Source organism: Rhizobium sp. SRDI943, from assembly GCF_057653695.1.
In genome coordinates, this window is record NZ_CM172787.1 from 1,674,952 (window position 1) to 1,724,719 (window position 49,768).

Here is a 49,768-nt window from a genome sequence, read left to right on the forward strand (position 1 = left end):
GTGGCGATCGGCGGAGCGAGCTATTTCGGTGGGACGCAGGTGGTCGATTGGCTCCACGGGCCGAAGGCAACCGCCTCGATCGCAAAATAGATCCCCGCTAATGCGGGGATTGTGATTGAGCGGTCGTGAGGAGCAACGGCCAGAGGGGGCACGTCCCGCTCGTTCATCATCCCCCATTGCTGTCCATGGAGAACCAGACGCGAGCCTTGACCGTCGACTATGACATGGTTGGCCGTTGGCGATCTTGGACTATTCCTTGCCGGATTGGCGTGGTGGGAACGAAAATAGCTTGCCACACCTGAGGGGTGTGACAAGCAATATTCATTATTCGGCCGCCTGCCGCTGTTCGGCAAAGGCAAGGTTCCAGATGTACGTCGCCGCATGTCCGGCATAGCTGGCTGCGGAGAAGATGGCCCGGTTGTCTCCCTTCAGCACTTTCAGCCAGCTATCGATATACGAGGCTGAGCGGAATGATGGGGTGAACCCCAACTGAGCGCACAGGTAGGCCGAGCCGAGTTCCGCCACCAGCTCCTCGCTCGCGTAGGCATTGTCACCGAACCGCTTGCCAAAGGTGCGGTTCAGCCGCTTTTCAGCGCCGCTCCAGTGGGTCAGTTCGTGCAGCACAACCCCCCAATAGGCGTCCTCGCTCTCGAAGGTGCCGATCGTCGGCACCACGATCTCGTCGCGGCCGGGGTAGTAGGCTGCCTTTGACGCACCGTGCGAGAACTTGGCACCCGTGCCCTTGACGAGGCTGATTGCCTGCTCGTGGGTTGCCTTCCGGTCATCGGGAACCTGAGCTGCCAGATACTTCGGATCGACGCCGTCGAGTTGAGAGACGTGGAAGACCGGATACGATTTCACAATCGTGCCCTGCCGCTCGTCGCCGCTATCCTCGTCCTTTCTGGTGACGTGCTTGGTGAAGATCACGTGGGTCGATTTCTCGCCCTTGCGCACCTTGGCACCGATGCCCGCCACCTGCTGGTACGTGCAAAATTGCAGATTGTCGTATCCGCGTTGCTGCGCCGACATCCAGAGCAGGAGAATGTTGCTGCCGCTGTAGAGGCGTCCGGTGACAAGGTTTGACGGGATCATCCCGACGCCCTTGATCCGGGCATCCTTCCATGGACGGGTCCACGGCGGCACTCCTTCCTCCAGTTGCTTGATTATAACGGCGGTTACGGAGGCATAAAGGTCATTAGCTTTCATGTTACCTCGCAAGAGGCCAAGCAGAGATTATCTAGCCAAATTATCCCTTTGGCCTGCGAAACGGTTGAAGATGGTTTAGGCTAGATGAAGGAAGGTTAGGGCATGTTTATATTACGGGCTACGATTATATGGCCGCTTATGGTTGTTTGGTGGTTTCTTACGATGCTTGTGAAGGCAATCGTATTCGATATGAAAGATGCTCTGAAATTCCCGATCTATGCTTGGAACAAGTGGCGCAATCCGCCGTCACCAACGCATGGCGCGGCAAGCTATGCCACCGACAAGACCCTCAAGAAGCTCGGCCACTTCAATAACGAGGGCTTCCTGATGGGGGTGACGAAGAGCGGCAAGCGGGTATTCACGAACCCGGAGCGCAGCTCGATCATCATGGCACCGCCTGGCACCGGTAAATCCCAGCACTTCATCGCAGCCTTGCGCGCGATCCTCGAACGTCCCGCCGACCGTCTGCCGTTCCTCATCATCGGGGATGCTGACGGGGAGCTTTACCGCGCAACCGCACCTCTTATGGGGGCGAGGGGCTACAACGTCATGCGCCTCGATGCGGTCGAGCCCGACGAGTGGACGAAATACGATATTCTCTCCGACATTGTCCCGCCGCTGCTGACGGACCCGACGAACGACAATAAATGGCGCTATGACCGGGCACTCGACGCGCTCGGCAAGCTTCTCGTACCGGATGAGCCGCATTCGAAGCAGCCGCACTTCGTCGAATTCGCGCGCCTGCTGCTTAAGTCGGTGATGACCGTGAACATCAAATACGAGGGCAACAACAAGCCGATCGGCGAACTGGTCAACGAGCTGATCTCGGAAACCAAACGCGATGACCTCTTCAAGCGCTCGAAGAAGTATGGCGACGACGTGGTGACGGCTGCGCTCGGCGTCATGGGTAAGATGGCGGACAAGCCGGAAGGCCTCTCCATGATGTCGACCTCGCTGCGAAAGTTGGAAGCGTGGAATGATGCGGCGGTGAAGGAACTGACGAGTTATGGACCGGACATGCACGGCAACTACACGCGCGGCTGGAACTTTCACCAGTTCTTCACGCAGGATCAGCCGGCCGTCCTCTTTGTCCGCACCGGTATCGACAAGGCCGGTGGTGACCTCTCACGCGTCATCTATGGGAACGCCATCAACACCGTCGCCCACATCCGCAACAAGACCGGAAAGCCGCTCAAACGGGAGCTGGAGTTGTTCTTGGATGAGGCGGGCCTGACCGGATACTGCGAACCCATCGAAATCGCCTACGGGCGCCAGCGCAAGGCCGGGGTGAGGGTGCGCATGTGCTTCCTCTCGATGCGTGAGTTCAAGGATACCTACGTCCATGCCGACGATATGTGGAACGGCTCGGATGCCGTCATCTTTGGCGGCGGGAAGGACAGCAAGCTCAACAAGGAAGTGAGCGAGCTGGCCGGTGAATACACCGTGGAAAATAAGGGGCGCAGCGAGAGCAGGCAAGGCGAAAGCCGGAGCCACAGCGAACAGCCGCGCCGTCTGATTAAGCCCGACGAGATTCGGGGCCTCGGTTACGAGCAGGCGTTGATGCTGCTCGACAGCCTCATCGTGAAAGGGCGCAAGCCATGGCGTAGGGGCAAGCGCGGTATCGATTACCTATAGGCTCATGCCGTTGCCTTCGTCGAGAAGCTGAAGCTCGGCTTCATAGCCACCTTCGAGCAGGAAGGTGCGGAACTCGTCCTCGGTAATGAGGCCTTCGCCATAAGCGGTGACGGCCTCGCCGACCGTGACCACCAAAGCCGCTTCCCTGATCCCGCTGACCATCATCGCCTCTGCGTCGGCGATTTCCTGCTCTTCGCCGAACATCCGGACCAGTTCGGCCTGATAGGCGAATGCCTTGCGCTCCTCCTGACTTGCCTGCGCTGAAAGCTGGTTGACTTTATGCTCGTAGGATTTCCGCGTGTACTCAACCCTGTTCGCTTCAAGCTGGGCGTTGTGGGCCTCGATCTGAGCCTGCTCAGCACTCTTCCGCGCCGACGTCCTGAACAGCGTATATCCGAACATCCCGATCGACCGGCCTTTTAACTGGCCGGTCTCGGTCTGGTGTTCGGACAGCCGTTCCTGCGCCCTGTAGGAATCCATGAGGATCGGCAAGCTTTCCTCCTGATATTTCCCGGCCTCGCTCGCGACCTTCTCCCGTTCGGAAACGAGATATTCATAGCGCTCCTGAGCATCCTTGATCGCCTCCTGCGATCGGTGCAGGTATTCGAGCGTCGTCTTGGTGTCGTGGATGAACTTGATCGTGCCAACGGGGTCTACGCCCACAAGGTCACTTTTCAGCATAGGCGTGTCGTCCTCGCGGACGTCCTCTGTTGCGGGGAGTAAATCGTCACTGACCTTGTTCCCGACCTCGGGAAGATGGTTGTCGTTGCTGTAGCCGCGATGCTCGCTGGGAGCGTCCAAACCGCGCTCTAGGTTGCTGCGGCGGTCAAAGCTGATGGAATAGCCATACTCGCGGAAAAACTCGTTGCCGGTGTCTTCCCACTGCTTCCGCATCCACTCGGTCACGTTCGGCTCAAGGCCGTGCTGCTTGCGCCATGAGCGGCTATGTCCGAATTTGCCGACGCTCTTCCCGGTGAGGCGGTCACGGTCAATTATGATGGCGTGAAAATGTGGATTTCCGGGCTTGTCGACGTGCTCCCAAGCCTGAGCGTAGGTGCGACCTCCGAAGGTGATCTTTGACAGGAAACGCTCCATCATCATCAGCCGGTGTGGCTCGGAGACCTCCACCGGGAAGCTGACGATCACGGAATCTCCAAGCCTCGCGTTCTTCCGCGTGCCGAGTTTTTCCAGCTCCAGAAACGCCTGCTTGGTCTCGTAGCTGGTATCGTAAAGGGGAATTCCGACTGTGGCGACGTGGCCACGCTTGTTCTGATTGGCCCCGTAATGAGCGGCGTTGGCGACACGTCCATAGCCCCATTCGTCCCGGTTAAAGGACGAGTGTTCGATCCGGAAATAGCCAAATTGCCCCATGCGCCAGCTTACCCTTAGAGCGCAATAACAAGGGGACAATTTCGGAAGGAATTGTCTAACTGCGCTATCCCTTATCCACGCTATCGCTAAATGCCTTTTTCCGCATTCAAGCTAGCAGGGAGTAACGGGGTATAACGGTCACACTAAAGAAGGGCGTGGTTGGGTTCTTGCAACAGGGGATTACCGCCTCCAGAGGGATTTCTTGGGCTTCCTACTCTCCACGTACCGACCGAATATATCGAACGCAGGGTCGATACCGCGTGCCTTGATCGCAATGCCAGAGATCGAATGTAGCGTCTGCGTCACGATGTTGAATCCGTCTTCAAGCGTCTCGCGGTATACCTGCGCATAAGGAAACCCGAAGATGCTTTCGGACAAGATTGCGGACTTTTCGGTCGCGAAAATGATCTTTTGGAAATGAGCAAGTTTTGCGGTGTAGGAAATGAAGAAGTTAAAGGCTGCCTTCCCCGCCTCCAGTTCCTCATAGGACAGTGATCCGAATATTTCGTCTAGTACGGGCGGAATGGGAAGAGGCTGCCCCGCCTCTGCTATGGGGATGACGATATAGGTGTGATCCGCCCCGCGCTTAAACCTTTCCCGGAGGGCCATTGAGTGACGATGGTTACGAGCCCATCGATCGAAGTCAGTGACCATGCAGGCGACAAAAGTGCTGCTCTCAATCTGTTCACGCAAATCCAGCTCGATCGCGCCAAGGAGTGTCTTTTGGTAACCGAATGGCGCGGCAGTACGTTTTAGTGGGGGAGCTTTGGGTTCGGCTTCAGGGGGCAAATAAGCTTCGACCGCGTTGCGAATGACGTCGCTGATGTTGCCGCCGTGATGGATGTTGGCGTGGGCTTGCACCCTGAGCATCATTTCGTGAGGAAGCCTGAAATTCTTGGCCGTGTCCTTCGGCTTTTCGTTGCCCGCCATGTAATACATCCATGTAACACAAGATTCTTTAGATGTACTACATGTTTGAATTTGTACAACAAAAGCTTTTGATGAGAGCGTCATCTCACACCGGAAGCAACGGGAACGGCCCGAAGCGGTGTGGGAGACTAAAATGTCCATCATCGATAGATTGGTTCGTACATTGCTTAACAGCCCCGACAGCGACACTCGGGTACTTCTGCTTGAATCGTGGAGTGATGATCCCAAGCAGAAGGTAGCGCTCCGCCCGAAGCTGCCGGCGTTAAAGGGACCTAAAACTTCGACCTCACCGATGAAGCCGCCGAACCGCCATCGCGAACTGCAACGTTCAGATGCGTCCCAAGATTTGATCCAAGCCTTCCAAGGCTTCAAGCCACCCTATCAGTACAACAACGGGATTCACGAAGCCTACTTTGTGAATCTGGTGAGGTGGCGAGAGCCGGGCAAATGGCGCGGTAAAATGGTCGGGATGTACCAGATCGAGCTGACGGGGGCGGGAAGCCACTGGTCTGAGAAATACTTCTGGGGTCTCAGCAAGGCTGGGTTCGAGGAGGTTGCTCAGCACAACGTGCGTGGCATCCGCAAGCGTCTGTTGAGGGCACGCTGATGAGTAAAGGATTCATTTCTCGGTCAGCGGCCGAAACAGCCCAGGTCGTCGAGCGTCACCCCAAGAGCAATATCGCCGGGCTGAATCGTGAGCACGTTGAATATTTCAAAACCTTCACGCCCGGAGACTACTTTAAGGCGCATGGTTATCGAGAATACAGTCTCATAGCCATCAAATTTGATGAAAGGACTTTAGAGACTGCCGCGTGGTTTGAGCTTGGGCTGCAAGTAGTAGGCGGTACGGAAGTCCACACTTTGGAATACCGCATACGGGACGGGAAGCCCATCCGCACCCTGAGTCTGCCTGCGATCACGATGCACTACTACCAGTACGCCAATAGGTGCGCTGAACGGAAATTGCTGGTGACGCCATGAAGATCATCGAAATGCTCCTTGGGTTCGCACTCCGCATGTGCGAACTCGGCGTCAAGGTCGCAATCGCCGTCCTGACGGCCCTTTTCCGCATCGCAGGCTCCGCCATTATGGCGGCGCTCGCCAGTCGCCGGCAGGCGGAACCGCCGCCCAGAGTTCGTTTTCAGCGTGGGAGGCGCAAGAAGAAATGGCCAAGGACGCTGCACTAAAAACGCAGGCCGGGCTGATTGGCGGGACGGTGGTCATCTATCTCGCCAATAACGTCTCGGTGCTGATCTGGAATTACCCCTTTCTCTACTGCTGGGGGCAATCACCAGCAAGTCGGCTGTATCTCGATTGGGGCCAGCCGACCCTCTATCTGGCAGTCGCCTACATCATCTGGCGGCTTCTGCGAAGGCAACTGACACATGCCTTCGTCGGCTTTCTGGTCGTAATATTGATCATGGAACTGCCGAGAATATTTGATATGATGTTCAGACTTGGCGGTAGTTGCCATGGATGAAGTGAATCGAATGCGCGAAGGTATTGCAAAAGAGTATGGGATTGCATTGTTCCGCTCGTACAGCGAGAAGGAAGCAGCCTTCTTTTTGCAACGTGACTTGAGTACCCTGAAACGGATGCGACGCGCCGAAAAGGTGCCTTATACGGCCCTAGGAGAACGGCAAATTAGATATCTCGGCATCCACATTGTTGACCTCATTCTTAAAGGTGACAAGTGGCGAGATATCAGCGACGTGAGTTCCGCGTAGGGGACTGGTACTTAACGCAGCGAGGCAATTCGCCTGCGTGGTACCGCACCCGCTATGACCCGGAAACCAAACGCACTGAGAGAGTGAGCTTGTCCTGCGTCGACTTCGACCAGGCGAAGGAAGTCCTGACGGCGTGGTTTTACGAGCATCTCAAACTAGCGTCTGACAATCTGGCGCCGGAGAAGGTTTCTCTGGCGTCAGTTCTGTTGGATTACTGGAACAATCACGCCCGCCAGCTTGCCTCGGCCAAGAGCCGCAAGATCCTGATCCGCTACTGGAACGAGTTCTGGAAGTCCGCGACCGTCGCGGACGTCCGGAACCTGAATAAGCAGGAAGAGTTCCAGCAGCACCTTTTTGCTAAGGGCCTCAACGTCGGCAGTGTGAATAGAACGCTAGAAGTGGGCGCAGCCGCCATCAACAGGGCATGGAAGCGCGGCATCATATCCAGCGTCCCTTTCATCCATAAGGTGAAGGACGACCGCGACACTTCCGATACCAAGAAGGGCGCCGATATCACCCTCGACGATCTTCGGGCCTTCTACCGTGGCAGCGAGGTCGATCATTGGCACGATCTACTCACCATCCTCATCGGGACGGCATGTCGGCCCGCCGCCGCCCGCGAGCTGATGAAAGAGCAGATCGATTTCGCCAATGGCCTCGTCTATTTGAATAAAAAGGGGCGAAGACAAACCGGCAAGAACCGCCCCACGGTCAAGCTGCCTCCGACGATGGCGGCGCGGTTCCGGGACCGTCCTGATGGCGTACTGGTGCTTTGGCGGGGGCAGGCGACGGAGAAGAATGAACGGCTTATGCGGATTGCGCGAAAGCGGGCAGGGCTGGGCGAGGATGTGAACCTGTATTCCATCCGCCACTTCTGCGCCCGCTGGATGCGGCAGAATGGCGTTGACCCATGGTCGGTAGCAGCGCAGCTTGGCCACAGCGCCGGTGGGAGATTGACGTTAACTGAGAGATACGCCACCGCTGACCCGTTGTACCTTCAAGCGCCTTGTAATGCCCTCGAAACTCTTCTGCAGGCCGTCGTCGCGCCAATCGCGGGCGAGAAGGCACCTCAAGCCCCTGCTGCGTAGGGGTCGAGTGGTTACGGACGAGGATCAGCGCCGTCGCCGAAAGCTCGAGCGCGCGTTTGACCACCTCGCGCGGATAGACCGGCGTATGGTCGACCGTACCGCGGCCCTGCACCTCATCGGCGATCAGCACATTGCGCTTGTCGAGGAAGAGGATGCGGAACTGCTCGCGGGTCTCATGCGCCATGGCGGCATGGCAATACTGGATGACCGAAGACCACGAGGACAGGACCTGTTTGCTCCTGAGTTCGCTCTTCAGCGTCCGGTGGGCGACAGTCGAGATCAGCTTCAGGTCGAGCGCCACGGCCTCGCCGACACCTTTGACTTCCGTCAGCAGCGTCGGTGGTGCGCCGAAGACGCCCGAAAGCGAACCGAAACGCTCGATCAGCGCCTTGGCGATCGGCTTTGTGTCGCGCCGCGGGATCAGGCGGAAAAGCAAGAGCTCGAGGATTTCGTAGTCGGCAAGCGCAGTGTCGCCGAGCTCGCGGAAGCGGTCACGCAACCGCTCGCGATGGCCGTGATAATGCTCTTGGCCGGCAAGCGAGGCGGGAAAGGCCGTCCTGGAATTCGGCGCGGACGGCTTTTGCGGCTGACCTGCAAAGAACGAACGTTCGTCGGCGGCAATCGGCTCTTGCGTCTTGAAAGGCAGCTCGTCGTCGGAGGATATCGAAACGGGCCCCTTCGCCATCGGATTGTCACCCGTTGTGGGAAGGCAGACCGGGGCGGTCGAGGCCACCCGGCGACAGCGTGAAGATCTCGCAGCCATCGGAGGTGACGCCGACTGTATGTTCGTACTGCGCCGACAGCGAGCGGTCGCGGGTCACCGCCGTCCAGCCGTCAGCCAGCACCTTCACATGCGGCCGGCCGAGGTTGATCATCGGCTCGATGGTGAAGATCATGCCTTCGCGCAGCTCCGGCCCTTCATTGGCACGGCCGTAATGCAGGATATTCGGCGAATCGTGGAACAGCCGGCCAACGCCATGGCCGCAGAAATCGCGCACCACCGAACAGCGCTCGGCTTCGGCATAGGTCTGGATCGCCTCGCCGATCGCGCCGGTACGAGCACCGGGCCTGACGGCGGCAATGCCGCGCATCAGCGATTCATAGGTGACCTCGAGCAGTCGCTCGGCAGCACGCTTGACGACGCCGACGGGATACATCCGGCTGGAATCGCCGTGCCAGCCGTCGAGCACAAAGGTGACGTCGATATTGACGATATCGCCGTCACGCAGCGGCTTGTCGTTCGGAATGCCATGGCAGACGACGTGGTTGATCGAGGTACAGGTCGATTTGGTATAACCGCGATAGTTCAGCGTCGCCGGATAGGCGCCGTGATCCATGCCGAAATCGAAGACGAACCGGTCGATCTCATCGGTCAACAGGCCGGGCTTGACGATGTCGGCAAGCGCATCGAGGCAGCGCGCGGTCAGCTGACATGCCCTGCGCATACCCTCGAATGCTTCAGCGTCATAAAGCCGGATGGCGCCCGTATTCTTCGGGGGCGCGGTAGAGGCTTCGATATAGTTCACCATTGCAGGGCCTTAGCGGAGATTGTTAGATTTGTTCATAATGCAGCTATGCCGGGTTCGTCCATCACGATCAACTGCCAGGACGAGATTTCTGGACAGATCCGATCAGTCCAGTCTGCAGCTTTCCACATCCGTTCGACGGACAATCAACGGTCCGGCTGGAATATCCACAATCTTCCCAATGGGATAGGATTGATTGCGTGAAGCCTCCCCGCTACTCACCGATTGGTGACAGCGGGGAAGGGTCGATCATGCTGAATGAAGCCGCAAATCTTGAAAATTCACCCGGGGCCGGCGGCGAGCCGGAACGGCGCGTGCGTGATCGCGGCGCCACCGAGCGCGCAATTCTTGCCGCCGCCAAGGGGCTGCTCGCCGAAGAAGGCTTCCAGAATTTCGGCATCAACGCGGTCGCCCGCCGCGCCGGTTGCGACAAGCAGCTGATCTATCGTTACTATGGCGGCCTCGACGGCTTGGTCGAGGCGATTGGCGCCGATCTCGGCACATGGGTGAAGGACCGCATTCCGGAAGACGCCGGCGGCATGTTCCTGCTCACCTATGGGGACCTGATGGAACGGCTGTCGCTCCTCCTCCTCGATGCCTTGAGAAACGATCCGCTGATGCGCCGCATCCTCGCCTGGGAGATATCGGAAAACACCGAGCAGGTGAGGCGGTTGTCCGAGGCGCGTTCGAAGGCGCTTGCTCTCTGGCTAGAGCGCATGCGCGGCTCGCTGGCGCCGCCGAAGGGCGTGGATGCAGCAGCCGTCAACGCCATCGTCATCGCCGCGATCCAGCATCTCGTGCTCGCCGCCGCAGCCGGTGGGCAGTGCGCCGGCCTGTCGCTGAAAACGCCCAAGGACTGGGAGAAGGCGGCACTAGCGCTGAAGCGCATCGTCCGCGGCGTCTACGGCTGATACCTGGCTCATCCACAGGGGGCGGGCGCCGCGTTAACCTTAACAAATGGTTTACGTTGCGTGGGGGTGGTTAAGCCGACAGTGTGGCGGTGAGCAGAGATGGTATGAGTAGAAGCCCCGAGTGACGCCCATGGGAACCAAAATCGCTAAAGTCGCGTTTCTGGTGACGGCAATGATGTTTTTCGCAGTTCTGGCGCTGGATATCGCAATTCCCGCGCTGGTGCTTTGCATCATGGCATTGTCGGTCTGGTTGGTCTCCCTCGATCTGCCCGTGGCGCGCAAGCATGGAGGAGAGGCCGCATGAAGTGGTTTCTGATCTTCTGGGCCGGCCCCATCGTCTTTCTGGGCGGATGGTACTGGCTCTCCTATTACGACATGAGTTTCGGCATCTTCATGCTGAGCCGGCAGGTCCATGACCTGACCTTCGAGCTTTACGGCAAGGCGCTTGGCATTCCGCCGGAGACCATCCCGCCGCTCGTTGCCCGCGCGATTGCGGTGGACAGCCTCGTCGTCTTCGCCATTATCGGTCTGCGGAAGCGCAAGTCGATCATCGCCTGGTGGAAGGCGCGTCAGGCGTTGAATTCGTCTCCATCTGACCTTGCCAGCAAGGAAAGCCTGTCGAGCGCGCCCTGAAGGATGAAGCTTGCCGCGGCCGAATCGATCCGTTCGGCCCGCTTGGCGCGCGAGACGTCCATTTCGAGCAGCGTCCGTTCAGCCGCAACCGTCGAAAGCCGCTCATCCCAATAGACGAAGGGCAGCGCCGTCTTCTGCTCCATGTTGCGCACGAAGGCGCGCGTTGCTTGCACGCGCGGACCCGCCGATCCGTCCATGTTCATCGGCAGGCCGATGACGAAGCCTGCAACCTTTTCAGATTGTGCGAAGTCCAAGAGCGCCTGAGCATCGATGGTGAACTTGACGCGGCGGATCACTGTGCGTGGCGTGGCGAAACGCCGCCCGAGATCGGACATCGAAAGCCCGATCGTCTTGGTGCCGAGATCGAGGCCGGCAATCGCCTGTCGCGGGACAAGCGTCTCGGCCATTTCCTCGATCGTCAACACCGTCATCGCCATTTCATCCCGTCAAAACAAATTGAAGTCGCCGCCGCTTTTCTTTGCGGCCGCATAAGATATGTCCTTAAAGCATGTCGCGCAAAAGTGTGCCGCGGTTTTGCGATAACGACATGCGTAAAAACAAAGATCTAAAATGCTGGAGCGAATCTGAAAGATTGCGACGCGTTTTAGGGCATGACGCCGAAAAGTGTGAGCGGTTTTCGGACGACATCATGCTCTCATTCTTTGATGTGGCATCGAAACCGGCTTTGCATCCCATAATAAAGGAGACATTTCATGAAGATCACCTGGCTCGGCCATTCCGCCTTCCGCATCGAGACAGCAAAGGCGAAGATCCTGCTCGACCCATTCCTCAGCTATAACGCCTCTTTCTCCGGCCAGGATATTAAGGATGTTTCCGCAGGCATTACCCACATCCTGTTGACGCATGGCCATGGCGATCATGTCGGCGATACCGTGGCACTCGCCAAGGAAACCGGCGCCGTCGTTCTTGCCAATGCTGATCTCGCCGCCTGGCTCGGCTCCAAGGGCGTCGACAAGATCGAGATGGGCAATACCGGCGGCACGATCGCGCTCGGCAGCTTCTCGGCGACCTTCACCAATGCGCTGCATTCCTCCGCCCAGATCACCGAGGACGGTGTCTCGCACGCGCTCGGCAACGCCAACGGCCTGATGCTGCATTTCGACGACGAAGCTTCGATCCTTGCCATGGGCGATACCGACATCTTCTCGGACATGGCGCTGATCAATGAATTGCACCAGCCTGATATCGGATTCGTGCCGATCGGCGACCGCTTCACCATGGGCGGCGCGGTAGCAGCCCTTGCCTGCCGGCGCTATTTCAACTTCAAGACCGCAATCCCCTGCCACTACGGCACCTTTCCGATCATCGACCAGACGGCCGAAAAATTCGTTGCCGGCATGGACGGATCGAAGACGGATGTGAAGGCGATCAGGCCTTCCGAGAGCCTGTCGATCTGACGAAACCCCGTTGCGTCAGGCGGACATGGCCTTTATAGCGGGTAGGAAAAATCCTATCCGGAGAATGTCATGTCCGTCGATCTTGCCACCGTGAAGCGTGTCGCCCGCCTTGCCCGTATTGCCGTCTCCGAGGACGAGGCAAATCGCATGGTCGGCGAGCTGAACGGCATCCTTGGCTTCGTCGAGCAACTCTCCGAAGTGAATGTCGACGGGGTCGAGGCGATGACGTCGGTTACCCCGATGGCGATGAAGAAGCGGACCGATGAGGTGACCGACGGCAGCAAGGCAGCCGATATCGTCGCCAATGCGCCCGTCACCGACCATAATTTTTTCCTGGTGCCGAAAGTCGTCGAATAAGGCTTCGAAGCCTCTTTCCGACCCTGTTGCCATTTCCAGATCTGAAGCGAAAACACGATGAGCGAACTCACCAGCCTGACCATTGCCGAAGCCCGCCAGAAGCTGCGCGCCAAGGAAATCACCGCGATCGAACTGACCGAAGCCTATATCTCGGCGATCGATGCGGCCAATGGCCGGCTTAACGCCTATATCAAGGTCACGCCGGATCTCGCCCGCGTCATGGCGAAGAACTCCGACGAGCGCATCGCTGCCGGCAAGGCCGGCGAACTCGAAGGCATTCCGCTCGGCATCAAGGATCTCTTCGCCACCGTCGGCGTTCACACCCAGGCCTGCAGCCACATTCTCGATGGTTTCGAGCCGCGTTATGAATCGACCGTGACGCAGAACCTCTGGGATGATGGCGCCGTCATGCTCGGCAAGCTGAACATGGACGAATTCGCCATGGGCTCGTCCAACGAGACCTCGCATTACGGCCCGGTGATCAATCCCTGGCGTGCCGCAGGCTCCAACCAGCAGCTCGTTCCGGGCGGCTCGTCGGGCGGTTCGGCCGCAGCCGTCGCAGCGCATCTTTGCGCCGGCGCCACGGCGACGGATACCGGCGGCTCGATCCGCCAGCCGGCCGCCTTCACCGGCACCGTCGGCATCAAGCCGACTTATGGCCGTTGCTCGCGCTGGGGCACCGTCGCCTTCGCTTCTTCGCTCGACCAGGCAGGTCCGATCGCCCGCGACGTCCGCGATGCCGCGATCCTTTTGAAGTCGATGGCAAGCGTCGACGCAAAGGACACGACATCGGTCGATTTTCCGGTGCCGGATTACGAAGCAGCTCTCGGCCAGTCGCTGAAGGGCATGAAGATCGGCATCCCGAACGAATACCGTGTCGACGGCATGCCGGATGAGATCGAGACCCTCTGGCGCCAGGGCATCACCTGGCTGAAGGATGCCGGCGCCGAAATCGTCGACATCTCGCTGCCGCACACCAAATACGCCCTTCCGGCCTATTACATCGTCGCCCCCGCCGAGGCATCCTCGAACCTCGCGCGCTACGACGGCGTGCGCTACGGCCTGCGCGTCGACGGCAAGGATATCGTCGACATGTACGAGAAGACGCGTGCCGCGGGCTTCGGCAAGGAGGTCAAGCGCCGCATCATGATCGGCACTTATGTGCTGTCGGCAGGCTATTACGATGCCTATTACATCCGCGCCCAGAAGGTCCGCACGCTGATCAAGCGCGATTTCGAACTCGCCTTCGACGCCGGCGTCGATGCCATCCTGACGCCGGCAACGCCGTCGTCCGCCTTTGGCGTTGCCGATGAGAACCTCGCCGCCGATCCGGTGAAGATGTATCTGAACGACATCTTCACGGTGACGGTCAACATGGCGGGCCTGCCCGGCATCGCCGTGCCGGCCGGCCTCGACCATAAGGGACTGCCGCTCGGCCTGCAGCTGATCGGCAAGCCCTTCGACGAGGAAACCCTCTTCAAGACCGCCCACGTCATCGAGCAGGCAGCCGGCCGGTTTACGCCGGCCAAGTGGTGGTAACGGATCTAACGATCCCAGGAATAGCGGCTGCCGACCACGAAACGTCGGCGCCGTCGGCTTTGCCGCATGGTTGACTGATTGATAGCCGGAACCAGGAGAAGGTTTTATGGCCAGCAATGATCTTGCGCAATTAATCGAGGCCGTTGATCGCCTTGCTGCCGGCGGTTTCACCATGGGCGCGGATTGGCAGGCGGTCCACGACATCTGCCAGCGCCACGAAGGCGAACAACCGTTCGACTGGGGCCACGCGCTTTGCCATCGCATCGAGGGCGATGACTGGAACGCCGATTATTGGTATCGCCGCGCCGGCAAGGTGCGCGGCACGGGCACGATGGCCGACGAGTGGTCGGCGATGCGGACGGAACTCTCTGCAAAGGCTTGACACCCCCGATCGCGCCCGTTCGAGACGCGATCGGGAGTGCCGCTATTACCTGTTGTTCAACTGCGACCTCACCAAGCTCAGCCCTCTTTCGGTGATCCGGTAGGGGTGGCCGCCTGAGGACTTGATTGCCCTCAGCCGCTTCAGCCTGCGGAAGAGATCGAGGTCGACGCCGGGATAGAGCCAGCCGTCGCGGGTGAAGCAACTGACCGCCTCGATCTTCCTGTCGTCGTCGCGGGTAATTTCGATGCGGCCGCCTTGGGCCATGAGATGCAGGATGCGCTGCTCCGTGCGAGAAATGTCCATGTGTTGAGATCCGGTATCGCGCCCGGCAGGGCGCACAAAAACGATCTGGCGCTCATTCGAACGTCAGGGCTTCGTTTTTTTCGGGCCCATGCGCGCAAGCGGACTTGCGGGCAGGGCCTTTACCGGGTCTCAGGCAGGCTCAACATAAAACACCTCGATAAGACCTATTATTCAGCCTGGAAAATTCGGTCAAGAGCGTACTTGCCTCTCAAAACCAGTCGAAAACCGCGGTTTCGGTCGATCATCCCATTGGAGCTACTGGTAAAATCCGCGACTCAGTGGTCTAGTTGACGGGTAACGCGGAGGTGTCGTTGATCCACATTCGCAATGCCCGCGACGGTGAAGCGGAGCTATTGAGCGAGATCGGGCTCAGGGCCTGGCAAAATGCGATGGCGTCGATCGGCGAATCGGACGCGATGATCGATGCAGCGCGCAACGCCTTCCGGAACTTCGTGGAAAACGACTGGTTGACCATCACCGTCGTCGAGCAGAACGGCCAGGTCGCAGGCTGGGCGGCGCGCGAGGGATTGGACGAAACCATCTCGGATTTCTGGATCGATCCCGCCTTCACCCGCCAGGGCCTCGGTTCGGCCCTTCTCGTCCGCATCGAAAAGGAGATCGCTGATCAGGGCCTCGAGAAGGCGGCGATGCAGACCCATTCCGGCAATAGCGAGGCGATCGGCTTCTTCCGGAAGCACGGCTACAGCATCCATTGGCTCTCTGTTGCCTACAACCCGAAGCTCGACCGAGACGTGCCCTCCGTTGGACTGACGAAACAGCTCGTTTCGGATGGCCAAGGCGGGTATGGGCTGGAATTCTGATGATTCAAAAATGTTGAGGCAGGAGAGGGCTCCATTGCGGCAAGAAGGCCAGCACAGCAATCAGTGCGCCGTGTAGGATCAGGATCGCCGCCAGGATTGACCGGAACGGCTCCTTTCTCGTCTTGTGCCGCAGCAACTGCTGTGCAGCCAGCGCGCCCAGGCTACCGCCGATCAGCGCAAGGATGAGAAGCGTGCGTTCGCTGATACGTCGCCTGCCGTGGCGCGCCGCCTGCTTGTCGAAGAAATAGATCGAGAACACCAAGAGGTTCAGCGCCAGAAACAGCAAGGCCCATTTGATAATATCGGTCATCGTCATCGGGGACCCTACCGCGGCTGCGTTAACGGATGGCAAAACCGCGATGCAGCCGATGGCGAAAGCCTTGCACCGGCACGCCATTTCCTTTACCTCACCAGTGGAAAAGAACAGCCTGCAAAGAGCATCAGATGACCCTTGTCGACGTCCGCACGCCTGATCCGAAACGCTTCATCCCCGGCGCCACCGGCGACTGGGAGGTCATCGTTGGCATGGAAGTCCATGCCCAGGTGCTGTCCAATTCGAAGCTCTTCTCCGGCGCCTCGACGGAATTCGGCAAGCCGCAGAATTCGAACGTCTCGCTGGTCGACGCCGCCATGCCCGGCATGCTGCCCGTCATCAACGAGGAGTGCGTCAGGCAGGCCGTGCGCACCGGCCTCGGCCTGAAAGCCCAAATCAACAAGCGCTCGCTCTTTGATCGCAAGAACTATTTCTATCCCGACCTGCCGCAGGGCTATCAGATCTCGCAGTTCAAGGATCCGATCGTCGGCGAGGGCAAGATCGTCATTTCACTCGGACCTGACCGCCAGGGCCAGTTCGAAGATATCGAGATCGGCATCGAACGCCTGCATCTGGAGCAGGATGCCGGCAAGTCGATGCACGACCAGCACGCGACCATGTCCTATGTCGATCTGAACCGTTCCGGCGTCGCGCTGATGGAGATCGTCTCGAAGCCCGACATGCGCTCGTCCGACGAGGCCAAGGCCTATATGACCAAGCTGCGTTCGATCGTGCGTTACCTCGGTACCTGCGACGGCAACATGGACGAAGGCTCGATGCGCGCCGACGTCAACGTCTCCGTCCGCCGGCCGGGCGAGGATTTCGGCACGCGTTGCGAGATCAAGAACGTCAACTCCATCCGCTTCATCGGTCAGGCGATCGAATATGAAGCCCGTCGCCAGATCGGCATTCTGGAAGAAGGCGGCAAGATCGATCAGGAGACCCGCCTCTTCGACCCGGGCAAGGGCGAGACGCGTTCGATGCGCTCCAAGGAGGATGCGCACGACTATCGTTATTTCCCCGATCCGGATCTGCTGCCGCTCGAATTCGACGATGCCTTCATCAAGGCGCTCGAAGTGCATCTGCCGGAGCTGCCCGACGACAAGAAAGAGCGCTTCGTGCGCGAACTCGGCCTGTCGATCTACGACGCCTCGGTGCTCGTTTCCGAAAAGGCGATCGCCGATTATTACGAAGCCGTCGCCGCAGGCCGTGATGGCAAGATGGCCGCCAACTGGGTGATCAACGATCTGCTCGGCGCGCTGAACCGCACCGGCAAGGACATCGAGCAGACCCCGGTTTCGCCGGCCCAGCTCGGCGCCATCATCGATCTCATCAAGGCCGAAACCATCTCCGGCAAGATCGCCAAGGATCTCTTCGAGATCGTTCTGACTGAAGGCGGCGATCCGGCCGAGATCGTCGAAGCGCGAGGCATGAAGCAGGTGACGGATACCGGCGCGATTGAAAAGGCCGTTGACGAGATCATCGCCGCCAATCCTGACCAGGTCGAAAAGGTCAAGACGAAGCCGACCATGGCGGCCTGGTTCGTCGGCCAGGTGATGAAGGCGACCGGCGGCAAGGCCAATCCGCAGGCTGTCCAAGCCCTCGTCAAGGCAAAGCTCGGCATCGAGGAATAAGCGAGTGTATTTTGTCCGCACCGCCGGCGAGCGCGACCTGGAAAAGGTCCGCGCCCTGCTGGTGGAGAGCTTTCACGCCACCTATGACGGCCTGCATGGCAGAGCAAAGGTGGCGGATCTGATCGCCCATCTCTTTTCGCCGGCGGCGCTGAAGACGCGGCTGGTACGAAAGGATGCCGAATTCCTCGTTGCCGACGACGGCCGCAATATCGGCGGCATGGGTTATGCGGCAATGTCGCAGCAATTGACGAAGACGGTGATGCTGCATCTCCTCTACGTCAGGCCGGCGCTGCAGCGCCAGGGTATCGGCCGCGATATCTTCGCCGAGCTCGAAACCTGCTTTCCCTATGCGGAGATAATGCGCCTCGAAGTCGAACCGCAGAATGCCGCGGCGATCGCCTTCTATCGCACGCACGGCTTCACCGAGATCGGCCGCAATGAGAATAGCGGAGCCGGACAGTCCGGCATTCCGGCATTGGTGTTGGAGAAGCGCTTGGCGGGTTAAACGCCCGAATCGCTGAGTGCCTTGTGGTGGGTGTGGTAGGTCTGGAGCAGTTGCATCAGTCGCTCCTTGCTGACGGTAAGACCACTCGTTTCGATGCGCAGTTGCCGAAGTTCATTCGTCGCACGTGCGGTATGGAATAGTGAGAACATCGGTTTGCGACCCTGAATGCCGTCTGGTCGGCACCAGACAGCGATTGTATCTCCGGTGCCTTCTGCGTCCGTTCCCGGCGATGCGGACAACAGGTTGCCCAGAACCAGAAAAATTGTTCGCAAAATCCTTTGCGCCAGCGTGGGTGCCGCAGCCTCGATGCGTGCGACTGCCGGCCACGGAATTAATTCTTGCATTAGCCGAAGATCTTTGAAGCCATTTGGGCCTATCGCAATGATCGTCTTATTGGATGAAAAGATCAGGACATAAAGATTGCAAAATAGGTAGTACGCAATTGGCGGCCCACAGAGCAGGGACAGGAAAAGCGAATTCAAAGTCCCATCGAAAATCCAGAAGCCGAAGACAATTATCACCAGTGTTGATAGTGCAATTCTAAGCCGAATATCCCTAGCGGAGTATCCGACCTCACGGATATCGTTCAAGAACATCCGTCTTTTTCCTTCCGCAACAATCATCGTCCGGTTTTTACATAGGTAGAAAAGTGTGATGCCACAAGATTTGAATATCCGTGAAGCTCGCAAGGACGACCTCCCTGCGCTGGTGGCTATGTTTTCGGCCGACGCACTCGGCGGTCACGGCGATACCACGGAACCTGAAGCCTTTTCCGATTATGTCAGGGCCTTCGCCGTCATCGAGGCTTCGCCCGATCAGACGCTTTACGTCGCAGAGCGCGGCGGCGAGGTCGTCGGCACGTTCCAGACGATGGTGACGACCTCGCTCACCGGCCGCGGCTCCTCGGCGATGATCATCGAGGCGGTGCAGACGCGCGCCGATATGCGCGGGCAGGGGGTCGGCGGACTGATGATCGAATTCGCCATTGCCGAGGCAAAAGGCCGCGGTATCGGGCGAGTAGCGTTGACCTCGAATGCAGTGCGCAAGGATGCTCACCGTTTCTATGAAAGGCTGGGCTTCAAGCCCTCGCATCTGGGCTTCAAGATGGCTTTGAAATGACCCTTGGCCATCGTGGAATCGCTGGACAATTCGGCTTGGCGACGGCATAAGCGAGGAAACGAATTCTGGTTTGGCTCGCATCTGGCGGGCACAAGGAAAAGACATGTGGAATCTTCTGGTTCAGACCTTTACCTGGTGGAACGGTCAGACGATGGGCACGCGTTTTGCGACCTGGCGTTTTGGCAAGCGCGTCGGCGAGGATGAATTCGGCAACGTCTACTACGAAGGCGGCATGTCCTCCTACGGTCTGCCGAAGCGTTGGGTGATCTACAAGGGTTATGCCGAAGCCTCCGCCATTCCGCCGGGCTGGCATGGCTGGATGCATCATCGCACCGATGTCCCCCCGTCCAAGGAAAGCTACGTCGCCAAGGATTGGCAGAAGCCGCACCGGCCCAACCATACCGGTTCGCCGCAGGCCTATCGCCCGCCGGGCTCTATCGCCGTTCCGGGCGAACGTCCGCGCGTCACCGGCGATTATGACGCTTGGACGCCGGGCAACTGAGACGGCCCGACCGGGCAATCCCAAGACCCGGCTTTTGGCCACAATTGACCTTTACCCGCAGGTTGGCCGCGCTTGACCGCGGCCGTGAACTGAAAATGTCTGGAGACGGGTACACATGAAGCTCTTCACGCGGAACAAGGTCCTGCGTGCCGCCGGATCGCTGCTGGCGCTCTCGGCCCTGCTTCCGCCGGCTGCGGCAAATGCCGCACGCATCGAAAATCCGGTTGCCGTCTTCTCCGGCCTCGACAAGATCACCGGCCGCATCACGACCTTCGACGTCTATGTCAATGAGACGGTACAGTTCGGTGCGCTGCAGGTGACACCGAAGGCCTGTTATTCGCGCGACCAGTCGGAAGCACAGAAGATCGACGGTTTCGTCGAGGTCGATGAGATCACCCTCGACCGCAAGATCCGCCGCATCTTCACCGGCTGGATGTTCGCCGCCAGCCCCGGCCTCAACGCCGTCGAGCACCCGATCTACGACGTCTGGCTGAAGGACTGCAAGGCAAACTCGGATGTTCCGGCTCCTGACGGTGCCAAGGCGACAGCTCGCTAGCGCCTCTCATCACGCTTTACAGTGCCGCACGCCTTTTCAGACACACAAACAACGACGCTGTAACACTTTGAGTGACGCAGCAACCTGGATGAGCCTATGCGGTGGGTGTCTTGTTCCTCTTGAAAAGGCCCTTGGCAAAGCGAAGCGCACCGGCGAACACAATGAAAACGAGGACGCCGCCCTTTTTGAGGAAGGCGAGGGCGAGTGCCAGCAATCCCACCTTGGCAGCAATCTTGGCGCCCGCGCCCGCAGCGATCATTCCCGCCATCCCATAGGCCGCGATCTTGTCGCCCTCGACGTAGTCGGTATAGGCCATTCCCTTGTCGAACTGCACGAGCTTGGTGACGGTCGGGATGACACCCTCGATCTCTTTCAGCTGGTCGAGGCCGGCGACGAAGTTGAATTGAAATACGCCCTCGCGGCCGAACACACGCACGGAATAGTTCAGCGTGTGCTGCTTATCGTCGCCGAACATTAGATCACGCGCCCAGTGCAGCGTATGCGCGAATTTGTCGTAGTGCGGCGTGGATGCCCAGCCGACAAGCGTGATCTTCGGAAAACCCTGCTTTTCGCGCTCGACGTTGTTTTCCCTGATGGAATCCTTGATGTTCTGCAGCAGTTCGTCGTAATTGGTCGTGGCGACATCGACGTCCGAGACATAGCCGTCGGCGCTGTGTTCCACGGTGGAACCCCAGGCCTCTATATCGGTCGGCGCGTATTTCGCCGGGAAGATCATCCCCATCGTTCCCTCCGCCGCCGCCGGAGGATTTCCCCAGATATCGACGAGTACCGTCATCGCGTCGGCAGGGCTGAGATAGTAGAAGTCGGCGGGCACGTTCAGCGTTGCCTTCGCTTCAGGCAGCTTGATCACACCCTGCTGAAAATCGAGCTTCTCCAGCACCGGCTTTTCCGCGTCGGAAAAATCGGTCCTGTTCGGGAACATATCCTGGTAGGGACGTGCACCGGCTTGACCTGCAAATAAGGTCAAAAGGACTGCGGCAGCAAAATATCGTTTCAAAATTCTATCCCCCGTTGCATTTTTGAACCTAGCCAAATCGGCTGGAAAATCAACGTACGGATGAAACGATCGGGCTTAAAATGTAAGGTGCGGCGACTCCATCGCCGCGGCAAGCATCCCGGCATAGTCGGTCTTCGGAACGTCGATCGCTCCGAATGTCTTCAGGTGTTCGGTGGTGAACTGCGTGTCGAGCAGGGTGAAGCCCTTTTGCCGCAGCCGGTCGACCAGATGCACGAGGCAGATCTTCGAGGCATCCGTCCGGCGCGAAAACATGCTTTCGCCGAAGAAGGCCGAGCCGAGCGAGACGCCGTAGAGGCCGCCGACTAGTTCATCGCCCTCCCAAGCTTCCACGGTATGGGCATGGCCCATGTCGAAGAGCGTCGAATAAAGCGATCTGATCGTCCTGTTGATCCAGGTGCTCGGACGCCCGGATGTCTCCTCCGCGCAGGCGGCGATGACCTGATCGAAAGCGTGATCGAAACGGATCTCGAAGGGATTCTTGCGCACCGTCTTGGCAAGGCTTTTCGACACATGGAAATGGTCGAACGGCAGCACGCCGCGCAGTTCCGGTTCGACCCAGAAAATTTCCGGGTCGTCGGCGGATTCGGCCATCGGGAAGAGGCCGATGGAATAGGCGCGCAGGAGAATGTCAGGGGTTATGCCTGGTGACTTCCTGCGCGATCCTGCCATTCCTGTCCTATGCCGCCGGTGTGTTGGCGAGGTAGTCTTCCAGCCAGTGGATGTCGTAGTCGCCGTTGGCGATATCCTGGTTGGAGACGAGATCCTGGAATAGCGGCAGCGTTGTATTGATGCCGTCGACGACGAATTCGTCGAGCGCCCGGCGCAGGCGCATCATGCATTCGACGCGGGTACGGCCGTGCACGATCAGCTTGCCGATGAGGCTGTCGTAATAAGGCGGGATCTTGTAGCCCTGATAGGCACCGGAATCGATGCGCACGCCGAGACCACCCGGCGCGTGGAAGTGCGTGATCGTACCGGGTGAGGGCACGAAGGTGCGCGGGTGCTCGGCATTGATACGGCACTCGATGGCGTGACCGGAAAAATGCACTTCGTCCTGCGTCACCGACAGACCGCCGCCGGAAGCGACGCGGATCTGCTCGTGCACGAGGTCGATGCCGGTGATCGCTTCGGTGATCGGATGTTCCACCTGCAGGCGGGTGTTCATTTCGATGAAGTAGAACTCGCCGTTCTCGTAGAGGAATTCGATCGTGCCGGCGCCGCGATATTTCAGCTTCTTCATGGCGTCGGCGCAGATCTGGCCGATCTTCATGCGCTGCTCGACGTTGAGGGCCGGCGAATTCGCCTCTTCCCAGACCTTCTGATGGCGCCGCTGCAGCGAGCAGTCGCGCTCGCCGAGATGGATGGCATTGCCTTCGCCGTCGCCGAACACCTGGATTTCGATGTGGCGCGGCTTGCCGAGATATTTTTCCATGTAGACGGCATCGTTGCCGAAGGCGGCTGCTGCTTCCGTGCGGGCCGTCGACCAGGCCTCGATCACGTCGGCCTCGCTCTTGGCGACCTTCATGCCGCGTCCGCCGCCGCCGGCCGTGGCCTTGATTAGCACCGGATAGCCGATTTCGGCGGCCGTCTTCAGCGCATCCTCTTCGGTCTTCACCTCGCCGTCCGAGCCTGGAACGACGGGAATGCCGAGTTCCAGCGCCGTCGTCTTGGCGGTGATCTTGTCGCCCATGATGCGGATATGGTCCGCCGTCGGCCCAATGAAAGTGATGCCGTGGGCTTCGAGGATATCGGCGAACTTGGCATTCTCCGACAGAAAGCCGTAGCCCGGATGCACGGCGTCGGCACCGGTGATCTCGCAGGCGGCGACGATCTGGTGGATGTTGAGATAGCTCTCGCGCGAGGAGGGTGGGCCGATGCAGACACTTTCGTCGGCAAGGCGCACATGCATGGCATCGGCGTCGGCAGTGGAATGAACCACGACGCAGGCGATGCCGAGCTCCTTGCAGGCCCGGAGCACGCGAAGGGCGATTTCTCCGCGATTGGCGATGAGGATTTTCGAAATCATGGGCATGGGCCTATTCGATGACGACGAGGGCTTGGCCGTATTCGACGGGATGTCCGTCATCGACGAGGATCTCGGTCACCTTGCCTGACTTCGGCGAAGGGATCTGGTTCATCGTCTTCATCGCTTCGATGATGATCAACGTCTGGCCTTCCTTGACGGTTGCGCCGACTTCGATGAAGGGACGCGCGCCCGGAGCCGACGCCATATAGACGGTGCCTACCATCGGTGCATTGACGACATTGGCCGGGTTGCGGCTGGGAGCTGCGGCTGGCGCGGCAGCGGCTGCCGCAGCGGGCGCGGCAAAGGCCGGTGCGGCGATCGGCGCCTGAACATATTGCGGCGTGCCGGCGCGCGAAACGCGGATGCGCAGGTCGTCCTGCTCGACCTCGATCTCCGTCAGATCCGTTTCGTTGAGAATATTGGCGAGATCGCGGATCAGTGCCTGGTCGATACCCGATTTCTTTTCAGCCATGGTGTTGCCCTGTCTTATTCTTATGCCGTGATGTTCTTCAGCGCGTGGAGCGCCAGGATGTAGCTGTGAGGCCCGAAGCCACAGATCACGCCTTTGCATGCCGGCGCGATCATCGACTTGTGGCGGAATTCTTCCCGTGCATGCACGTTGGATATGTGGAGCTCGACGACGGGAATGGAAATAGCGCGGATCGCATCATGCAGCGCGACCGATGTATGCGTATAGGCGCCTGCATTGATGGCAACGCCGACGGCCTTTTCGTCGGCCTCATGGAACCAATCGACGAGCGTGCCTTCGTGATTGCTCTGGCGGAAGTCGATATCGAGGCCGAGCTCGCGCCCTGCAGCCTTGCAGTCCGCCTCGATGTCCTTGAGCGTCTTGCCGCCATAAATGCCGGGCTCTCGTTTACCCAGCATGTTCAGGTTGGGGCCGTTCAGGACAAAAATCGTTTGCGTCATCGAATGTTCCGTAAAAGGTACGACGGCAACCTATAGACTCCGCGAAGGCTGAATGAAAGCCCTTACGGAATGGCCAGCGGCAATCGTGCCACATTTGTCCACATGGTTGAAACACTTAGATTTTGGCGATTTGATGAGCTGGCGGCTGGCGGCTGCTTTGCTCAGCAGGCAGTCTTGCCGCAGCTGCGCATGTTCTTGACCTTGGCTTCGAGATCGTCGAGCCCGACGGCGCCAGGCACCAGTTCGTTGCCGATCACATAGGAGGGCGTGCCGCTGATGCCGAGACTGGAGGCGAGCTGGTAGGTCGCCTGGACTATACCGTCATTCGGGCTCTTTGCCATCTCGGCGCGGATCTTGTCCGCGCTGACGCCGAGCGAAGCGGCGACCGCGATCGCTGTTTCGTCGGAGGCACGGCCTTCGGTGCCGAGAAGGGCAACGTGGAAATCGGCATATTTCTCCGGTGCGAGCTTGCGGAAGGCGTCGGCCACCTTGTGGGCGGCGACCGAATCCGGCCCGAGGATCGGGAATTCCTTGAGGATGAAACGGACGTTCTTGTCCTTCTTCAGCATGGCCTGCATGTCGGGAAGCGCATGGCGGCAGTAGCTGCAATTATAATCGAAGAATTCGACGACAGTGACATCGCCCTTGGGATTGCCGAGCGTGACGTCGTTCTTTGAATCGAAAATGTCGGTGGTGTTCTCTTCGATCGCCATATTGGCTTTCACCGACCGCTGGGCCTCCTGCTTCTTCTGCAGCGCATCCTGGACTTCCAGCATGATCTCGGGATTCTCGATCAGGTATTGCTTGATGAATTCGCCGAACTCCTTCTTCTGCTGGTCGTCGAGCGCTGCCGCGGGAAGCGGAAGGGCGATCGATGCGGCAAGCGCCAGTGCGGTGAAGGTCTTCGGGAAGAATGCCATGTTATCCTCGTCATCGGCGGGATGGTCGTCTCTTCGTCGAGAAGACCGTCGCCGGGTTAATGGACTTGAATGCGTCGCGTCAAGGTACGGTGCGTTCTGTTCTGCTCAAACAGGAATTTTTCATCCCCGTCCGGCCCTCGCGGGATTGTGATGAGCCGATTAATGCGGCAATTGTCGGGCCGTCACTGAAGAAGCTGAGCGAGAAACGATCTTGTTTTCCATATCGAAACGCAGCGAAGTTGAGCCTTTTCACGCCATGGACGTCCTGGCGGAGGCGACGAAGCGGCGCGCGAGCGGCCATCCCGTGATCTCGATGGCGGTCGGTCAGCCCTCGCATCCGGCACCTGAGGCGGCCCTCGAAGCGGCGCGCGCAGCCCTCGCCGAAGGCAGGATCGGCTATACCGATGCGTTGGGAACGGCGCGGCTGAAATCGGCGCTCGCCTGGCACTACAAGGATCGCCACGGCCTGGAGATCGATCCCAAGCGCATCGCCATCACCACCGGTTCCTCGGCCGGCTTTAATCTCGCCTTCCTGTCGCTTTTCGATGCCGGCGATGCGGTGGCGATCGCAAGACCGGGTTATCCCGCCTATCGCAATATCCTCGGCGCGCTGGGCTTGAAGGTTCTGGAAGTGCCTGTAACGGCCGAGACCCACTTCACCCTGACGCCGCAAAGCCTCGAAGCGGCGCAGAAGGAAAGCGGCATGACGCTGAAAGGCGTGCTGCTCGCAAGCCCGGCCAACCCGACCGGCACGTTGACCGGCCGCGAGGGTCTGAAGGCGCTTTCGGATTACTGCGCGGCCCATTCCATCGCCTTCATCTCCGATGAAATCTATCACGGGCTGACCTTCGCCGGCGAGGAGGCGAGCGCGCTGGAGCTGACCGACGAGGCGATCGTCATCAACTCCTTCTCCAAATATTATTGCATGACCGGCTGGCGAATCGGCTGGATGGTGCTTCCCGAGCGCTTGGTGCGGCCGATCGAGCGGGTGGCGCAGAGCCTCTATATCTCCCCGCCCGAGCTCTCCCAGATTGCCGCCACGGCCGCTCTGAGCGCCGGTGCCGAGCTCGATCGTTACAAGACCAGTTACGCCGCCAACCGCGATTTGCTGATGCGGCGCCTGCCGCAGATCGGGTTTTCGATCGCCTCGCCGATGGACGGCGCCTTCTACGCCTATCTCGACGTCACCCGCTTCACCAATGACAGCATGGGCTTCGCCAAACGCATGCTCGCGGAAATCGACGTCGCCGCCACGCCGGGTCTCGATTTCGATCCGCTGGAGGGAAATCGAACCTTGCGTCTGTCCTATGCGGGCTCGCAAGCGGAGATCGCCGAGGCGGTGGAGCGAATCGCGGCCTGGCTGAAATAGCGCTCGCGGCTGCTTACTCTCTTATCGCTCAGCTACGCGACGAAAACAGTGAGGCAAGCGTCGAAGACGGTTTGTTGTTCAGCCGCGGCACCACCACGAGCTGCTTGATGTCGCCGCGCTTGTAGGCGGCGAGGAAGCGGCGGTAATCCTTGAAGGAGACACAGCCGTTGGAATCGCCGTTCTTGCCGAGCATGTAGGTATGGGCGAGTAGGCCGACACGGTCATAGATGGCGTCGGAACCTTCGACCGGCGTTAGCCGCAATGCTTCGACGCCATGGAAAAGGCTCTCGCGCATGGTGAGGGCATAGGTGTGCGGCGGCGTCGGTCCACGCATCTTCTTGTTGGCGAAACGCGGGTTGTCGCGCATCTTGCCGAGCCCGGAATGGGCCTCGAGGCGCTCGCCGTTCGGCAGATAGACGGTGCTGTTTTCGATATCGTAGATCGCCACGCCTGCGCGCAGCTTCGGCGAGAAGACCGGCTTATCGTAGCGCGGCACTGCATCGTCCTCGTCATCTTCGATCGGCGAGTTCGGCTGGGCGTAGGCAAGTACAGGCTCGTCAGAGCGCTGCGAACCCTTGGAGGCCGGTGTCGGTTTGCCGATGAGGCCATCGGGACGTGCCATCGGCAGCGGCACCGAACCTTCATCCGGCGCCAGCACGAGATCGAAGGGGGGCGCGTCGTCCGCGGCGGCGACGACGTCAGGTGCGGGTGCCGAAGCGGGAATGGAGGCGGTTCTGAGAGGAGGTGTGGTTGGTTCGACCGGGGCCGGCGCGATTTGCCGGGATCCGGCATCGGCAAGCGCAAGCAGGGTCGGGAGTTCGGCTGCGGCGACCGCCTCCTTCGAGGGAACGATGATCCGGTCGCCGTCGTCTTCGTCCGTCTCTGCCGAGGCGAGCTCGACCGGCGCCGTCACGATGACATCGTCCTTGCGGAATTTGGCGCTGTCGGAGATCGCCGCCACGACCGGCTGTTCGGCAGCCATGGCGAGCCGATTGTTTTTGGCGAGAACCGCGAGCGCTGTCGCGGCGGCAGCGGTCTTTTCGGCATGGGATTGAATGAGGCTCGCCGTCAGCGGTACCTTCGGCTTCGCATCGAAGGCGGCCAGCCGGTCGGCCTTGCCGACATGGATCAGCCTCTCGTGACGCGGTGAAGGCGCCAGCTTCGGCGCAGTCGCCACCTGTGCCAGGCGATCCGGCGGAGAATAGGGAGCGGCTAACGAGTGCATCGTCGCGAAGGTCGCGATCAGCCATGTAGAGGTCAGAAATCCGGCGCCGACAACACCGTAAAGGAAACCGCGAGATCTGCGCCAACGGAAAGCAGATCCGCCAAGAAGGGTGACGTCATCGAACGTCCCGACCGCAAACGCCATACTACACTCGTCTTTCAAACTCGCTACGCAGGCCGGCGGCACTGACTGACTAAACTTCGCCGGGGGCCGGTACAGGCGCAAATGGGCCGAATTTAGACCACCCACGACGTCCGACTGTCTCGCAAGGATGACGAATTATGGTTTCTAATTTGTTTACGCGGCGTTGCAGTTTTTCACGACGTCTCAAAAAGATGCGTTGAGGCGTCTCAGGCGCGCTCCATCACATAACTTCCCGGCGCTTCCTCGATCGCGTTCAGCGCGTCGCCGCCGGGTTTGCGGGCCGGCACGCGTCTGCCGTCATGCGTCTCGATCCAGGCCTGCCAATGCGGCCACCATGATCCCGGGGTCTCCGTCGCCTGCTCGAGCCAGGTCTCGTAGTCCCCCTTGGCGGGGCCGCCGGTCCAGAATTGATACTTCTTCCTGTCGGGCGGGTTGACGACGCCGGCGATATGTCCCGAGCCGGTCACGACGAATTCCACCTTGCCGCCGAAGAATCGGCTGCCGAGGAAGACGGACTTGGCAGGTGCGATGTGATCCTCGCGGGTGGCGAGATTATAGATCGGGATTTTGACGTCCTTCAGTGACACGGACTTGCCGTCGAGGATCATCTCGTTCTGCGTCAGCGCATTGTTGAGATAGCAATTGCGCAGGTAGAAGGCATGGTTTGCCGCTGCCATGCGGGTCGAATCGGCGTTCCAGAACAACAGGTCGAAGGGCAGGGGATCCTGGCCCTTGAGGTAGTTGTTGACGAAATAAGGCCAGATCAGCTCGGAGGCGCGCAGCATGTTGAAGGCCATCGACATCTTCGTGCCGTCGAGATAGCCGGCCGCCCGCATATGCTCTTCGAGCGATTCAAGCTGCTCCTCGTCGACAAAGACCTTGAGGTCGCCGGCATGGGTGAAATCGACCTGGGTGGTGAAGAGTGTCGCAGTCTTGATGCGCTTGTTCTTCTCCTTGGCATGCAGCGCCAGTGTCGCGGCCAGCAGCGTACCGCCGACGCAGTAGCCGACGGCGTTGACATCCTTCTCGCCGGTCGCTTTCTCGATTGTATCAAGCGCGAAATCGATGCCTTCGCGGGCATAGGCCGTCCAGTCCTTTTCGGCGTGGCGCGCATCCGGGTTGACCCAGGAAATGACGAACACCGTCTGACCCTGGTCGACGCACCATTTGATGAAGGATTTTTGCGGGTTGAGGTCGAGAATATAGAACTTGTTGATCCAGGGCGGGCAGATCAGCAGCGGCCGCTTCAGCACCGTTTCAGTCGAAGCCTCGTACTGGATGATCTGGCAGATGTCGTTCTGGGCGATCACCTTGCCTGGTGTCAGCGCCATATCGCGGCCGACGGCGAATTTCGTCATGTCGGTCTGGCGAAGACGAAGATCGCCGTTTCCGGCAGCGATATCCTCGGCCAGCATCTTCATGCCGCGCACCAGATTGGCGCCGCTGGTCGCGATTGTCTCGCGGTAGAGTTGCGGATTGGTGGCGATGAAGTTGGTCGGCGAAAGCGCTGCCGTGATCTGCTTCACGTAGAAGCCGGCCTTGTGCTTGGTGTGTTCATCGAGGCCATCGGTTTCCGACACCATCTTTTCCACCCAGTCGGTGGTGAGGAAATAGACCTGGCGGAGAAAATCGAAGAACGGATTCTTCTGCCAGTCCTCGTCCGAGAAGCGCTTGTCCTTGCGGGTGTCCGGCTCGGCAGGCGTGGGATCGCCCTGCATTCGCTGCATCGAGCGCATCCAGAGGCCGAAGAACGAGGACATCAGCTGCGTCTGTGCCTCGAAGGTGCGGCGCGGATCGGAAATCCAGTATTCGGTGACCTTGGAAAGCGTCTTGACCATGTCGGTCATCGGATCGGCGGCGCTTTCGGTGATCTCGCCGCGTTCGCGCGGCGCAAGCCAGGCAGACGCTGCTTGTCCTAGATTTTCGAGCGCCCGAGCGAAATTCATCGCCATGGCCTCAGGATCCTTCAACAGATAGGGATCGAGATCGTTCGCGTCGAAGCCGGTCTTGCCGCCATTCTCCTGCTTGCTGTCGGTCACCATTTCCTCCGGCGGCAGCACCACTCTTTTTATCCATTCGTTGTACATCGTGATCGAACGAGAAAACAAGTTCCACCCGCATCGGCTCATGCTATTGCTTTGTGGCTGCGACAAATTTAACAGTCGAAGCAGTCAAAACTGGATTTTTGAGGCATGACGAAGAACGGCATTCGGCGCATCGCAACCTTCAACCGCACCGCACTGATCTGCGTCGCGGCGGCGATGGCTCTTGCCGGATGCAATCTGACGGCGGAACAAAAGGCCGCAGCCGCCGCCAAGCGAGCGGCGCCGACCGCCATCGTCATGCCGGCCACTAAGGGCGAGGCGGCCGAGGGCGGCCTTGCTAAATACCCGGACGGCTATCCGAATTTCGGCGCGCCGCTGACCGCCGCCAATGTCCAGATGAGCGACGAGCAGGCGGCCGAACTGCAGCATCAGCTGACGGCACTTGCCGCCCGGCGCAAGGCCGGCACGATCTCGGAAGCAGATTATCAGGCCAAGGTCGCTGAAATGCGGCGTCTCGCCGCCGAGCACGGCACTGATACGCTGTCTGAAATCTCCAAATAGACCTTGCCTTTCAGGCAATTTGGACGCAAAGCCTTCGGCAAGGATCGGAAGACATAATTTTCCCGATAAAGCGCGTTACGCAGCCTTTCCGTCAAAGATTCGCCGCGTCGCTTGGGTCTGATGAATACGGCGTTGCGATTCTGAAGTTCGTGTCGCAGCCGCCGGGAGACGGAACGAACTTCGACTGCGGCCCGAAATGCCGCCTTTCCATGGGGAATGAGATGGAAGAGTTTCACAAAGTCCGGCGTTTGCCGCCTTATGTTTTCGAACAGGTCAACCGTTTGAAGGCAAGCGCGCGAGCGGGCGGCGCCGATATCATCGATCTCGGCATGGGAAACCCCGACCTTCCCACTCCCCAGTCGATCGTCGACAAGCTGTGCGAGGTCGTGCAGGATCCGCGCACGCACCGTTATTCCTCTTCCAAGGGCATTCCGGGGCTGCGCCGCGCCCAGGCCGCCTATTATGCCCGCCGTTTCGGCGTCAAGCTCAACCCGGATACCCAGGTGGTTGCCACCTTGGGCTCCAAGGAAGGCTTCGCCAACATGGCGCAGGCAATCACGGCGCCTGGCGACGTGATCCTCTGCCCGAATCCCACCTATCCGATCCACGCCTTCGGCTTCCTGATGGCGGGTGGCGTGATCCGTTCCATGTCGGTGGAGCCGGATGCGAGCTTCTTCGAACCGCTGGAACGCGCCGTCAAGCATTCGATCCCGAAGCCCTTGGCGCTGATCCTCAACTATCCCTCGAACCCGACGGCTTTTGTCGCGACGCTCGATTTCTACAAGGACGTCATCGCCTTTGCGAAAAAGCATGACATCATCGTGCTTTCCGATCTTGCCTATTCGGAAATCTACTTCGACGGCGCCCCGCCGCCGTCGGTTCTCGAAGTGCCGGGCGCTATGGACGTGACCGTCGAGTTCACCTCGATGTCGAAAACCTTCTCCATGCCCGGCTGGCGCATGGGCTTTGCCGTCGGCAACGAGCGACTGATCGCAGCGCTCACCCGCGTCAAGTCCTATCTCGACTACGGCGCCTTCACGCCGATCCAGGTGGCGGCAACGCACGCGCTGAACGGCGATGGTTCCGACATTGCGGAAGTCCGCAACGTCTATAAACGTCGCCGCGACGTCATGGTCGAAAGCTTCGGCAAGGCCGGGTTCGACGTGCCGCCGCCGGCTGCGACGATGTTCGCCTGGGCGAAGATCCCGGAAAAGTTCCGTCATCTCGGTTCGCTGGAATTCTCCAAGCTGCTGGTCGAGAAGGCCGACGTCGCCGTTGCCCCGGGCATCGGCTTCGGCGAAATGGGCGACGACTACGTCCGTCTGGCACTTGTCGAGAATGAACACCGCATCCGCCAGGCTGCGCGCAACATCAAGAAGTTCATGTCGACGGCAGACGAGACGATGCACAACGTCATCTCGCTGAACGCACACCGCTAATCCAACCGTTGGGCAGCCGCGTCATGCGGCTGCCGCCACACAGACATTTCAGGATCGATCCATGGCAGATGCCCTCAAAATCGGCATTGCGGGCTTGGGCACCGTTGGCGCCTCGCTTGTCCGCATCATTCAGCAGAAAAGCAACGAGCTTGCCGTCACCTGCGGGCGTCCGATCACCATCACGGCGGTCTCCGCGCGTGACCAGGCGAGGGACCGCGGTATCGATCTTTCCGCTGTTACCTGGTTCGACCGGCCGGAAGAACTTGCCGAAAAGGGCGATATCGACGTCTTCGTCGAGCTGATGGGCGGCGCCGAAGGGGCGGCCAACATCTCCGTGCGCGCCGCACTTCAGCGTGGTCTCCATGTGGTGACAGCCAACAAGGCGCTGCTTGCCTATCACGGCGTCGAGCTTGCGACGATCGCCGAGGAGAAGGGGGCGCTGTTGAACTTCGAGGCGGCAGTCGCTGGCGGCATCCCGGTCATCAAGGCGCTGCGTGAATCGCTGACGGGCAATTCCGTCTCGCGCATCTATGGCATCATGAATGGCACCTGCAATTACATCTTGACCAAGATGGAGAAGGAGGGGCTTTCCTTCGCCGAATGCCTCAAGGAAGCGCAGCGGCTGGGTTATGCCGAGGCCGACCCGGCCTTCGATATCGAGGGCAACGACACGGCCCATAAGCTTTCCATCCTGACGACGCTCGCCTTCGGCAATCAGATCGCCGCCGACGACATCTATCTCGAAGGCATCACCAACATCTCGATCGAGGATATCCACGCCGCTGCCGAGCTCGGGTATCGCATCAAGCTCTTGGGCGTTGCCCAGCGCACCGATACCGGCATCGAGCAGCGCGTCCATCCCACAATGGTGCCGGTCGATTCGGTCATCGCCCAGGTCGACGGCGTTACCAATGCAGTGGCGATCGAATCCGACGTGCTCGGCGAATTGCTGATGGTCGGCCCTGGCGCCGGCGGCAACGCCACCGCCTCGTCGGTGCTTGGTGATATCGCCGATATCGCCAAGAGCCAGCCGGGCGCCCAGCGGGTGCCGGTGCTCGGCCATCCCGCAACGACGCTGGAACCCTACCGCAAGGCGCAGATGCAGAGCCACGAGGGCGGCTATTTCATCCGCCTGACCGTGCTCGACCGCACCGGCGTGTTTGCCAGCGTCGCAACCCGCATGGCCGAAAACAACATCTCGCTGGAATCGATCGTCCAGCGCTCCAAGCAGCACCTGGCGCCATCGCATCACCAGACGATCATTCTCGTCACCCATGCGACGATGGAAGAGTCGGTGCGCAAGGCAGTCGCCTCGATCAAGTCGGAAGGTTATCTCTTCGGCGAGCCGCAGGTGATTCGCATCGAGCGGCCGAAAGAGGAAGGCTGAGCCTTTTTCCCGTCCCGGAGGACCGTTAAGCCGCCCTGTTCCTGCAGGGCAGTTTTTTCTGTTATCTATTCAACCTTCCGTTACGGAAGTCTATATTAACAGATACCGAAATATTGATATAACTAAACCTAAGATGGTGAGTCGTCTGGGTGGAGAATTTCATGAGTAAGGACAGCCACGCCGGGAAGGGGTATGGCTACCCGAGCGATGTGCCGCCGAACCCTCCTGATATGCCTGAGGAAATCCTCAAGCCGGCTTACCGTGAAATTCCTGAAGAGGTCTCTGATGAGGCTGATGACGAGGAAAACACGGAAGGCCGTAACTGGGCCATTCTGCTGACGCTGTTTTCGTTCCTGCTGGTGCAGTTCGCCGGCATCGCCATGATCATCTGGGCGGTGTTTTGGTAAAAACCCGTGTCTGCAAATCCATCGCTATGTTATCTCCGCTGCTCCTGTAGAAAGAGCAGATGAAGTCAGCGGAGTATGGCATGGCAGATCTCGTCGATCCGGTACAGCGCGCGTTTCTCGGCGTGGAGAAATCCGCGCTCGACAATCGCTGGGTGGCGCGGCTCGACCAGGCAGGGCAGAATCGCGCGCTGGCCATGTCGCAGATCCATGGACTGCCGGATCTGATCGCCCGGGTGCTTGCCGGGCGCGGCGTGACGGTGGACGAGGCGATCGAATTCCTTGATCCGACGATCCGCAGCCTGATGCCCGATCCCCATAAGCTGACCGATTGCGAAAAGGCGGCAACCCGCCTTCTGCGCGCCATCGAGCGCGGCGAGAGCGTCGCCATCTTCGGTGACTACGACGTCGACGGCGCCGCCTCCTCGGCGCTGATGTTTCGCTTTCTCAGCCATTTCGGCGTCAGGGCGACCATCTATATCCCCGACCGCGTCTTCGAAGGTTACGGCCCCAATCCGGCGGCGATCAACCAGTTGATCGATAACGGTGCTGAGCTGATCGTCACCGTCGATTGCGGCTCCACCAGCCACGAGGCGCTTACCGCCGCTGCCGCGCGCAATATCGACGTCGTCGTCATCGATCACCACCAGGTGACACATGAGCTGCCACCCTGCCATGCGCTGGTCAACCCGAACCGCGAGGACGACCTGTCGGGGCAGGGGCATCTTTGCGCCGCCGGCGTCGTCTTCATGGTGCTGGTCGCGACGCTCCGGCTGCTGCGCGCGGCCGGCAACAAGCGCATCCTGGCGATCGACCTGCTGCAGTGGTTGGATATCGTGGCACTTGCGACGGTCTGCGATGTCGTGCCGCTGAAGGGCCTCAACCGCGCCTATGTGGTGAAGGGGCTGGTCGCTGCCCGCCACCAGAGCAATGCCGGACTGGCAGCACTCTTCCGCAAGGCGGGGCTCGCCGGCCCGGTGACACCCTATCATTTCGGCTTCCTGATCGGCCCGCGCATCAATGCCGGTGGGCGGATCGGCGACGCGGCACTCGGAAGCCGGCTGCTGACGCTCGACGACGCCGGCGAGGCAGAGGTGATCGCGCAGCGCCTCGACGAGCTCAACCGCGAACGTCAGGCGATGGAGGCGATCATGCTGCAGGAGGCGGAAGCCGAGGCGCTCGCCGAGTATGGTGACGGCGAGGGCGCCTCCGTCATCGTCACCGCCCATGAGAAATGGCATCCCGGCATCGTCGGGCTGATCGCGGCGCGGCTGAAAGAGAAATTCAAGCGCCCGGCCTTCGCGATCGCCTTCGATCCATCCGGCCGCGGCACCGGCTCGGGCCGCTCCATCAACGGCTTCGACATGGGCAGAATGGTGCGGGCCGCGGTCGACGAAGGGATACTCGTCAAGGGCGGCGGCCACGCCATGGCCGCGGGACTGACGGTCGAGCGCGCCAACCTCGGCAGGCTGAGAACCTTCTTCACGGAGAAGGCGGCAAAAACGGTGGCCGGCCTCGTGGCCAACGAGACCCTGAAGATCGACGGTGCGATCGGTGCAAGCGGAGCCACCCTCGAACTCATCGACCGCCTGGAGGCCGCCGGCCCCTATGGCTCCGGCCACGCACAGCCGCTCTTTGCCGTGCCGGCCCATCGTGTGCGCGACGCCCGCCTGGTCGGCGAGAAACATGTGAAGGTGACGCTGGAGGCCATGGACGGATCGCGGCTCGACGGCATCGCCTTCCGCGCCGCGGATACGGCGCTCGGCAATCTTCTCATCAATTCACGCGGCGCCAGCCTGCATGTCGCCGGTTCGCTCGGTGCCGACCACTACCAGGGTGCACGCCGCATCCAGCTGCGCGTCTGCGATGCAGCGCCGGCGAAATAGAGCGGTCGCGCAAGAGCGCTGACGATGTGAAGTGTCAAGGGAGAGAAAGTGGTACGCCCTAGGGGAGTCGAACCCCTCTTCCCAGAATGAAAATCTGGTGTCCTAACCGATAGACGAAGGGCGCTTCCTTCGTGGTGGCGCCCTTATAGTCAGCACCTTCGAAGGCCGCAAGCGCCAAGGTGCGAAAAAATCATCGTTTTCGCCGATTTATTTCGGCTGTGGAAAAACGAGGCGCAAGCTGTGGCGGAGCGGAGACAAATCAAACCGGCGGGCTAGGATGGGCAGCGTCGCGCGAACCGAAGGGTTCTCCTCGAGGGGACTGACAGGGTCGGCCGACGTCGATCGAATGACGACGGCCTATCAACAGGATGGTACGCCCTAGGGGAGTCGAACCCCTCTTTACAGAATGAGAATCTGTCGTCCTAACCGATAGACGAAGGGCGCGCAGCCAGCCTCGTTAAAATAGGAGCGCGCGCCGGCTTCTGCAAGCGGAAGTGATGGCTTCTATATGGAGAGAAAGTGGTACGCCCTAGGGGAGTCGAACCCCTCTTCCCAGAATGAAAATCTGGTGTCCTAACCGATAGACGAAGGGCGCTTCCTTCGTGGTGGCGCCCTTATAGTCAGGCGTTTTGAATCCCGCAAGCGGAATTGCGGTTTTCTTTCAAAAAAATCACAGGAAATCCGAGTGCGTTCGCAAAGCCGATTATTGAAGTCGAATCAATAGGCTGCCGGTTGTTTCTTTAACGCGACAAGGCGGCGCTGCCGTAACGTGATGCGAAAATCGCGCGACCGTCATATCGCTCTTGCCGTCGTGATCGGCGCACGTTTGCCGCCGCAGCCCCAGTTCCAGTCACGGGTTTTGCCGGTATCGAGGTGAACCGAATCCGTGTGGCAGTAGGTGCCGACGCCGCCGCGGTCCGGCAACGAGCGGATATAGGCGGCGATGTCCCATTTCGTCACGCCGTCGATCTGGATGTCGGCGGCCTCGCAGCTCTTGTGCATCGATTCGTCAGCGCCGCCGACGAGGCGGTTATGCTCTTCGTCACGGTAGCCGGAGGTAATGATGACCGGCCGGCCGAAATGACTTTCGACCATCTTGATCACTTTCAGCAGGTCGGGCTTGAAGCAGCCGACCTCGACCTTTTCATTCTGGAGATGCAGCCCGTTCGGCGCGATACGCGTCATGCCGGGCAGGGCCGCCTTGTGCAGCAGGCCTGAGAGGCTACCGAGCAGGTTCTGCTTCGGCGCGCTGTAGAGCGCGTTCATCGTCGATGCCGGAATGCTGGCCGTCGCCAACGACGCCGTCTGCACGGGCGCTAGCTGCGTGCTGCTATTCTGTGAGGATTGCTGCGGCAGCACCGGCTCCGCCGGCTGCTGGGGCACGGGCTGCTGGCTGTAGACACTGCTTCGGGCAGGTGCTGCACCTTCTACCGGCACATAGGCCTGCGGCTGAATGACGGTGGACGTGCTGTTGTTCTGCGGCGCCGGCTGGTGATCGGAAAAGATGCTCATCGCCTGCGCGTTGATCCTAGTCGACTGCAGGACGAGCCCGCCGATATTGGCAGGCGCCGCCGTTGCCGAGCCGGCGGGCGGGACGGCGGCATTCGGATCTTGTGCCACGACCTGAGGCGCGCCCTGGACGCCGGAGACGTTAACGAGCCGGGGATCGGTATAGACCGAACGTGGGGCAGGGCTTGCAGGCGCTGCCGTGGCCAGCTGCGGTGCTGCGACCGGCACAGCCGGAACCACCGCCGCCGAATCGAGCGCCTTCTTGTCCGACGCACAGCCAGACAGCCCCAGCACCGAGGTGGCGATCAGCAAAGCGCCCGTCACGGGCATCCGCATCTGCATCTTACGCAAGCGACAGTCTCCAGTTGATGCGGAAAATCGGCGAAAACGCTTCTCTTCCGCTTCGAGTCGTCAGGAGATTGCCTGCGGCGTCGGATCGCGGCAAGCGCCGAGGCGCCGGTCGGACCCGAAATCGAAAAAGCCGCAAGCCTCGCAAAAGCCTTGCGGCAAAAACCCTTACCAGGCGCCGGTATTGCCCATCGAGACCCAGGGCTCAGTGGCCGGAAGCGGGCTGCCCTTCTGCAGGATTTCGATCGAGATGCCGTCGGGCGAGCGCACGAAGGCCATGTTCCCGTCGCGCGGCGGCCGGTTGATGGTGATGCCGTTGTCCATCAGATTTTGGCAGGTGGCGTAAATATCGTCGACCTCATAGGCGAGGTGGCCGAAATTGCGACCTCCGCTATAATCTTCCGTGTCCCAATTGTAGGTAAGCTCGAGGCAGGGGGCTTTTTCGCTGCGCGCACGGTCGAGATCGTCGCGAGCAGCCAGGAAAACCAGGGTGAAGCGGCCCTTCTCGTTTTCGTGGCGGCGAATTTCCTCCAGTCCGAACAGCGTGGTGTAAAAGGCAAGCGAGGCGTCCAGGTCTTTGACACGAACCATTGTATGTAGATAACGCATTCTATTTACTCCTTTATTGGGGCTGGCTTTTTTCGGCGAACCGAGGTCAGCTTCGGGCAAGTCAACTTTATAAAATGTGCACCTGGGAATAACCGAAAACTAGGACTTGCGCTTATCCGTTACCAAGATGTTAATCTTGATTTCAAGAATCAGTTAACCGTAACAGTGTGACGCGTATTCGAGGGGCTGGCGACAATGGCTGACAGGATTTCATCGAACGAATACTCCGACCTCGACGAGCTATCAGGAGAGGCGGTCGATCTTGTTGAAATCACCGGCGTCGTCAAGTGGTTCGATGTCGCCAAGGGTTTCGGCTTCATCGTGCCCGATAACGGCTTGCAGGATGTTCTCCTGCACGTGACCTGCCTGCGCCGCGACGGTTACCAGACGATCCTCGAGGGAACGCGCATCGTCGCCCTTATCCAGCGCCGCGAGCGCGGCTATCAGGCCTTCAAGATCCTCTCGATGGACCAGTCAACCGCGGTTCATCCCTCGCAGCTGCCGCCGGTGCGCACCCATGTGCAGGTCACCGCGACGAGCGGCCTCGAGCGTGCACTCGTCAAGTGGTTCAACCGCACCAAGGGCTTCGGCTTCCTGACGCGCGGCGAGGGCACCGAAGATATCTTCGTGCACATGGAGACGCTGCGCCGCTTCGGCCTGACGGAGCTCCGCCCCGGCCAGGTGGTTCTTGTCCGCTTCGGCGACGGCGAAAAGGGCTTGATGGCCGCAGAGATCCATCCCGACGTTCCGAGCCCGGCAAGCCGGTCGCACTGAACATGCGCGGCCTAATCCTATTTGATGCCATCAGAAGCGCCTTATTGGCGCTTTTTTTCATGGTCGCGCTGCCGGCCTTGGCTGACGAGGAGATGCGGTTCGACAAGGAGCCGCTGCTGATCCAGACCGCTGCGGGCAAGGTGCTGCATTTCACCGTCGAAATCGCCTCGACCCCGGATCAGCGCGCCCACGGCCTGATGTTTCGCAAGGTGATGGCCGACGATGCCGGCATGATCTTCGATTTCGACGAGCCGCGGCGCGTCACCATGTGGATGGAAAACACCATCCTGCCGCTCGACATGCTTTTTGCCGACGACACCGGCACGATTCGCCACATCAAGGAAAAGGCAGTGCCCTATTCGCGCGACATCATCGATTCGATGGTTGCGGTGAAATACGTCGTTGAACTCAATGCCGGCATCGTCGCCAAACTGGGAATCAAACCTGGCGACAGGATCGTCAGCGCTACGACGACCAAGAAGGCGAAGTGACGGCGCATGCGAGCCGCGATGCGGCTGTCAAGGAATTCAACAATATCGGGATATTTGAATGGTCGGAGTGGAGAGATTCGAACTCCCGACCCTCTGGTCCCAAACCAGATGCGCTACCAGGCTGCGCTACACTCCGTGCCGTGAATGGCAGGGGAGATACACGGTTCACCTCCCCGTCGCAACCCATAAATCCAGCACAGGCTGGAGATTTTCTCGCCAGCCTGTGGATGCAGTTAGAATAATCTCGGATGTGCCGTCAATTTGCCGGCGAGGCGCAATGGACGTCGGGACGGATCGGCCTTAGCCGCGGGCGAGCAGGCCGATATATTGGGCGTAGCTGATGGCAAGGTAGAAGAAAGCTGTGATGCCAGCACCTATCACAATGGCATTGAACTCCGCCGAACGTCTCATCATGCGTGCAAATCCACTGAAATCGATTGAGCCGTAAACTAGTGCCGAGGGAAGGCAGCGGCAATCAGGTTGTGATCACAAGGTGAGACAAGCGGTAATATTGCGAAATCCGGCCGGCAATCCCCGGATTTGAAGGGGAGGCGGGGCCGGCATCCCCTCGACATGCAAACGGAGTCGGCAGCGGCGTCCTTCACCGCCTTTTTTCTTGAAAAAGCGGGGATTCGCGGCTAAGCAAAATTCATCTCTTTGCGTTATCCTCAGCGATGATGCAAAAGGTCCGGTACGGGCCGGCAACGGGATTGAGATCATGAAAGGCGGGCGCTGCCCGCATAGTCGGAGACGCTGCAGTCATGTCTGCCAAGATCTATCGTCCAGCCAAGACCGCCATGCAGTCCGGCAAGGCCAAGACCCATCTTTGGGTGCTTGAATACGATCAGGAGTCGGCGCGCAAGATCGATCCGATCATGGGCTATACCTCGTCGGGCGATATGCGCCAGCAGGTGAAGCTCACCTTCGAAACGCAGGAACTCGCCGAAGCCTATGCCCAGCGCAACGGCATCGAATACCGCGTCATCGCACCGAAGGATCCGGTCCGCCAGGTTGTCGCCTATCCCGACAATTTCCGCTATACCCGCACGCAGCCCTGGACGCACTGAGATTTCTCGTCCAGATATGCCGCATCCGGTCGCGCTCGTGAGACGCGGCCAACAGACGGCCCCTTAGCTCAGCTGGATAGAGCACCTGCCTTCTAAGCAGGTTGTCGCAGGTTCGATTCCTGCAGGGGTCGCCAACGTTTTCAAATGGTTACTAAGCATTTTCAGGCCGCGATTAGAGCCCGTTTACAGCATTTTCGGCACCGTTTACTTTTTCTGTTTCCGCGATGTTCTTTCCATCCTCAGAATGACGGCATCGCTGGTCTGCTGATCGGTCGCCAGATAGTGCTTCTCCAGCACGCGCCCGACCTCTGCAATCGAGTGCCCGGTTATCGACGCGATCTGTTCCGTCGTCGATCCTTCCCGCCGGCGATCGGTGATGAAGGTTCCCCGTAAGTCGTGATACGTCACGCCCTCGATGCCCAGCCGATCGCACTCCTTCCCCCACGAAGTCTTGAATCCACTCTTCGACCACGGCCGGCCGCGCGAGTTGTTGAGAATTCGCAATGTGTCTGTCGGAAGGGCGTCGAGAATAGCTTTTAGAGTGCTGTGAACCTTCACCCGAACTCGCTTCTTCGGCTTGCCCGGCTTTGATTTTCCCTGCTCGAACATCAGGTGCGTGCCGTCATATTGCTTCCAGGTGGCGAGCAGCATGTCGGCTTGGCGCTGTCCGGTGTGGATCGCCATCTCGAATGCGTGGAGCAGGTGAGGTTTGGCCTTCGCTCGGAAGAGGGCGATCAGCTCTGGTGTCCAGACATTTTCCTTGCGGGATCCTGTATAGAGCCGCTCGATCCCGGTGCAGGGGTTCTTCTCTATGATCTCCTCGTCGATCCCATAGGTATAGACGCGAGACAAGGAAAACAGCATTTGGTCGGCCGTGCGGGGGTGATCTGCAAAGGTGTGGTGCCACTTGCGGATCATCGCCTTCATGCCGCGCTGCTGGGTGAGCTTCAGCGCCAACCGGGGCCATTCCTTACGGATTGCCTTGAAGGCGTGCCGGTGGCTCTCTTGGGTCTTCTCCGCCAGCGCCAAAAAGGCTGGGCTGTTCTCGAATGCGTCTATCAGGTTGTCTAGCGTCTTGACCTCGGCGGGGGCACTTTCGGCTTTATGCTTCAGCAGCTCGGCCGCAAAGGCTTCGGTATTCGGCGCCGATTCCATCTTCGGGCCGCCACGCCACGCGTAGTAGTGCTCGCGGATCTCCCCGTTTGCCAAGCGGCGCTTGACCTTATGGACGCCTTTGAATTTCACGAGCACGTTCCTGGTCTCTCCACGCCTGCCAATCGGCCAATGACGTGAAGTCTTCGGGTTTCATGTCAACCCTCTGCTGCTTGTGATTATCGGGAATATCGGGGGAAACCCGGATTATTTTCCCGTCGATCTCGATCTCGACGCGCACGCCCTCCGCCTTGGCGATCTCGGCCATGCGCTTCAGATCCGACCGGCGGACGAGGGCTGACGCTGTCATTTACCCCTCCTTCTGCTGGGCGGACGGCGCGAACAGCGCTCGGTATCCGGGCATGATCTTGGTTGCGGTCTTCTCGGAGCGAGCGGGTTTGGGGAAGCCGGCGGATTTGATCTTCTGCTTGGGAGCCTTCAGGCCGAGGTATCGACCTTCGACCCGTTTCGCCTTAGCGATGACGCCTACATCCTCTACCGTCTTCGGCTTATGGCAGCACTCGACGCCGAGGAGCTTCCCGTCGTCGGCCATCAGCTTGCGGGACTTGTCGACCTGCAGGGCGTCGGGGATGGTGTGGTCGACGTGATAGGGCTTGGCGCCAAGCACCAGCCCGCATCCTTCGCAGCAGATGCCGTGCTTCGGATGAAGGGCGCGCTTGACGATCTGGGCGTAAACCGCCTTCGTGAACTCGCGGCGGCTCATTCAGCGCCTCCGCTCATGAAGCAATCGTTGCAGATCAGGCCGCCGCGAATGTGCTCCCCGCTGAGTTCCTGCGGGAATTTATAGCGGCCGCACTTCGGGCACTTCGCCTGGCGAAGTCCGGCGCGAAGCTGGACGCGAGCCCATTCGTGCCACTCGAGATAGCCGGTTGGCGCCGGATCGCCGCCGCGATAGGTCGGGATGATGTGGAGGTGGATCATTCGGCACCTCCCTTGCGCGCGATCGGCCAAATGGTGACGGTTTCGCCGTGCTCAAGCGCTTCCCGTACAAGCCATACGATTTCCTCATCGGTCTCGAACGGCACGTGGGTTCGGCAGAGGTGGCCGTCCGCATCGCGGGTTTCCGCCTGCCATCCTGCCTTGCGCACTTCGGCGCTCGCCTGGAGATTGACCGGATTCGGGTGCTTCATGCTCGCCTCCCGAACCAAGGCATAAACCGGCCGATCATCGACTTGCGCGTCGGCTTCGTCGCCGCCTCGGCTGCTTCAAGCTCTCTCTTGAGCTGCTCGACGACAGCGTTCCGGCGATCGATGAAGGCGATGGTGCTGGGCCGGGCAGCAGGATGCTTGCGAAGATATTCCTGCGCGGTTCTCATGCTGCCTCCCTCGCATATTCGCGGATGGCACCGGCGACCTTCCGGTTGATGTCAGGTTCGAGCTTGAAGAAGCTCAGCTGCCCCCGGCACGGGATAAGCGGAAGCGGGAAGGCATCGCGCAGGACGAAGCCGAATTTGCCGAAGAACCACTGGCTGTCCATCTCGCGCACGCAATCGACGATGCGGGCCATGCCGACGACGCCACCGCGCGGCATTGCCATCTGGTGATCGTCGTCCTTGTCGATCTCAGACTTGGAGACGCCCGCATGCACGATGAACCACCCGCGCCCCTTCGTCGGCCAGTCGCGGTTCTCGACGTCCTTGCCGTCATGAAAAATATGGTGCGGGTACGGCTGCTTGATGCTGAGAGACTTAATCTCTCCGGCAGCCACGCGATCGGCCAGCATATGAAAGTCGATCATGCTGCTCTCCTTGCCAAGGTGAAGGGGAGGCGACCGGACAGCACCCACATGTGATACATGTCGGCCTCGTCGATCAGTTCCGACGCAGGCGGCATGACCTGGATGGCCGTGGCCTCTTCCCCGCATATTTCGTTTTTGATGCGCTGCATGTCGCGCCACGGCGGCTCAAGCTGCGAGGCGGTGCGGATGGCGAGGTGAATGACCTCGTTGCCCTGCTCGTCGACGAACGGGCGGACCAGCACGACATAGAGGTTGTTGGCCCGGACGCTGCGGACTTCCTTGTTCCAGCCCTTGCCGCCGGGAATGCCGTCGGGCAGGTCGGTGATGCGCCAGAGACCCCAGTCACCTTTCAGGCCTCGGCGCTCGAAAGAGCGGGCGGCGCGGCGTTGCTGACGGGTGCTCATGCCGGCAACCCCGCAAGATACTCTTGGGCGGCGGCAAGCTCGGCCTCGTATCGCGGGCGATCGATGACCACGATACGCTGCGTGTCGATAAAATAGCTTTTCAGCTGGGATTGCTTGGCGGACCACGCCGTCCAGAAATCCCAAAGCTCCTTCGCATCGACCAGCCAGTCGCGGGCGCTTTCGTGGTGGTTGTCGGCAAGATAGTTGTCGAGCACTTCCTCAAGGTCGAAATCGAATCCGTCTTCGCGGCAGCAGAAGGCCCACGCCGGAAGCTGCGACGGGATCTCGTCATCCGGCACGCCGCCCCACGAAAGCCTATCGGCATGCTTTTCCAGGAGCTCAGCCACGTCCTGGGCGTAATCATCCTCGTCGCCGGTCGTCGTCACCCATCCGTCGTAGTTTTCGACGACCTCCGCACGAACGAGGCGAGAGGCCTCCATCCGCTTGCGGCCGGTTTCCTTATACTCCGGCGTATCCATCTCCATGGCCTTCGCGGCCCATTCCTCGGAGTTGAAGACGCGCTTTCCATCGGCGGTCGCCCAGAGGTTCGGATTGCGGGCGTCCTTCTTCAGGCGGAGCGGGACCGGCTTCCGCGGATCGTGCTTCCTGGTGATCTTGACGGAAACGAACTGGCAGTTGGCATCGATCTCGTTCATGCGGCCACCTCTGGAAAATCGTCATGCGTCACGCCATCAAGAAGACGGCCGGAGCGCTTCTTCCCGACCTTGATCATGGCTTTGCCGCTGATGAATTGTTGCTTCTCCCGAATTGAATTCGGCAGATCGTTCCAAGCCATCCCGATATGGTCGAAGTCCAAAAACTCGCCATTCTGCTTATGGTGATAGACAGCACCGCAGGCCGCCGCTTGATCACGAAGGCTTCGAAACCAGTCCGGATGCGTCGGTCGCGCCTTATGGTCGCCCTGATCAGTTTCGCCCCCGGTGATCACCCAGTCGGGCATGAAGACGGGAGGCACGATGATGTCGCTGATCAGCGGCTCGAATGATCCGAACGTAAATAGCGGCGACAACTCGACCTTGGCGACTTGAAGCGCCGGCAGGTTTTTGTCGGCGCGCGGCTGATCCTCGCATGTTGCGCCGAGCGCGACGTTCTCTGGCAGTCCGCCGGCCGCATCGGCCATCTTCACGATGTTCTGCGGACGCTTGGTGAGCAGCAGATAGACGAGGAGGGGCGTCTTCCGCATGACCTCGAAGGCATCGGCGCGCCACTGCGGTTCCCACTGGTTATCGAAGACGTCAGCCAATGAGGCGCAGAACACGAACGGCCGATCGCCATCCTTTTCGGCTTGGCGCTGCCATTTGAAGGGCATTGCCCACGTTGAGGCAGATGTCTTGACGCGAGTGCCGGTTCCTTGCCCAGGAGCGCCCCACTCGACCTTGTGATAGCGCTTGTCCATCATCGCCTCGGCATAGCATCCGTCGCACGCCGGCGAGACCTTTGAGCATCCTATGACGGGGTTCCAAGTGTGGCGCGTCCATGAGATCGCAGAGTTCTCAGCCATCAGGCACCTGCCATTTCGTGAGCGAAGGCCAAGAGCGCCGGCTGAAAAGCAAGCTCTCTTAACTTCGCGCAGTTTTCGGGATTGTTGCGAATGACCGGGCCGGTATCGCCATCGATCATCCCATGATCCGGCGCGACAGCCATCGGCTCGACAAGCGATCGCAAGATGGGAAATCGGATCAGGATGATCCCTTCGACGGTCGTGTAGTAGCTGCCGCCCTTCATGACATCGTCTTCGGTATAGTCTCCTGCCCACGCGAGCGGATAAGCATAGTTGGCGTTATTCGGCCGCCAGAAGGTTACGTATGGACGCCAGTTCCATTCGGTGCGCAGGTCGCAGATAAGGAAGGGACCGGTCATGCTGACATCCTTCGGAAGTCCGAGATCGCTTCCTCGATCGTTGGATGGCGCTCGTGCATTTGCCCCGATCGCTTTTGGCGCGGCCACATTCTCAGCATCAGCATGCGGGGACCGCTAGGCGATACTTCAAGTCGGATGCAGTTGTCGTGAGCACCGACGACGAGGCGGGTGAGTTGATCAAAATCGAACGTTGCCAAGCCAGAAGCTCGGACGCTGACCTTGAACATGGGCCAACCGCCGCCGCCCAATTTCATACGGCTCCATGTCGTTGGCACATTCCACGGGCCACACCGAAAAGCGCGGCAGATGATCTCGATCGAGACCCGGTGAAAGTCGGTTAGACCAGACTGCGGGATTCCAGACCACCGCGAGCAATGCTCCGGGCCCATGTCACGTGGCACGAACAGTTCAAGAGCTTCGCTCATGCCGCACCGCCTTCCGATCCGAACGACTTCGCATAGTCCGTCGCCATCGCCGCCAAAACGGCGCGATCTTCGTCCGACAGCTTCAGGATGAAGATATCGAAGTTGTGGTTGAACCGCTTCCAGCGGTCGTCGCCGGACTTGCCAGTCTGGATAAGGCCTTTGGCTTCCAGCATCGACCGATCGGTGTTGGTGAAGAAGTAGGCCAGCTCCTTGAGCATGTCGGCGGTAAAGGTTGTCACGCTGCATCCTCCCCATACTTCACGCCGCAGAACGGGCAGAAGGAGGCAAACACGCCGGTGGCCTTCGCCTTGCCGCGACCGGTTTCTATCTGTTCGGTGACGATCATCAGACGGTCAGGAGACTTTTCCTCGCCCTTGAACCGAAGGATGATCGGGATCATCAGCCGAGTGTTCCGCTCGGCAAGCTTTTCATTGACGGTTTGGATGCAGGTGCACGTCATGCTGCACCTCCGGCCTCTGCCTCGCACTGGCGAGCGATAACCCCTGCCTCTACGGCCGCCTTAGCGGCAAGAGACGGAAGGATGGCGCGCAAAGCCTCAAGCTCGCACGAAATCGCTCGGAGGCGGTCGCGCATCGCCGCTTCAGCCTTCGCCTGATATTCAGCAGTGAGACGCTTATGCATCTCCAATGCTATTGCCTCAGATTCCGGTTCCGGCTTGCCATAACCGTTGTCTGCCGTGACCCGGATGCGCTGCGCTGCCCATGACATTTTGAACGGCATGTATCTGGCTTCGCCGATGCCGTGGTAATTGGTTTCCGTGCTCGACAGATTTGCTATTTTCGAGACGACGTTCGCGAGTTCGGAAATGGCGCTCATGCCGCCAACTCCTTCGCGCTGTCGACGAAGTGCTCGCGGTAGGTGCGATCGAACACCGCCTGGAACTGCGCTGCTACGCTGTCCGACATTTCGACATCGAAAAAGCTGGCGGCGAGGCTGGCATGCATCTGGATCATGTAGGCGGCCATGCCGATGAGTATGTGGTTGACGTTCGCCTCGGGGCGGTGGATCTCCGCGTTGACAAAATCCGTCAGCTCGTCATGAACTTTCGAGACCGAAAGGCGGGCGATGAAATCGGTGATCGGGTCGCCGCAGGTCAGAGCGTCCTCGTCGGACAGGCTGCCGGGCAATAGGCGTTTGTTCTCGGTCATGCTGCTCTCCAATCGTTCGCGCCTTCATGGAAACCGCCACGGATCGTCTCTGTGAGATGGATTCCGTTCGTGTCGCAGAAGGCGATTGCATAGGTGATGAGGCTGGCGGCGCGGCCGACCGACATGCGGGCGGTGCTTTCGCGAATGTTGACGAACTCATTTTCGAGACCGGGAATGATCTCGACTTCCCCTGCCGTCGCCACGGTGTGCCCGGAGACCAGCAGCACCTTCCAAGCTTCAGCATCCCGGCGCTTGCCTGCCCACGTCATCCGTGAGTTGGCAATATCGGTGCAGATGGCGTGAAACTTGGCGTTCTGATCAAGGCTGCGCGTCGCCGGACCGACCGTGACCGCGCTTCCTTCCGGTGCGGACCGCAATGCTTCGAGAGCGTTATTGCGCACTTGGTCATTGATGAGGATGAAACGTTGTTTCTTCTGGCTCATGGCCAGCCCGCCATCAGCATATCGGCTGCCTCATCAGCAACCGGCGGATCGTAACGGCGGCGCAAGTCGATCACGGCTGCGCGGACCTCGTTGAGGAACGCCACCACTTCGCGTTCCAGATCGGCAATCATGACATCGTCCCGATCGACCCGCTGGCAGAAGAACCGCATGGATTCCGGCATGCGCGGATCGTAGGACACGAAATCGCACCACTTCCGGCCCGTGCACGCCATCTGCCACTGCATCTGCGTGATGTATTTGCCCGGAACCGAGCCACCCCGGAGAGTTTCAATGTGCGTGGCGGTGTTCGGGCACTTGATCTCGACGAGGCCGTTTTCTCCGACAAGGCCGTCAGGTGACGCGCCGGAATCCCCGATCGTCGGGTGAGGGACGAAAGCAATCTGCTCGACAGAAGCCACGCGGTTGAACTCGTAGGCCGATCGAGCTTCCGGCTCGGTCTCGGTTCCCCACCGCATCGCGTCGTTGATAAAGCCTTCGGTCGGCAGGCCGGTCAGGCGCTCGGTGATGAGCTGCGCGGCATAGTTGGCGCGCGTCGCGGCATAGCCGGTCTTGGTCTTGGCGATGACATCGGCAACCTTGGACGCGGTGACCTTGCCAATCCGGATCGCATGCCACTCGGGCGTTCCCTGAACAATGTTATCCATTTGCTTTCTCCTTGACGCGATCGGCAATGACGGCGATGCGGCGGCGCAGAGAGCCGACGACCTCGGTGAACTTCGAAGACGGAATGTCGGGGATGGCTTCAACCTTCCAGTGGTTGCAGAACTGGTCGATCTCAAGCTCGGCCTTGGCGACAAGGTCGCGGATGACGGAAACCTGCGCCTCGGTGATCGGATCGTCAGCCTTGGCCGGAGGCGCGTTGCCATCCTTGTCATCGAAAAAGGCGAGATCGAGCGCGCTGGCCTTAAGGTAGCGGCGGGCGTAGGTTTGAGTGCTGCCCTTGGCCTGAATTGCGGTCTTGTTGACCGTGCCGCCGGAACCGGTGTTGTCGAGAGGGAAATCGTCTTCGTAGACCTTCTCGTGACCACCGGAATGCCCGATTGTAAGTTGCATGCGGATATGGCCGGTCAGATCGCAATGGATAGGCGCGGACGTCGTCGAGAAGCCATGCTTGGTCAGGATCGGCGTTACAACGCGCTCGATATCCGCAAGATCGGCGTATTTCGACTTGGTGTGCTTGTTGTCGTTGGTCCGGAAGATCGGGCCGATCTCCGCTTGGACTGCCGAGAAAGCAGAGAGCCATTCGCGTCGGGCCGCTTCAATGCGATCCTCGCGCGCCATCTCGCGGCTGCGATCCTCCATGCGCTCTTTCATCGCCAGCATCTTTTCGAGCCGGTCGATCGGGATATTCGGATCCATGGCGATGCGCTCGATCATGGCGACCATTGGCGCATCATTTGCCGGAACGAGCCTGGCATCCTCGTGCTGTACGATTTCCTGCTTTGCTACAGCGCTCACTGGCGTTCTCCTCAATAGGTGAAGGTGACGTTGGGGATCAGGCCGCTCACCATGTGCGCGACGATCTTCTTTGCTTGGTCGGTGTCGATACCGGCGCAAGCGACAAGGGAGGTGACAACAGAGTTGTTGACGGTCCGACGGTGTTCGATATCCGCCTCGCGGCGCTGCTGTTCGGCAAGCTGGGCCGATTGCTCATCGGCGATCCGCTGGCGCTCGGCGGCCGTGGCGCGCTCGGCGGCCGCATTCGCCTCGGCAATCTCGCGCTCGGCACGCTCCTTGGCCTCAGCGGCTTCACGCTCGGCGGATGCTACCCGCTCGGCAGCATCACGTTCGGCTTGTGTCGCTGCGTCCGCTGCCGCCTTGGCAAGATCGGCTTTCCGCTGCTCTTCGGCCTGACGTTCACGCTCA

Annotated in this window: 68 protein-coding genes, 5 tRNA genes and 1 pseudogene (2 of these 74 running past the window's edge); 31 read left to right on the forward strand and 43 right to left on the reverse strand. The window is 59.9% G+C overall.

Annotated features, from left to right (window positions below):
- Positions 1 to 90, forward strand: the 3' end of a protein-coding gene (locus AC245Y_RS08610; protein WP_017993847.1) for a hypothetical protein. 93 nt of this gene lie to the left of the window's left edge; the window shows 90 of its 183 coding nt (coding positions 94-183); its start codon lies beyond the left edge, outside the window; the stop codon is at positions 88 to 90.
- Positions 91 to 324: 234 nt separating this feature from the next.
- Here the strand turns inward: AC245Y_RS08610 and AC245Y_RS08615 are convergent, their stop codons facing one another.
- The gene (locus tag AC245Y_RS08615) at positions 325 to 1,206 is read right to left on the reverse strand and encodes an ArdC family protein (RefSeq protein WP_020486961.1); all 882 of its coding nucleotides are present in this window, start codon (positions 1,204 to 1,206) and stop codon (positions 325 to 327) included.
- Positions 1,207 to 1,395: 189 nt separating this feature from the next.
- On the opposite strand from AC245Y_RS08615, the gene AC245Y_RS08620 reads away from it, so the two are divergent.
- On the forward strand, positions 1,396 to 2,841 hold the full coding sequence (locus AC245Y_RS08620) for a type IV secretory system conjugative DNA transfer family protein (protein WP_245274012.1): 1,446 nt from the start codon (positions 1,396 to 1,398) through the stop codon (positions 2,839 to 2,841).
- Here the strand turns inward: AC245Y_RS08620 and AC245Y_RS08625 are convergent.
- Both AC245Y_RS08625 and AC245Y_RS08630 read right to left on the reverse strand, forming a co-directional pair.
- Complete coding sequence (locus AC245Y_RS08625) at positions 2,836 to 4,212, reverse strand: MobA/MobL family protein (protein WP_017993850.1); 1,377 nt, start codon at positions 4,210 to 4,212, stop codon at positions 2,836 to 2,838. The two genes, AC245Y_RS08620 and AC245Y_RS08625, sit on opposite strands and share 6 nt — an antisense overlap.
- Before the next feature lie 180 nt (positions 4,213 to 4,392).
- Positions 4,393 to 5,142 carry a hypothetical protein gene (locus tag AC245Y_RS08630; RefSeq protein ID WP_017993851.1) on the reverse strand — a complete coding sequence of 250 codons (750 nt, stop codon included), beginning with the start codon at positions 5,140 to 5,142 and terminating at the stop codon, positions 4,393 to 4,395.
- A gap of 133 nt (positions 5,143 to 5,275) precedes the next feature.
- Here AC245Y_RS08630 and AC245Y_RS08635 point away from each other — a divergent pair, with 133 nt between their 5' ends.
- The 6 genes from AC245Y_RS08635 to AC245Y_RS08660 all read left to right on the forward strand — a co-directional run bounded on the left by AC245Y_RS08635 (position 5,276) and on the right by AC245Y_RS08660 (position 7,957).
- Positions 5,276 to 5,749 (forward strand): hypothetical protein, encoded by a 474-nt coding sequence (locus tag AC245Y_RS08635; protein ID WP_017993852.1) that lies wholly within the window; start codon positions 5,276 to 5,278, stop codon positions 5,747 to 5,749.
- Positions 5,749 to 6,123 (forward strand): hypothetical protein, encoded by a 375-nt coding sequence (locus AC245Y_RS08640; RefSeq protein ID WP_017993853.1) that lies wholly within the window; start codon positions 5,749 to 5,751, stop codon positions 6,121 to 6,123. Before AC245Y_RS08635 ends, AC245Y_RS08640 begins: the two co-directional genes overlap by 1 nt.
- Complete coding sequence (locus tag AC245Y_RS08645; protein WP_017993854.1) at positions 6,120 to 6,329, forward strand: hypothetical protein; 210 nt, start codon at positions 6,120 to 6,122, stop codon at positions 6,327 to 6,329. Before AC245Y_RS08640 ends, AC245Y_RS08645 begins: the two co-directional genes overlap by 4 nt.
- Entirely contained in the window at positions 6,308 to 6,622 is a 315-nt protein-coding gene (locus AC245Y_RS08650) for a hypothetical protein (RefSeq protein ID WP_017993855.1), read from the forward strand. The genes AC245Y_RS08645 and AC245Y_RS08650 overlap by 22 nt, the downstream gene beginning before the upstream one ends.
- Entirely contained in the window at positions 6,615 to 6,869 is a 255-nt protein-coding gene (locus tag AC245Y_RS08655; RefSeq protein WP_026157331.1) for a hypothetical protein, read from the forward strand. The genes AC245Y_RS08650 and AC245Y_RS08655 overlap by 8 nt, the downstream gene beginning before the upstream one ends.
- 89 nt (positions 6,870 to 6,958) lie before the next feature.
- On the forward strand, positions 6,959 to 7,957 hold the full coding sequence (locus tag AC245Y_RS08660) for a tyrosine-type recombinase/integrase (RefSeq protein WP_032996335.1): 999 nt from the start codon (positions 6,959 to 6,961) through the stop codon (positions 7,955 to 7,957).
- Between the two features lie 6 nt (positions 7,958 to 7,963).
- Here the strand turns inward: AC245Y_RS08660 and AC245Y_RS08665 are convergent.
- Positions 7,964 to 8,642: pseudogene (locus tag AC245Y_RS08665) on the reverse strand (JAB domain-containing protein); the annotation flags it as partial.
- Positions 8,643 to 8,649: 7 nt separating this feature from the next.
- The gene (map, locus tag AC245Y_RS08670; RefSeq protein ID WP_012757260.1) at positions 8,650 to 9,486 is read right to left on the reverse strand and encodes a type I methionyl aminopeptidase; all 837 of its coding nucleotides are present in this window, start codon (positions 9,484 to 9,486) and stop codon (positions 8,650 to 8,652) included.
- Between the two features lie 248 nt (positions 9,487 to 9,734).
- Between map and AC245Y_RS08675 the strand changes: the two genes are divergently transcribed.
- The 3 genes from AC245Y_RS08675 to AC245Y_RS08685 all read left to right on the forward strand — a co-directional run bounded on the left by AC245Y_RS08675 (position 9,735) and on the right by AC245Y_RS08685 (position 11,027).
- Positions 9,735 to 10,394: a TetR/AcrR family transcriptional regulator gene (locus AC245Y_RS08675; protein ID WP_012757261.1), complete on the forward strand. Its 660-nt coding sequence runs from the start codon at positions 9,735 to 9,737 to the stop codon at positions 10,392 to 10,394.
- 130 nt (positions 10,395 to 10,524) lie between these two features.
- Entirely contained in the window at positions 10,525 to 10,698 is a 174-nt protein-coding gene (locus AC245Y_RS08680; protein ID WP_012757262.1) for a hypothetical protein, read from the forward strand.
- Positions 10,695 to 11,027 carry a DUF6105 family protein gene (locus AC245Y_RS08685; RefSeq protein ID WP_003558937.1) on the forward strand — a complete coding sequence of 111 codons (333 nt, stop codon included), beginning with the start codon at positions 10,695 to 10,697 and terminating at the stop codon, positions 11,025 to 11,027. The genes AC245Y_RS08680 and AC245Y_RS08685 overlap by 4 nt, the downstream gene beginning before the upstream one ends.
- On the opposite strand, the gene ruvX is transcribed toward AC245Y_RS08685, so the two are convergent.
- Positions 10,964 to 11,458 (reverse strand): Holliday junction resolvase RuvX, encoded by a 495-nt coding sequence (gene ruvX, locus AC245Y_RS08690; protein ID WP_012757263.1) that lies wholly within the window; start codon positions 11,456 to 11,458, stop codon positions 10,964 to 10,966. The two genes, AC245Y_RS08685 and ruvX, sit on opposite strands and share 64 nt — an antisense overlap.
- Before the next feature lie 282 nt (positions 11,459 to 11,740).
- Here ruvX and AC245Y_RS08695 point away from each other — a divergent pair, with 282 nt between their 5' ends.
- From AC245Y_RS08695 to AC245Y_RS08710, 4 genes are all read left to right on the forward strand, one after another.
- Positions 11,741 to 12,445, forward strand: coding sequence for a metal-dependent hydrolase (locus AC245Y_RS08695; protein WP_003558941.1), 705 nt, complete (start codon positions 11,741 to 11,743; stop codon positions 12,443 to 12,445).
- A gap of 69 nt (positions 12,446 to 12,514) precedes the next feature.
- Positions 12,515 to 12,802, forward strand: coding sequence for an Asp-tRNA(Asn)/Glu-tRNA(Gln) amidotransferase subunit GatC (gatC, locus tag AC245Y_RS08700; RefSeq protein WP_003558942.1), 288 nt, complete (start codon positions 12,515 to 12,517; stop codon positions 12,800 to 12,802).
- A gap of 57 nt (positions 12,803 to 12,859) precedes the next feature.
- A complete protein-coding gene (gatA, locus tag AC245Y_RS08705) occupies positions 12,860 to 14,341 on the forward strand; it encodes an Asp-tRNA(Asn)/Glu-tRNA(Gln) amidotransferase subunit GatA (RefSeq protein WP_017993860.1) in 1,482 nt (493 codons plus the stop codon).
- Between the two features lie 106 nt (positions 14,342 to 14,447).
- Positions 14,448 to 14,723 carry a hypothetical protein gene (locus tag AC245Y_RS08710; protein ID WP_012757266.1) on the forward strand — a complete coding sequence of 92 codons (276 nt, stop codon included), beginning with the start codon at positions 14,448 to 14,450 and terminating at the stop codon, positions 14,721 to 14,723.
- Between the two features lie 45 nt (positions 14,724 to 14,768).
- On the opposite strand, the gene AC245Y_RS08715 is transcribed toward AC245Y_RS08710, so the two are convergent.
- A complete protein-coding gene (locus tag AC245Y_RS08715) occupies positions 14,769 to 15,026 on the reverse strand; it encodes a YjhX family toxin (RefSeq protein WP_012757267.1) in 258 nt (85 codons plus the stop codon).
- Positions 15,027 to 15,337: 311 nt separating this feature from the next.
- Between AC245Y_RS08715 and AC245Y_RS08720 the strand changes: the two genes are divergently transcribed.
- Positions 15,338 to 15,847 carry a GNAT family N-acetyltransferase gene (locus AC245Y_RS08720; RefSeq protein WP_017993861.1) on the forward strand — a complete coding sequence of 170 codons (510 nt, stop codon included), beginning with the start codon at positions 15,338 to 15,340 and terminating at the stop codon, positions 15,845 to 15,847.
- A gap of 4 nt (positions 15,848 to 15,851) precedes the next feature.
- Here AC245Y_RS08720 and AC245Y_RS08725 read toward each other — a convergent pair whose 3' ends face one another.
- On the reverse strand, positions 15,852 to 16,163 hold the full coding sequence (locus tag AC245Y_RS08725; protein ID WP_020486962.1) for a DUF1294 domain-containing protein: 312 nt from the start codon (positions 16,161 to 16,163) through the stop codon (positions 15,852 to 15,854).
- 128 nt (positions 16,164 to 16,291) lie between these two features.
- Between AC245Y_RS08725 and gatB the strand changes: the two genes are divergently transcribed.
- Together gatB and AC245Y_RS08735 are read left to right on the forward strand one after the other, a co-directional pair.
- Complete coding sequence (gene gatB, locus AC245Y_RS08730; RefSeq protein WP_012757270.1) at positions 16,292 to 17,794, forward strand: Asp-tRNA(Asn)/Glu-tRNA(Gln) amidotransferase subunit GatB; 1,503 nt, start codon at positions 16,292 to 16,294, stop codon at positions 17,792 to 17,794.
- Between the two features lie 4 nt (positions 17,795 to 17,798).
- Complete coding sequence (locus AC245Y_RS08735; RefSeq protein WP_017993863.1) at positions 17,799 to 18,299, forward strand: GNAT family N-acetyltransferase; 501 nt, start codon at positions 17,799 to 17,801, stop codon at positions 18,297 to 18,299.
- On the opposite strand, the gene AC245Y_RS08740 is transcribed toward AC245Y_RS08735, so the two are convergent.
- Entirely contained in the window at positions 18,296 to 18,895 is a 600-nt protein-coding gene (locus tag AC245Y_RS08740) for a hypothetical protein (RefSeq protein WP_012757272.1), read from the reverse strand. The two genes, AC245Y_RS08735 and AC245Y_RS08740, sit on opposite strands and share 4 nt — an antisense overlap.
- A 58-nt stretch (positions 18,896 to 18,953) precedes the next feature.
- On the opposite strand from AC245Y_RS08740, the gene AC245Y_RS08745 reads away from it, so the two are divergent.
- From AC245Y_RS08745 to AC245Y_RS08755, 3 genes are all read left to right on the forward strand, one after another.
- Positions 18,954 to 19,418 (forward strand): GNAT family N-acetyltransferase, encoded by a 465-nt coding sequence (locus AC245Y_RS08745; protein ID WP_017993864.1) that lies wholly within the window; start codon positions 18,954 to 18,956, stop codon positions 19,416 to 19,418.
- Positions 19,419 to 19,521: 103 nt separating this feature from the next.
- Complete coding sequence (locus AC245Y_RS08750; RefSeq protein WP_003558960.1) at positions 19,522 to 19,920, forward strand: NADH:ubiquinone oxidoreductase subunit NDUFA12; 399 nt, start codon at positions 19,522 to 19,524, stop codon at positions 19,918 to 19,920.
- A gap of 115 nt (positions 19,921 to 20,035) precedes the next feature.
- Positions 20,036 to 20,476 carry a DUF2155 domain-containing protein gene (locus AC245Y_RS08755; protein ID WP_012757274.1) on the forward strand — a complete coding sequence of 147 codons (441 nt, stop codon included), beginning with the start codon at positions 20,036 to 20,038 and terminating at the stop codon, positions 20,474 to 20,476.
- A gap of 94 nt (positions 20,477 to 20,570) precedes the next feature.
- On the opposite strand, the gene AC245Y_RS08760 is transcribed toward AC245Y_RS08755, so the two are convergent.
- The 6 genes from AC245Y_RS08760 to AC245Y_RS08785 form a co-directional block, all read right to left on the reverse strand.
- Positions 20,571 to 21,494 carry a DUF2167 domain-containing protein gene (locus AC245Y_RS08760; RefSeq protein WP_017993865.1) on the reverse strand — a complete coding sequence of 308 codons (924 nt, stop codon included), beginning with the start codon at positions 21,492 to 21,494 and terminating at the stop codon, positions 20,571 to 20,573.
- A gap of 75 nt (positions 21,495 to 21,569) precedes the next feature.
- On the reverse strand, positions 21,570 to 22,184 hold the full coding sequence (aat, locus tag AC245Y_RS08765; RefSeq protein WP_017993866.1) for a leucyl/phenylalanyl-tRNA--protein transferase: 615 nt from the start codon (positions 22,182 to 22,184) through the stop codon (positions 21,570 to 21,572).
- 7 nt (positions 22,185 to 22,191) lie between these two features.
- Positions 22,192 to 23,547, reverse strand: a complete 1,356-nt coding sequence (accC, locus tag AC245Y_RS08770; protein WP_017993867.1) for an acetyl-CoA carboxylase biotin carboxylase subunit — start codon at positions 23,545 to 23,547, stop codon at positions 22,192 to 22,194.
- Between the two features lie 4 nt (positions 23,548 to 23,551).
- Positions 23,552 to 24,013, reverse strand: a complete 462-nt coding sequence (accB, locus tag AC245Y_RS08775; RefSeq protein WP_012757278.1) for an acetyl-CoA carboxylase biotin carboxyl carrier protein — start codon at positions 24,011 to 24,013, stop codon at positions 23,552 to 23,554.
- 20 nt (positions 24,014 to 24,033) lie between these two features.
- Positions 24,034 to 24,471: a type II 3-dehydroquinate dehydratase gene (aroQ, locus tag AC245Y_RS08780; RefSeq protein ID WP_011651695.1), complete on the reverse strand. Its 438-nt coding sequence runs from the start codon at positions 24,469 to 24,471 to the stop codon at positions 24,034 to 24,036.
- Between the two features lie 161 nt (positions 24,472 to 24,632).
- Positions 24,633 to 25,391: a DsbA family protein gene (locus AC245Y_RS08785; protein ID WP_017993868.1), complete on the reverse strand. Its 759-nt coding sequence runs from the start codon at positions 25,389 to 25,391 to the stop codon at positions 24,633 to 24,635.
- Between the two features lie 211 nt (positions 25,392 to 25,602).
- On the opposite strand from AC245Y_RS08785, the gene AC245Y_RS08790 reads away from it, so the two are divergent.
- Positions 25,603 to 26,760, forward strand: a complete 1,158-nt coding sequence (locus tag AC245Y_RS08790; protein WP_012757280.1) for a pyridoxal phosphate-dependent aminotransferase — start codon at positions 25,603 to 25,605, stop codon at positions 26,758 to 26,760.
- Between the two features lie 28 nt (positions 26,761 to 26,788).
- Here the strand turns inward: AC245Y_RS08790 and AC245Y_RS08795 are convergent, their stop codons facing one another.
- Together AC245Y_RS08795 and AC245Y_RS08800 are read right to left on the reverse strand one after the other, a co-directional pair.
- The gene (locus AC245Y_RS08795; protein ID WP_012757281.1) at positions 26,789 to 28,129 is read right to left on the reverse strand and encodes a DUF2778 domain-containing protein; all 1,341 of its coding nucleotides are present in this window, start codon (positions 28,127 to 28,129) and stop codon (positions 26,789 to 26,791) included.
- Between the two features lie 206 nt (positions 28,130 to 28,335).
- Positions 28,336 to 30,171 (reverse strand): PHA/PHB synthase family protein, encoded by a 1,836-nt coding sequence (locus tag AC245Y_RS08800; protein WP_221963039.1) that lies wholly within the window; start codon positions 30,169 to 30,171, stop codon positions 28,336 to 28,338.
- Positions 30,172 to 30,321: 150 nt separating this feature from the next.
- Between AC245Y_RS08800 and AC245Y_RS08805 the strand changes: the two genes are divergently transcribed.
- The 5 genes from AC245Y_RS08805 (at position 30,322) to recJ (ending at position 35,851) form a co-directional block, all read left to right on the forward strand.
- Entirely contained in the window at positions 30,322 to 30,735 is a 414-nt protein-coding gene (locus AC245Y_RS08805) for a hypothetical protein (RefSeq protein WP_017993870.1), read from the forward strand.
- A gap of 221 nt (positions 30,736 to 30,956) precedes the next feature.
- The gene (locus tag AC245Y_RS08810) at positions 30,957 to 32,174 is read left to right on the forward strand and encodes an LL-diaminopimelate aminotransferase (protein WP_003558982.1); all 1,218 of its coding nucleotides are present in this window, start codon (positions 30,957 to 30,959) and stop codon (positions 32,172 to 32,174) included.
- A gap of 61 nt (positions 32,175 to 32,235) precedes the next feature.
- A complete protein-coding gene (locus AC245Y_RS08815; protein WP_017993872.1) occupies positions 32,236 to 33,561 on the forward strand; it encodes a homoserine dehydrogenase in 1,326 nt (441 codons plus the stop codon).
- Positions 33,562 to 33,722: 161 nt separating this feature from the next.
- Positions 33,723 to 33,968, forward strand: a complete 246-nt coding sequence (locus AC245Y_RS08820) for a hypothetical protein (protein WP_017993873.1) — start codon at positions 33,723 to 33,725, stop codon at positions 33,966 to 33,968.
- 80 nt (positions 33,969 to 34,048) lie between these two features.
- Positions 34,049 to 35,851, forward strand: coding sequence for a single-stranded-DNA-specific exonuclease RecJ (gene recJ, locus AC245Y_RS08825; RefSeq protein WP_017993874.1), 1,803 nt, complete (start codon positions 34,049 to 34,051; stop codon positions 35,849 to 35,851).
- Positions 35,852 to 35,900: 49 nt separating this feature from the next.
- Here the strand turns inward: recJ and AC245Y_RS08830 are convergent.
- The 5 genes from AC245Y_RS08830 to gloA form a co-directional block, all read right to left on the reverse strand.
- Positions 35,901 to 35,975, reverse strand: a tRNA-Glu gene (locus AC245Y_RS08830).
- 245 nt (positions 35,976 to 36,220) lie between these two features.
- Positions 36,221 to 36,295 (reverse strand) — tRNA-Glu (locus tag AC245Y_RS08835).
- Between the two features lie 76 nt (positions 36,296 to 36,371).
- Positions 36,372 to 36,446, reverse strand: a tRNA-Glu gene (locus AC245Y_RS08840).
- A 197-nt stretch (positions 36,447 to 36,643) separates the two neighbouring features.
- A complete protein-coding gene (locus AC245Y_RS08845; protein WP_409566798.1) occupies positions 36,644 to 37,702 on the reverse strand; it encodes a YcbK family protein in 1,059 nt (352 codons plus the stop codon).
- Positions 37,703 to 37,876: 174 nt separating this feature from the next.
- Entirely contained in the window at positions 37,877 to 38,317 is a 441-nt protein-coding gene (gene gloA, locus AC245Y_RS08850; protein WP_017993876.1) for a lactoylglutathione lyase, read from the reverse strand.
- 195 nt (positions 38,318 to 38,512) lie between these two features.
- Here gloA and AC245Y_RS08855 point away from each other — a divergent pair, with 195 nt between their 5' ends.
- Both AC245Y_RS08855 and AC245Y_RS08860 read left to right on the forward strand, forming a co-directional pair.
- Positions 38,513 to 39,091 carry a cold-shock protein gene (locus tag AC245Y_RS08855; protein ID WP_003539135.1) on the forward strand — a complete coding sequence of 193 codons (579 nt, stop codon included), beginning with the start codon at positions 38,513 to 38,515 and terminating at the stop codon, positions 39,089 to 39,091.
- Positions 39,092 to 39,093: 2 nt separating this feature from the next.
- On the forward strand, positions 39,094 to 39,582 hold the full coding sequence (locus AC245Y_RS08860; RefSeq protein WP_017993877.1) for a DUF192 domain-containing protein: 489 nt from the start codon (positions 39,094 to 39,096) through the stop codon (positions 39,580 to 39,582).
- A 59-nt stretch (positions 39,583 to 39,641) separates the two neighbouring features.
- Here the strand turns inward: AC245Y_RS08860 and AC245Y_RS08865 are convergent.
- Positions 39,642 to 39,718, reverse strand: a tRNA-Pro gene (locus AC245Y_RS08865).
- Positions 39,719 to 40,343: 625 nt separating this feature from the next.
- On the opposite strand from AC245Y_RS08865, the gene AC245Y_RS08870 reads away from it, so the two are divergent.
- Positions 40,344 to 40,649: an ETC complex I subunit gene (locus AC245Y_RS08870; RefSeq protein ID WP_003539138.1), complete on the forward strand. Its 306-nt coding sequence runs from the start codon at positions 40,344 to 40,346 to the stop codon at positions 40,647 to 40,649.
- Positions 40,650 to 40,706: 57 nt separating this feature from the next.
- Positions 40,707 to 40,783, forward strand: a tRNA-Arg gene (locus AC245Y_RS08875).
- A 70-nt stretch (positions 40,784 to 40,853) separates the two neighbouring features.
- Here AC245Y_RS08875 and AC245Y_RS08880 read toward each other — a convergent pair.
- The 20 genes in view from AC245Y_RS08880 to AC245Y_RS08975 are tightly spaced (at most 13 nt apart) and all read right to left on the reverse strand, a layout consistent with a single transcriptional unit that may run on beyond the window.
- The gene (locus tag AC245Y_RS08880) at positions 40,854 to 41,858 is read right to left on the reverse strand and encodes a tyrosine-type recombinase/integrase (RefSeq protein WP_245274013.1); all 1,005 of its coding nucleotides are present in this window, start codon (positions 41,856 to 41,858) and stop codon (positions 40,854 to 40,856) included.
- Positions 41,859 to 41,871: 13 nt separating this feature from the next.
- On the reverse strand, positions 41,872 to 42,111 hold the full coding sequence (locus tag AC245Y_RS08885) for a hypothetical protein (RefSeq protein WP_017993879.1): 240 nt from the start codon (positions 42,109 to 42,111) through the stop codon (positions 41,872 to 41,874).
- Complete coding sequence (locus AC245Y_RS08890; RefSeq protein WP_017993880.1) at positions 42,112 to 42,525, reverse strand: hypothetical protein; 414 nt, start codon at positions 42,523 to 42,525, stop codon at positions 42,112 to 42,114.
- On the reverse strand, positions 42,522 to 42,743 hold the full coding sequence (locus AC245Y_RS08895) for a hypothetical protein (protein ID WP_017993881.1): 222 nt from the start codon (positions 42,741 to 42,743) through the stop codon (positions 42,522 to 42,524). The genes AC245Y_RS08890 and AC245Y_RS08895 overlap by 4 nt, the downstream gene beginning before the upstream one ends.
- Complete coding sequence (locus AC245Y_RS08900; RefSeq protein WP_017993882.1) at positions 42,740 to 42,952, reverse strand: hypothetical protein; 213 nt, start codon at positions 42,950 to 42,952, stop codon at positions 42,740 to 42,742. The genes AC245Y_RS08895 and AC245Y_RS08900 overlap by 4 nt, the downstream gene beginning before the upstream one ends.
- The gene (locus AC245Y_RS08905; RefSeq protein WP_017993883.1) at positions 42,949 to 43,137 is read right to left on the reverse strand and encodes a hypothetical protein; all 189 of its coding nucleotides are present in this window, start codon (positions 43,135 to 43,137) and stop codon (positions 42,949 to 42,951) included. The genes AC245Y_RS08900 and AC245Y_RS08905 overlap by 4 nt, the downstream gene beginning before the upstream one ends.
- Entirely contained in the window at positions 43,134 to 43,559 is a 426-nt protein-coding gene (locus AC245Y_RS08910) for an ASCH domain-containing protein (RefSeq protein ID WP_017993884.1), read from the reverse strand. The genes AC245Y_RS08905 and AC245Y_RS08910 overlap by 4 nt, the downstream gene beginning before the upstream one ends.
- Positions 43,556 to 43,963: a DUF7694 domain-containing protein gene (locus AC245Y_RS08915; protein WP_017993885.1), complete on the reverse strand. Its 408-nt coding sequence runs from the start codon at positions 43,961 to 43,963 to the stop codon at positions 43,556 to 43,558. Before AC245Y_RS08915 ends, AC245Y_RS08910 begins: the two co-directional genes overlap by 4 nt.
- Entirely contained in the window at positions 43,960 to 44,619 is a 660-nt protein-coding gene (locus AC245Y_RS08920) for a hypothetical protein (RefSeq protein WP_017993886.1), read from the reverse strand. Before AC245Y_RS08920 ends, AC245Y_RS08915 begins: the two co-directional genes overlap by 4 nt.
- Positions 44,616 to 45,485 carry a DUF5131 family protein gene (locus AC245Y_RS08925; RefSeq protein ID WP_026157333.1) on the reverse strand — a complete coding sequence of 290 codons (870 nt, stop codon included), beginning with the start codon at positions 45,483 to 45,485 and terminating at the stop codon, positions 44,616 to 44,618. Before AC245Y_RS08925 ends, AC245Y_RS08920 begins: the two co-directional genes overlap by 4 nt.
- Positions 45,485 to 45,844 carry a hypothetical protein gene (locus AC245Y_RS08930; protein WP_017993888.1) on the reverse strand — a complete coding sequence of 120 codons (360 nt, stop codon included), beginning with the start codon at positions 45,842 to 45,844 and terminating at the stop codon, positions 45,485 to 45,487. The genes AC245Y_RS08925 and AC245Y_RS08930 overlap by 1 nt, the downstream gene beginning before the upstream one ends.
- Positions 45,841 to 46,269: a hypothetical protein gene (locus AC245Y_RS08935; protein ID WP_017993889.1), complete on the reverse strand. Its 429-nt coding sequence runs from the start codon at positions 46,267 to 46,269 to the stop codon at positions 45,841 to 45,843. Before AC245Y_RS08935 ends, AC245Y_RS08930 begins: the two co-directional genes overlap by 4 nt.
- A complete protein-coding gene (locus AC245Y_RS08940) occupies positions 46,266 to 46,508 on the reverse strand; it encodes a hypothetical protein (protein WP_017993890.1) in 243 nt (80 codons plus the stop codon). Before AC245Y_RS08940 ends, AC245Y_RS08935 begins: the two co-directional genes overlap by 4 nt.
- Complete coding sequence (locus AC245Y_RS08945) at positions 46,505 to 46,729, reverse strand: hypothetical protein (protein ID WP_017993891.1); 225 nt, start codon at positions 46,727 to 46,729, stop codon at positions 46,505 to 46,507. The genes AC245Y_RS08940 and AC245Y_RS08945 overlap by 4 nt, the downstream gene beginning before the upstream one ends.
- A complete protein-coding gene (locus AC245Y_RS08950) occupies positions 46,726 to 47,106 on the reverse strand; it encodes a hypothetical protein (RefSeq protein ID WP_017993892.1) in 381 nt (126 codons plus the stop codon). The genes AC245Y_RS08945 and AC245Y_RS08950 overlap by 4 nt, the downstream gene beginning before the upstream one ends.
- Positions 47,103 to 47,438, reverse strand: a complete 336-nt coding sequence (locus AC245Y_RS08955; protein ID WP_017993893.1) for a hypothetical protein — start codon at positions 47,436 to 47,438, stop codon at positions 47,103 to 47,105. The genes AC245Y_RS08950 and AC245Y_RS08955 overlap by 4 nt, the downstream gene beginning before the upstream one ends.
- On the reverse strand, positions 47,435 to 47,881 hold the full coding sequence (locus tag AC245Y_RS08960; RefSeq protein ID WP_017993894.1) for a recombination protein NinB: 447 nt from the start codon (positions 47,879 to 47,881) through the stop codon (positions 47,435 to 47,437). The genes AC245Y_RS08955 and AC245Y_RS08960 overlap by 4 nt, the downstream gene beginning before the upstream one ends.
- Positions 47,878 to 48,546, reverse strand: a complete 669-nt coding sequence (locus AC245Y_RS08965) for a lambda exonuclease family protein (RefSeq protein WP_017993895.1) — start codon at positions 48,544 to 48,546, stop codon at positions 47,878 to 47,880. The genes AC245Y_RS08960 and AC245Y_RS08965 overlap by 4 nt, the downstream gene beginning before the upstream one ends.
- A complete protein-coding gene (locus AC245Y_RS08970) occupies positions 48,539 to 49,360 on the reverse strand; it encodes an ERF family protein (protein ID WP_017993896.1) in 822 nt (273 codons plus the stop codon). The genes AC245Y_RS08965 and AC245Y_RS08970 overlap by 8 nt, the downstream gene beginning before the upstream one ends.
- An 11-nt stretch (positions 49,361 to 49,371) precedes the next feature.
- A protein-coding gene (locus AC245Y_RS08975; RefSeq protein WP_017993897.1) for a hypothetical protein crosses the window boundary here: on the reverse strand, positions 49,372 to 49,768 show its 3' portion. It continues 683 nt past the right edge of the window; the window shows 397 of its 1,080 coding nt (coding positions 684-1,080); its start codon lies off the right edge, out of view — the gene reads right to left on this strand; the stop codon is at positions 49,372 to 49,374.

Excerpts from the sequence above, each read along its gene's own strand:
- AC245Y_RS08615 (WP_020486961.1), bottom strand. The coding sequence starts at position 1,206 with ATGAAAGCTAATGACCTTTATGCCTCCGTAACCGCCGTTATAATCAAG.
- AC245Y_RS08620 (WP_245274012.1), top strand. The coding sequence starts at position 1,396 with ATGAAAGATGCTCTGAAATTCCCGATCTATGCTTGGAACAAGTGGCGC.
- AC245Y_RS08625 (WP_017993850.1), bottom strand. The coding sequence starts at position 4,212 with ATGGGGCAATTTGGCTATTTCCGGATCGAACACTCGTCCTTTAACCGG.
- AC245Y_RS08630 (WP_017993851.1), bottom strand. The coding sequence starts at position 5,142 with ATGGCGGGCAACGAAAAGCCGAAGGACACGGCCAAGAATTTCAGGCTT.
- AC245Y_RS08635 (WP_017993852.1), top strand. The coding sequence starts at position 5,276 with ATGTCCATCATCGATAGATTGGTTCGTACATTGCTTAACAGCCCCGAC.
- AC245Y_RS08640 (WP_017993853.1), top strand. The coding sequence starts at position 5,749 with ATGAGTAAAGGATTCATTTCTCGGTCAGCGGCCGAAACAGCCCAGGTC.
- AC245Y_RS08645 (WP_017993854.1), top strand. The coding sequence starts at position 6,120 with ATGAAGATCATCGAAATGCTCCTTGGGTTCGCACTCCGCATGTGCGAA.
- AC245Y_RS08650 (WP_017993855.1), top strand. The coding sequence starts at position 6,308 with ATGGCCAAGGACGCTGCACTAAAAACGCAGGCCGGGCTGATTGGCGGG.
- AC245Y_RS08655 (WP_026157331.1), top strand. The coding sequence starts at position 6,615 with ATGGATGAAGTGAATCGAATGCGCGAAGGTATTGCAAAAGAGTATGGG.
- map (WP_012757260.1), bottom strand. The coding sequence starts at position 9,486 with ATGGTGAACTATATCGAAGCCTCTACCGCGCCCCCGAAGAATACGGGC.
- AC245Y_RS08675 (WP_012757261.1), top strand. The coding sequence starts at position 9,735 with ATGCTGAATGAAGCCGCAAATCTTGAAAATTCACCCGGGGCCGGCGGC.
- AC245Y_RS08680 (WP_012757262.1), top strand. The coding sequence starts at position 10,525 with ATGGGAACCAAAATCGCTAAAGTCGCGTTTCTGGTGACGGCAATGATG.
- AC245Y_RS08685 (WP_003558937.1), top strand. The coding sequence starts at position 10,695 with ATGAAGTGGTTTCTGATCTTCTGGGCCGGCCCCATCGTCTTTCTGGGC.
- ruvX (WP_012757263.1), bottom strand. The coding sequence starts at position 11,458 with ATGACGGTGTTGACGATCGAGGAAATGGCCGAGACGCTTGTCCCGCGA.
- AC245Y_RS08695 (WP_003558941.1), top strand. The coding sequence starts at position 11,741 with ATGAAGATCACCTGGCTCGGCCATTCCGCCTTCCGCATCGAGACAGCA.
- gatC (WP_003558942.1), top strand. The coding sequence starts at position 12,515 with ATGTCCGTCGATCTTGCCACCGTGAAGCGTGTCGCCCGCCTTGCCCGT.
- gatA (WP_017993860.1), top strand. The coding sequence starts at position 12,860 with ATGAGCGAACTCACCAGCCTGACCATTGCCGAAGCCCGCCAGAAGCTG.
- AC245Y_RS08710 (WP_012757266.1), top strand. The coding sequence starts at position 14,448 with ATGGCCAGCAATGATCTTGCGCAATTAATCGAGGCCGTTGATCGCCTT.
- AC245Y_RS08715 (WP_012757267.1), bottom strand. The coding sequence starts at position 15,026 with ATGGACATTTCTCGCACGGAGCAGCGCATCCTGCATCTCATGGCCCAA.
- AC245Y_RS08725 (WP_020486962.1), bottom strand. The coding sequence starts at position 16,163 with ATGACGATGACCGATATTATCAAATGGGCCTTGCTGTTTCTGGCGCTG.
- gatB (WP_012757270.1), top strand. The coding sequence starts at position 16,292 with ATGACCCTTGTCGACGTCCGCACGCCTGATCCGAAACGCTTCATCCCC.
- AC245Y_RS08740 (WP_012757272.1), bottom strand. The coding sequence starts at position 18,895 with ATGTTCTTGAACGATATCCGTGAGGTCGGATACTCCGCTAGGGATATT.
- AC245Y_RS08745 (WP_017993864.1), top strand. The coding sequence starts at position 18,954 with ATGCCACAAGATTTGAATATCCGTGAAGCTCGCAAGGACGACCTCCCT.
- AC245Y_RS08750 (WP_003558960.1), top strand. The coding sequence starts at position 19,522 with ATGTGGAATCTTCTGGTTCAGACCTTTACCTGGTGGAACGGTCAGACG.
- AC245Y_RS08755 (WP_012757274.1), top strand. The coding sequence starts at position 20,036 with ATGAAGCTCTTCACGCGGAACAAGGTCCTGCGTGCCGCCGGATCGCTG.
- aat (WP_017993866.1), bottom strand. The coding sequence starts at position 22,184 with ATGGCAGGATCGCGCAGGAAGTCACCAGGCATAACCCCTGACATTCTC.
- accC (WP_017993867.1), bottom strand. The coding sequence starts at position 23,547 with ATGCCCATGATTTCGAAAATCCTCATCGCCAATCGCGGAGAAATCGCC.
- accB (WP_012757278.1), bottom strand. The coding sequence starts at position 24,013 with ATGGCTGAAAAGAAATCGGGTATCGACCAGGCACTGATCCGCGATCTC.
- aroQ (WP_011651695.1), bottom strand. The coding sequence starts at position 24,471 with ATGACGCAAACGATTTTTGTCCTGAACGGCCCCAACCTGAACATGCTG.
- AC245Y_RS08785 (WP_017993868.1), bottom strand. The coding sequence starts at position 25,391 with ATGGCATTCTTCCCGAAGACCTTCACCGCACTGGCGCTTGCCGCATCG.
- AC245Y_RS08795 (WP_012757281.1), bottom strand. The coding sequence starts at position 28,129 with ATGGCGTTTGCGGTCGGGACGTTCGATGACGTCACCCTTCTTGGCGGA.
- AC245Y_RS08800 (WP_221963039.1), bottom strand. The coding sequence starts at position 30,171 with ATGGTGACCGACAGCAAGCAGGAGAATGGCGGCAAGACCGGCTTCGAC.
- AC245Y_RS08805 (WP_017993870.1), top strand. The coding sequence starts at position 30,322 with ATGACGAAGAACGGCATTCGGCGCATCGCAACCTTCAACCGCACCGCA.
- AC245Y_RS08810 (WP_003558982.1), top strand. The coding sequence starts at position 30,957 with ATGGAAGAGTTTCACAAAGTCCGGCGTTTGCCGCCTTATGTTTTCGAA.
- AC245Y_RS08815 (WP_017993872.1), top strand. The coding sequence starts at position 32,236 with ATGGCAGATGCCCTCAAAATCGGCATTGCGGGCTTGGGCACCGTTGGC.
- AC245Y_RS08820 (WP_017993873.1), top strand. The coding sequence starts at position 33,723 with ATGAGTAAGGACAGCCACGCCGGGAAGGGGTATGGCTACCCGAGCGAT.
- recJ (WP_017993874.1), top strand. The coding sequence starts at position 34,049 with ATGGCAGATCTCGTCGATCCGGTACAGCGCGCGTTTCTCGGCGTGGAG.
- AC245Y_RS08845 (WP_409566798.1), bottom strand. The coding sequence starts at position 37,702 with ATGCAGATGCGGATGCCCGTGACGGGCGCTTTGCTGATCGCCACCTCG.
- gloA (WP_017993876.1), bottom strand. The coding sequence starts at position 38,317 with ATGCGTTATCTACATACAATGGTTCGTGTCAAAGACCTGGACGCCTCG.
- AC245Y_RS08855 (WP_003539135.1), top strand. The coding sequence starts at position 38,513 with ATGGCTGACAGGATTTCATCGAACGAATACTCCGACCTCGACGAGCTA.
- AC245Y_RS08860 (WP_017993877.1), top strand. The coding sequence starts at position 39,094 with ATGCGCGGCCTAATCCTATTTGATGCCATCAGAAGCGCCTTATTGGCG.
- AC245Y_RS08870 (WP_003539138.1), top strand. The coding sequence starts at position 40,344 with ATGTCTGCCAAGATCTATCGTCCAGCCAAGACCGCCATGCAGTCCGGC.
- AC245Y_RS08885 (WP_017993879.1), bottom strand. The coding sequence starts at position 42,111 with ATGACAGCGTCAGCCCTCGTCCGCCGGTCGGATCTGAAGCGCATGGCC.
- AC245Y_RS08890 (WP_017993880.1), bottom strand. The coding sequence starts at position 42,525 with ATGAGCCGCCGCGAGTTCACGAAGGCGGTTTACGCCCAGATCGTCAAG.
- AC245Y_RS08895 (WP_017993881.1), bottom strand. The coding sequence starts at position 42,743 with ATGATCCACCTCCACATCATCCCGACCTATCGCGGCGGCGATCCGGCG.
- AC245Y_RS08900 (WP_017993882.1), bottom strand. The coding sequence starts at position 42,952 with ATGAAGCACCCGAATCCGGTCAATCTCCAGGCGAGCGCCGAAGTGCGC.
- AC245Y_RS08905 (WP_017993883.1), bottom strand. The coding sequence starts at position 43,137 with ATGAGAACCGCGCAGGAATATCTTCGCAAGCATCCTGCTGCCCGGCCC.
- AC245Y_RS08910 (WP_017993884.1), bottom strand. The coding sequence starts at position 43,559 with ATGATCGACTTTCATATGCTGGCCGATCGCGTGGCTGCCGGAGAGATT.
- AC245Y_RS08915 (WP_017993885.1), bottom strand. The coding sequence starts at position 43,963 with ATGAGCACCCGTCAGCAACGCCGCGCCGCCCGCTCTTTCGAGCGCCGA.
- AC245Y_RS08920 (WP_017993886.1), bottom strand. The coding sequence starts at position 44,619 with ATGAACGAGATCGATGCCAACTGCCAGTTCGTTTCCGTCAAGATCACC.
- AC245Y_RS08925 (WP_026157333.1), bottom strand. The coding sequence starts at position 45,485 with ATGGCTGAGAACTCTGCGATCTCATGGACGCGCCACACTTGGAACCCC.
- AC245Y_RS08930 (WP_017993888.1), bottom strand. The coding sequence starts at position 45,844 with ATGACCGGTCCCTTCCTTATCTGCGACCTGCGCACCGAATGGAACTGG.
- AC245Y_RS08935 (WP_017993889.1), bottom strand. The coding sequence starts at position 46,269 with ATGAGCGAAGCTCTTGAACTGTTCGTGCCACGTGACATGGGCCCGGAG.
- AC245Y_RS08945 (WP_017993891.1), bottom strand. The coding sequence starts at position 46,729 with ATGACGTGCACCTGCATCCAAACCGTCAATGAAAAGCTTGCCGAGCGG.
- AC245Y_RS08950 (WP_017993892.1), bottom strand. The coding sequence starts at position 47,106 with ATGAGCGCCATTTCCGAACTCGCGAACGTCGTCTCGAAAATAGCAAAT.
- AC245Y_RS08955 (WP_017993893.1), bottom strand. The coding sequence starts at position 47,438 with ATGACCGAGAACAAACGCCTATTGCCCGGCAGCCTGTCCGACGAGGAC.
- AC245Y_RS08960 (WP_017993894.1), bottom strand. The coding sequence starts at position 47,881 with ATGAGCCAGAAGAAACAACGTTTCATCCTCATCAATGACCAAGTGCGC.
- AC245Y_RS08965 (WP_017993895.1), bottom strand. The coding sequence starts at position 48,546 with ATGGATAACATTGTTCAGGGAACGCCCGAGTGGCATGCGATCCGGATT.